This window comes from Chitinophaga alhagiae (genome assembly GCF_003568665.1).
Lineage (GTDB): Bacteria > Bacteroidota > Bacteroidia > Chitinophagales > Chitinophagaceae > Chitinophaga > Chitinophaga alhagiae.
Window position 1 is genome coordinate 1,153,430 of record NZ_QXMH01000002.1, and the last position, 57,671, is coordinate 1,211,100.

Annotated in this window: 47 protein-coding genes (1 of these 47 cut by a window edge); 32 read left to right on the forward strand and 15 right to left on the reverse strand. The window is 55.6% G+C overall.

Annotation, left to right across the window (positions count from 1 at the left end):
* From D3A97_RS15580 to D3A97_RS15595, 4 genes are all read right to left on the reverse strand, one after another.
* On the reverse strand, nt 1-235 hold the 5' end (the start) of the coding sequence (locus D3A97_RS15580) for a helix-turn-helix domain-containing protein (RefSeq protein WP_119079594.1). Its footprint begins 608 nt before the window's first position; the window shows 235 of its 843 coding nt (coding positions 1-235); the start codon lies at nt 233-235; its stop codon lies beyond the left edge, outside the window.
* Between the two features lie 72 nt (nt 236-307).
* Nucleotides 308-457 (reverse strand): HepT-like ribonuclease domain-containing protein, encoded by a 150-nt coding sequence (locus D3A97_RS25360; protein ID WP_119079595.1) that lies wholly within the window; start codon nt 455-457, stop codon nt 308-310.
* Nucleotides 454-765, reverse strand: coding sequence for a nucleotidyltransferase family protein (locus D3A97_RS15590; protein ID WP_119079390.1), 312 nt, complete (start codon nt 763-765; stop codon nt 454-456). The genes D3A97_RS25360 and D3A97_RS15590 overlap by 4 nt, the downstream gene beginning before the upstream one ends.
* 50 nt (nt 766-815) lie before the next feature.
* Entirely contained in the window at nt 816-1,271 is a 456-nt protein-coding gene (locus D3A97_RS15595) for an SRPBCC family protein (protein WP_232825979.1), read from the reverse strand.
* Nucleotides 1,272-1,416: 145 nt separating this feature from the next.
* On the opposite strand from D3A97_RS15595, the gene D3A97_RS15600 reads away from it, so the two are divergent.
* Nucleotides 1,417-2,238, forward strand: a complete 822-nt coding sequence (locus D3A97_RS15600; protein ID WP_157986576.1) for a hypothetical protein — start codon at nt 1,417-1,419, stop codon at nt 2,236-2,238.
* A 351-nt stretch (nt 2,239-2,589) separates the two neighbouring features.
* On the opposite strand, the gene D3A97_RS15605 is transcribed toward D3A97_RS15600, so the two are convergent.
* The 4 genes from D3A97_RS15605 to D3A97_RS15620 form a co-directional block, all read right to left on the reverse strand.
* On the reverse strand, nt 2,590-3,108 hold the full coding sequence (locus D3A97_RS15605) for an SRPBCC family protein (RefSeq protein WP_119079393.1): 519 nt from the start codon (nt 3,106-3,108) through the stop codon (nt 2,590-2,592).
* Nucleotides 3,105-3,437 carry an ArsR/SmtB family transcription factor gene (locus D3A97_RS15610; RefSeq protein ID WP_119079394.1) on the reverse strand — a complete coding sequence of 111 codons (333 nt, stop codon included), beginning with the start codon at nt 3,435-3,437 and terminating at the stop codon, nt 3,105-3,107. Before D3A97_RS15610 ends, D3A97_RS15605 begins: the two co-directional genes overlap by 4 nt.
* Nucleotides 3,438-3,546: 109 nt before the next feature.
* The gene (locus tag D3A97_RS15615) at nt 3,547-4,557 is read right to left on the reverse strand and encodes a zinc-binding alcohol dehydrogenase family protein (protein ID WP_119079395.1); all 1,011 of its coding nucleotides are present in this window, start codon (nt 4,555-4,557) and stop codon (nt 3,547-3,549) included.
* Between the two features lie 235 nt (nt 4,558-4,792).
* On the reverse strand, nt 4,793-5,668 hold the full coding sequence (locus D3A97_RS15620; RefSeq protein ID WP_119079596.1) for a PIG-L deacetylase family protein: 876 nt from the start codon (nt 5,666-5,668) through the stop codon (nt 4,793-4,795).
* A 548-nt stretch (nt 5,669-6,216) separates the two neighbouring features.
* Between D3A97_RS15620 and D3A97_RS15625 the strand changes: the two genes are divergently transcribed.
* The 16 genes from D3A97_RS15625 (at nt 6,217) to D3A97_RS15700 (ending at nt 32,779) form a co-directional block, all read left to right on the forward strand.
* A complete protein-coding gene (locus D3A97_RS15625) occupies nt 6,217-9,261 on the forward strand; it encodes a SusC/RagA family TonB-linked outer membrane protein (RefSeq protein ID WP_232825980.1) in 3,045 nt (1,014 codons plus the stop codon).
* A gap of 20 nt (nt 9,262-9,281) precedes the next feature.
* Nucleotides 9,282-11,054, forward strand: coding sequence for a RagB/SusD family nutrient uptake outer membrane protein (locus tag D3A97_RS15630; RefSeq protein WP_119079397.1), 1,773 nt, complete (start codon nt 9,282-9,284; stop codon nt 11,052-11,054).
* Nucleotides 11,055-11,099: 45 nt separating this feature from the next.
* Nucleotides 11,100-13,907 carry a SusC/RagA family TonB-linked outer membrane protein gene (locus D3A97_RS15635; protein ID WP_119079398.1) on the forward strand — a complete coding sequence of 936 codons (2,808 nt, stop codon included), beginning with the start codon at nt 11,100-11,102 and terminating at the stop codon, nt 13,905-13,907.
* Between the two features lie 25 nt (nt 13,908-13,932).
* The gene (locus tag D3A97_RS15640) at nt 13,933-15,639 is read left to right on the forward strand and encodes a RagB/SusD family nutrient uptake outer membrane protein (RefSeq protein WP_119079399.1); all 1,707 of its coding nucleotides are present in this window, start codon (nt 13,933-13,935) and stop codon (nt 15,637-15,639) included.
* 36 nt (nt 15,640-15,675) lie between these two features.
* Nucleotides 15,676-17,265, forward strand: coding sequence for a hypothetical protein (locus tag D3A97_RS15645; RefSeq protein WP_119079400.1), 1,590 nt, complete (start codon nt 15,676-15,678; stop codon nt 17,263-17,265).
* A 71-nt stretch (nt 17,266-17,336) separates the two neighbouring features.
* On the forward strand, nt 17,337-20,111 hold the full coding sequence (locus tag D3A97_RS15650) for a DUF8487 domain-containing protein (RefSeq protein WP_232825981.1): 2,775 nt from the start codon (nt 17,337-17,339) through the stop codon (nt 20,109-20,111).
* 187 nt (nt 20,112-20,298) lie between these two features.
* Nucleotides 20,299-21,012 (forward strand): SGNH/GDSL hydrolase family protein, encoded by a 714-nt coding sequence (locus D3A97_RS15655; protein WP_232825982.1) that lies wholly within the window; start codon nt 20,299-20,301, stop codon nt 21,010-21,012.
* On the forward strand, nt 21,009-22,283 hold the full coding sequence (locus tag D3A97_RS15660) for a glycoside hydrolase family 88 protein (protein ID WP_198674011.1): 1,275 nt from the start codon (nt 21,009-21,011) through the stop codon (nt 22,281-22,283). The genes D3A97_RS15655 and D3A97_RS15660 overlap by 4 nt, the downstream gene beginning before the upstream one ends.
* Nucleotides 22,284-22,413: 130 nt before the next feature.
* Entirely contained in the window at nt 22,414-24,420 is a 2,007-nt protein-coding gene (locus D3A97_RS15665) for a polysaccharide lyase family 8 super-sandwich domain-containing protein (RefSeq protein ID WP_232825983.1), read from the forward strand.
* Nucleotides 24,417-27,308 carry a glycoside hydrolase family 2 protein gene (locus D3A97_RS15670; RefSeq protein WP_119079404.1) on the forward strand — a complete coding sequence of 964 codons (2,892 nt, stop codon included), beginning with the start codon at nt 24,417-24,419 and terminating at the stop codon, nt 27,306-27,308. The genes D3A97_RS15665 and D3A97_RS15670 overlap by 4 nt, the downstream gene beginning before the upstream one ends.
* 11 nt (nt 27,309-27,319) lie before the next feature.
* Complete coding sequence (locus tag D3A97_RS15675; protein WP_119079405.1) at nt 27,320-28,510, forward strand: YyaL domain-containing protein; 1,191 nt, start codon at nt 27,320-27,322, stop codon at nt 28,508-28,510.
* A 159-nt stretch (nt 28,511-28,669) separates the two neighbouring features.
* Nucleotides 28,670-29,686: a sensor histidine kinase gene (locus D3A97_RS15680; protein WP_157986577.1), complete on the forward strand. Its 1,017-nt coding sequence runs from the start codon at nt 28,670-28,672 to the stop codon at nt 29,684-29,686.
* Entirely contained in the window at nt 29,667-30,716 is a 1,050-nt protein-coding gene (locus D3A97_RS15685; protein ID WP_119079407.1) for a sensor histidine kinase, read from the forward strand. Before D3A97_RS15680 ends, D3A97_RS15685 begins: the two co-directional genes overlap by 20 nt.
* Nucleotides 30,713-31,435, forward strand: a complete 723-nt coding sequence (locus D3A97_RS15690) for a LytR/AlgR family response regulator transcription factor (protein ID WP_119079408.1) — start codon at nt 30,713-30,715, stop codon at nt 31,433-31,435. Before D3A97_RS15685 ends, D3A97_RS15690 begins: the two co-directional genes overlap by 4 nt.
* An 83-nt stretch (nt 31,436-31,518) precedes the next feature.
* Nucleotides 31,519-32,370 (forward strand): hypothetical protein, encoded by an 852-nt coding sequence (locus D3A97_RS15695; RefSeq protein ID WP_119079409.1) that lies wholly within the window; start codon nt 31,519-31,521, stop codon nt 32,368-32,370.
* 22 nt (nt 32,371-32,392) lie between these two features.
* The gene (locus D3A97_RS15700; protein ID WP_119079410.1) at nt 32,393-32,779 is read left to right on the forward strand and encodes a hypothetical protein; all 387 of its coding nucleotides are present in this window, start codon (nt 32,393-32,395) and stop codon (nt 32,777-32,779) included.
* Nucleotides 32,780-32,798: 19 nt separating this feature from the next.
* On the opposite strand, the gene D3A97_RS15705 is transcribed toward D3A97_RS15700, so the two are convergent.
* Genes D3A97_RS15705 through D3A97_RS15725 form a run of 5 tightly spaced genes read right to left on the reverse strand, consistent with a single transcriptional unit; the run spans nt 32,799 to nt 36,016 of the window.
* Nucleotides 32,799-33,209 (reverse strand): hypothetical protein, encoded by a 411-nt coding sequence (locus tag D3A97_RS15705; protein ID WP_119079411.1) that lies wholly within the window; start codon nt 33,207-33,209, stop codon nt 32,799-32,801.
* A 4-nt stretch (nt 33,210-33,213) separates the two neighbouring features.
* Nucleotides 33,214-34,359, reverse strand: coding sequence for a C1 family peptidase (locus D3A97_RS15710; RefSeq protein WP_119079412.1), 1,146 nt, complete (start codon nt 34,357-34,359; stop codon nt 33,214-33,216).
* A gap of 5 nt (nt 34,360-34,364) precedes the next feature.
* Nucleotides 34,365-34,799, reverse strand: coding sequence for a hypothetical protein (locus tag D3A97_RS15715; RefSeq protein WP_119079413.1), 435 nt, complete (start codon nt 34,797-34,799; stop codon nt 34,365-34,367).
* Nucleotides 34,800-34,829: 30 nt separating this feature from the next.
* On the reverse strand, nt 34,830-35,450 hold the full coding sequence (locus D3A97_RS15720) for an anti-sigma factor family protein (RefSeq protein WP_119079414.1): 621 nt from the start codon (nt 35,448-35,450) through the stop codon (nt 34,830-34,832).
* The gene (locus D3A97_RS15725) at nt 35,447-36,016 is read right to left on the reverse strand and encodes an RNA polymerase sigma factor (protein WP_119079415.1); all 570 of its coding nucleotides are present in this window, start codon (nt 36,014-36,016) and stop codon (nt 35,447-35,449) included. The genes D3A97_RS15720 and D3A97_RS15725 overlap by 4 nt, the downstream gene beginning before the upstream one ends.
* 173 nt (nt 36,017-36,189) lie before the next feature.
* Between D3A97_RS15725 and D3A97_RS15730 the strand changes: the two genes are divergently transcribed.
* The 3 genes from D3A97_RS15730 to D3A97_RS15740 all read left to right on the forward strand — a co-directional run bounded on the left by D3A97_RS15730 (nt 36,190) and on the right by D3A97_RS15740 (nt 40,389).
* Entirely contained in the window at nt 36,190-38,676 is a 2,487-nt protein-coding gene (locus D3A97_RS15730) for a phosphocholine-specific phospholipase C (protein WP_119079416.1), read from the forward strand.
* Between the two features lie 130 nt (nt 38,677-38,806).
* Nucleotides 38,807-39,106, forward strand: coding sequence for a helix-turn-helix transcriptional regulator (locus D3A97_RS15735; RefSeq protein WP_119079417.1), 300 nt, complete (start codon nt 38,807-38,809; stop codon nt 39,104-39,106).
* Between the two features lie 2 nt (nt 39,107-39,108).
* Entirely contained in the window at nt 39,109-40,389 is a 1,281-nt protein-coding gene (locus D3A97_RS15740; RefSeq protein ID WP_119079598.1) for a type II toxin-antitoxin system HipA family toxin, read from the forward strand.
* 16 nt (nt 40,390-40,405) lie between these two features.
* Here D3A97_RS15740 and D3A97_RS15745 read toward each other — a convergent pair whose 3' ends face one another.
* Entirely contained in the window at nt 40,406-41,002 is a 597-nt protein-coding gene (locus D3A97_RS15745) for a YdeI/OmpD-associated family protein (RefSeq protein ID WP_119079418.1), read from the reverse strand.
* Between the two features lie 167 nt (nt 41,003-41,169).
* On the opposite strand from D3A97_RS15745, the gene D3A97_RS15750 reads away from it, so the two are divergent.
* From D3A97_RS15750 to D3A97_RS15765, 4 genes are read left to right on the forward strand one after another with little or no spacing between them, the layout of a single operon-like run.
* Nucleotides 41,170-41,697 carry a hypothetical protein gene (locus D3A97_RS15750; RefSeq protein WP_119079419.1) on the forward strand — a complete coding sequence of 176 codons (528 nt, stop codon included), beginning with the start codon at nt 41,170-41,172 and terminating at the stop codon, nt 41,695-41,697.
* 25 nt (nt 41,698-41,722) lie between these two features.
* The gene (locus D3A97_RS15755; protein WP_119079420.1) at nt 41,723-42,388 is read left to right on the forward strand and encodes a hypothetical protein; all 666 of its coding nucleotides are present in this window, start codon (nt 41,723-41,725) and stop codon (nt 42,386-42,388) included.
* A 6-nt stretch (nt 42,389-42,394) separates the two neighbouring features.
* A complete protein-coding gene (locus D3A97_RS15760; RefSeq protein WP_119079421.1) occupies nt 42,395-43,135 on the forward strand; it encodes a sensor histidine kinase in 741 nt (246 codons plus the stop codon).
* A gap of 40 nt (nt 43,136-43,175) precedes the next feature.
* Nucleotides 43,176-43,844 carry a response regulator transcription factor gene (locus D3A97_RS15765; protein WP_119079422.1) on the forward strand — a complete coding sequence of 223 codons (669 nt, stop codon included), beginning with the start codon at nt 43,176-43,178 and terminating at the stop codon, nt 43,842-43,844.
* Nucleotides 43,845-43,895: 51 nt separating this feature from the next.
* On the opposite strand, the gene D3A97_RS25255 is transcribed toward D3A97_RS15765, so the two are convergent.
* A complete protein-coding gene (locus D3A97_RS25255) occupies nt 43,896-47,972 on the reverse strand; it encodes a choice-of-anchor Z repeating domain-containing protein (protein WP_119079423.1) in 4,077 nt (1,358 codons plus the stop codon).
* Between the two features lie 182 nt (nt 47,973-48,154).
* On the opposite strand from D3A97_RS25255, the gene D3A97_RS15775 reads away from it, so the two are divergent.
* From D3A97_RS15775 to D3A97_RS15810, 8 genes are all read left to right on the forward strand, one after another.
* Nucleotides 48,155-50,560, forward strand: a complete 2,406-nt coding sequence (locus D3A97_RS15775; protein ID WP_119079424.1) for a S9 family peptidase — start codon at nt 48,155-48,157, stop codon at nt 50,558-50,560.
* Between the two features lie 282 nt (nt 50,561-50,842).
* Nucleotides 50,843-53,749 carry an outer membrane beta-barrel protein gene (locus D3A97_RS15780; protein ID WP_119079425.1) on the forward strand — a complete coding sequence of 969 codons (2,907 nt, stop codon included), beginning with the start codon at nt 50,843-50,845 and terminating at the stop codon, nt 53,747-53,749.
* A gap of 21 nt (nt 53,750-53,770) precedes the next feature.
* Entirely contained in the window at nt 53,771-54,337 is a 567-nt protein-coding gene (locus D3A97_RS15785; protein ID WP_119079426.1) for an RNA polymerase sigma factor, read from the forward strand.
* A gap of 46 nt (nt 54,338-54,383) precedes the next feature.
* Entirely contained in the window at nt 54,384-54,728 is a 345-nt protein-coding gene (locus D3A97_RS15790) for a hypothetical protein (protein WP_119079427.1), read from the forward strand.
* A complete protein-coding gene (locus D3A97_RS15795) occupies nt 54,728-55,252 on the forward strand; it encodes a Spy/CpxP family protein refolding chaperone (RefSeq protein ID WP_119079428.1) in 525 nt (174 codons plus the stop codon). Before D3A97_RS15790 ends, D3A97_RS15795 begins: the two co-directional genes overlap by 1 nt.
* A 50-nt stretch (nt 55,253-55,302) precedes the next feature.
* Nucleotides 55,303-55,689: a DUF4890 domain-containing protein gene (locus D3A97_RS15800; RefSeq protein WP_119079429.1), complete on the forward strand. Its 387-nt coding sequence runs from the start codon at nt 55,303-55,305 to the stop codon at nt 55,687-55,689.
* A 115-nt stretch (nt 55,690-55,804) separates the two neighbouring features.
* Entirely contained in the window at nt 55,805-57,277 is a 1,473-nt protein-coding gene (gene cls, locus D3A97_RS15805; RefSeq protein ID WP_119079599.1) for a cardiolipin synthase, read from the forward strand.
* Nucleotides 57,278-57,358: 81 nt separating this feature from the next.
* On the forward strand, nt 57,359-57,628 hold the full coding sequence (locus D3A97_RS15810) for an ArsR/SmtB family transcription factor (protein ID WP_119079430.1): 270 nt from the start codon (nt 57,359-57,361) through the stop codon (nt 57,626-57,628).
* Nucleotides 57,629-57,671 lie beyond the last annotated feature (43 nt).

Genomic DNA, 57,671 nt, shown 5'->3' on the forward strand with positions numbered 1-57,671 from the left:
GGTGGGTGTGCGTTACGGTATGTTCATATCCCGGTTTGGTGATGAGCACGCGGCCCGTGTGCGCATCAAAGGAGTTCCTGAAAACATTGAACAGAAAATTGCCTTTCCTCACAAAGCTGATGCAGAAAGCGTCCGCATACTCGGGCTTTGATGTGGCGCATTGGGTGCAGCGGCATTTGAAGTCCAGCACACGGTAAAAACCGGAGGTATACAATGTGGCAATATCTGCTTCCATGGCCATCTTTTTTGTAAAGGAACGTCAGGGGAGTGACAGCGTATTGTCAGGAGGGGAATTAAAAAGACAGTTTTAGCCGGGCAAGGTAGGCAGTACTTCACTGAACTGCTGTTTCAGTACCGGCAGGTCGTTTTTCGCTATTTCCCATACCAGGTGAAAGTTAACGGAAAAGTACTCATGAATTGAAATATTCCTGAAACCCCTGATAGGCTTCCAGGCTATTTCCGGATGTAATCAGTCCTTTCATATATTAGTACCTTATCCTTGTCAATGAAAGGTTTTACGTGTGGAGAAAGACCTTCAGTGGTAACAAGGTCCACTTTTTTATGCAGCAAGTCATCCAGATCGGATTGATACAAGAAAAACTTCATGCCTATGGGACGGGAATGGTCCAGTTCCACCAGAATATCAATATCGCTTTGCGAACCTGCATCACCACGGGCCATAGAGCCAAACAGGTAAGCCTTCTTCACAGGTATCCCCGCAAAGTACTGTTGAAGTCGCAACCTATCAGCTATTGACAGTTTCATGCCATAAAATTAATCAATTTCGGTCTATAAAACGGATCGGGTGCTAAATATTATATAGATTTTGTATTTGTGGCTGCCCCCTCCACAAAACGCCGCAATATTTCCAGCGTGCCTCTCCAGTAAAAGTCCACATGCCGGAATATGGCCTCTGTGGGAAAATTGCTGAGTGTCAGCGTCAGTAGCGTGTGTTCATGCTGTGGCGTTAGTGCAAATGCAAGAATGGTGCGGCTTTCAGGTACGTCCGGCAGGCGGGAGAGGGAACTGAGGTAATCATACTTCAACAGGCTTTCCGGTTCAAATTGAAGCACTGTGCCTTTGTTCTCGAAGGCGAGGTGGTGGAAGCCGCTGATGGTGACAGGCTGCCCCACCTGCCAGTTTGTTGCCACGGTGATGTTCATCTCCGGTCCGCCCATCCATTGCCGCACCAGCGCGGGATCTGTCAATGCGTTCCATACCTGGCGCGGGGCGGCGTTGATGATAACTGCCTTTTCGATCTGTTGTACCATTTTCATCTCTTTTCCTGCGGTGTAGCCCGCAACAAGTTACATCATTTTGGGTGCCATTTTGTCCCGCCAGGAACGAAAACTTAACATTTGTTAAAATCGCGGAGCACATGTCGTGATTGGCCTGCTTTTAGTGGCACAGGCCATTATGGCAAAGCAAACCGGGCTCATCAAATTCACCAAGCGGGTAGGAGACCTGATTGGTTACCGCGTAGGCAAGGAGTATTACCTCCGCTCCATGCCAGCTGAGGTGCGGCAAAGCCCCCGCACAAAGATCAGCGCGCGTTATTTTGGCAAGGCCAGCATGCTGGGCGCCGCCATGCGGCATGCCGCGTACCGCCTGCTGGACATGCCGGGAGAAATGGGGCTGGGCAACCGCCTGAACAGGGCGCTCCTGGGCGTACTGTGGCAAGACGACCTGCACCATTCCAAAACGTTCATTCCGCAAAACTTCCGCGGCCTGAAGGGATTCAGCTTCAACCAGCATACTACGCTGGACCAGGTGCTGACGGTCATCCCTGCGGTAACCCCGGATTTTTACGGCAATCTGCACGTTACTATCCCGGCGATGTCTGTCTACACCGGTAACCCTGTGGCCACGCACCTGCGCATCAGAGCGGTGGGCGTGTTCCTGCAGCCGGGTTTTACGGAAGCTGCGGCAACAGCGTCTGAACCGGTACTGGTAGACGTTAGCCGGCCGTCATCCGCGTTCACGCTGGTGGTGCCTGCACAAAAAGGCGCCTTATGTACCGTCATCCTTGAAGTAATGTGCTGCAAGCGGGAAAATGGCCGGATGGTCATGCTGATGAACAGGAAGTATTCCGCGGCGGAGGTGATTGCGGTGCTGACCGGGAAGAAGGAACCGAAGGAGCACAGTCACGCAGCGCAGCCTGAGCAGGAAGCATGGGCCGGGCGCGGGGCGCTTCCGCTGGTTCCTGGACTGGTCATCAATTTCCCGCAACGGGAATAGCGCCTGCCACTTTCAGCCGTTTCCGTTTATTTTACCGTTAGTTTTCCCACTTCTGCCCACGCAGAGCGCCTCCCCATGCTCTTTCCCCTCATTTTTTCGCTATTTTACGCCTTTGCACGGTACATTTTCTGCTACATGCAATGGAAATGTCCCATTTTCCATAATGAGAGGCCGCATTTTTGCCTCATGTACCCGCAACACGGCATCTTCACACCCCTTCCACACCATTTCCGCATCAAGTCCACCTACCGTTCGCTTTTCCTTCGCTTTCCCCGGCCTGTTCCTTCCTGTTTCATCCCATGATGGCATGATGAAGGTTTCATGAAGGCCAGGCCAATCAAGGGTGAAACGCTATGAACGGCCGCCGGTTTTCTGGAGGTACCCGGCCAACTGGTCAAACTGTGAACTGAACCCGCGCTGCATGTCTTCGCGGATGGAGTGGAAACCGTCTACTTCCTCAGCCGTGCCGTTCACCGGTTTGCCGGTGATGAGGATACGGGTTTTCCCGTTCTCTTCGCTGAACACAAGCCGGTAAGCGATCTCCTGCGGCAGCGGAACATCGAACGGGGCCTTTACCACATTGGCCTGCTCATCCGCAAACGCGTTGGTAAATTCAAGCAGGTCATACGGTTCTATTTTCTCAAACTTCAGCCTGCCGTAGGCTACCTGTGACCCGAAATCCATCTTGAAGTGGAATATGCCGCCGGGCCTGAAATCCAGCGTGATGGTGCTGTTGCGGCTTTCTGCCGGGCCCCACCATTCATTCATGGCTTCCGCGGTGGCAAAGGCGTTAAACACCATTTCCTTCGGGGCGTTGAACTCATACGTCAGCATGAAGTCCGCCCGGGCGCTTGTTTGTGCGTGTTTCATTTTTTGGGTTTTTGTGATCGTACTTTGGCCAGATATTTATCCAGTGATTTGAACTGTTGTGTCCAGAACTGCCGGCAGTGGTCCACCCAGTCTGCCACTTCATTCAATTTCTCCAGCTGCGCTTCGCAAAACCTTTCCCGGCCTTGCCTTTTGATAACGATCAGCCCGCATTCGGCCAGGATCTTCACATGCAGTGAAACCGCCTGCCGGCTTACGTCGAATTGCTCCGATATGGTATTCACGTTAAGAGGCTGCCGGGAGAGCATGGCGATGATCTGCCGCCGCGTAGGGTCGGCAATGGCCTGAAAAACATCTCGTCTGGATTCCATTTATGCAAGTATTTACTTGCAAATATATGAGCAAGCATTTACTTGCGCAAATTTTTTTTGTGATGTACCGGGGCGGTGCTGCAACTGCTACGCCGTTACAAAAAGCCGCTTAATACAAGATCACCGTTTTACCGATGGCCTTGCCGCTTTCCTGCAGCCGGTGGGCTTCTTTCAGGGTATTGGCCGTGAGGCCGTGGAGGGTGGTGCTGAGGGTGGTGACCAGCGTGCCGTTATCCAGCAGGTTGGCCACCTGGTTGAGAATCTTGTGCTGCTCCTGCATGTCTTCCGTCTGGAAGCTGCTGCGGGTGTACATCAGCTCCCAGCTGAAGGTAACGCTCTTGCTTTTCAGCTTGTTCAGCGCAACGGGGGTGGAGGAGCCGGTGATGGACACAATGTGCCCTTGCGGTTTGATGAGGTCTGCCATGGCGTCCCAATAGGCGTTGGTATCTACAAAGTCGAGAATAAAGTCTGTGTACGGGAAACCCGCATTGCGCACTGCTTCCACCAGGTGGCGGTGGTCCACCACCACATCCGCGCCCATTTTTTTGCACCAGGCCACGGTTTCGGGCCGGGAGGCGGTGGCTATTACGGTGAGGCCCGCTATCTTTTTAGCGATCTGTATGGCAATGGAGCCTACGCCGCCCGCGCCGCCGAGAATGAGCACGCTTTTTCCCCTGTCTTTTTCATGGAGGCGGATGCGGTCAAAGAGGGCTTCCCAGGCGGTGAGCGCCGTAAGGGGCATGGCAGCCGCTTCCGCGTCGGAGAGGCGGCGGGGCCTGCGGCCAACAATGCGTTCATCTACCAGCTGGTATTCTGCGTTGCTGCCGCTGCGGGTAATGTCTCCGGCGTAAAATACTTCGTCCCCTTTTTTGAACAGGGATGCTTCACTGCCGGTGGCTTCTACTATGCCCACCGCGTCCCAGCCAATGATCTTGGGCGTTTCCAGCACTGTATCTTTGGCGCTGTTCTGCCGTATCTTGAAATCAACGGGGTTTACGCTGATGGCCTTTATTTTCACCAGCAGGTCCCTGCCCGCGGGAGCGGGTATATCTGTCTCAAATTCAATAAAGCTGTCTTTTTCCGTAATGGGCAGCGATGTCCTAAAACCTATGGCTTTCATTGTCGGGTGTCTTTTGCGTAAGATACTGTTTTTACATGACGATGCGGCGCGCTCGCTCGGAGCGCTGCATCGCCGCGGCTCCCGGAGTGGTAAGGCTGGCGGTGTTTTCCGTGTATGCCTGTACGTAGTGCCTATTGTTTCTCCAGCATGGGGAACAGCCGCCTGATATCTTCTTCCGTAGACCACGCGGCGCGCTCGGCTGGCGGTGTTTTCCGTGTATGCCTGTACGTAGTGCCTACTCCTTCTTCAGCATGGGGAACAGCCGCCTGATCTCTTCTTCCGTGGGCCGCGCGCCATATTCGCATAACTCAAACGCTTCCGCATATTTTGCGGCGCCTGCCTGCGCGGGGCCGTACCACTTTTCCAGCCCGCTCCTGATGGCGGGAGGAATGGACGGCCACCGTGTGTTCCTGATCCATGCTTTCCGTTCCTCTTTACCGGCGGGGATGGCGCCTTTGTAGCCGGATACCCAGGGCAGCCATTCATAGAACTGTGATGCGTGCGCGTCCAGCGCGTCCACTTTTTTATCTATCACCGCGGTAATATCTATGCATACATCCGGCTGAAAGATGGAGGGTTTGGTGAAATGGTCCTGGAAATACAGGAACACGGGGTTTTTGGTGAGGGGAGGGGTATCCGGCGCAATGTTGGGCACCATGACCATAAAGGCGGCGTCCTGCACCAGTATGCCGGTATAGCGGTGGTCAGGGTGGTAATCTACCGGCCGGTGGGAGATCACCACGTCCGCGTTCCAGGCGCGTATCTGCCGGATAAGGGCCAGGCGGATGTTGAGCGTGGGCTCCAGTTCCCCGTCGTGATTGTCCATCACTTCATACGTAATGCCCAGGCGTTTGGCGGCTTCCGCGGCTTCCGCCCTGCGGCGTTTGGCCAATGCGCCGCCGCCCTGTTCCATATGCCCCGCATCGCCGTTGGTCACTGAAATGAATTTTACGGCATGGCCCATTTGGGCAAACAGCGCCGCCGTGCCGCCGCTTTTGATGTCGCAATCATCCGGGTGCGCGCCGATCATGACAATACGCAGCGGCGCCTGTTGCGCGGCGGCGGCATACAGGCACCAGCTTAAAAGGATAGTACAGAACAGGTGTTTCATCTTTCTTTTTTTTATGATACACCGCCGGTGTGGAGCATTGCACAGGGTCATTCCGCGCGGGGCGGTATATGGTAAAATAAGAAATATGGGTGGAAAAAAATAACCGGGCGCCAGTGGTGCGGATAGTTTCCGTAATATGGCGGATGATGCTAAAGACTCATTAAAAATTAGCTAAATGCTTCATGAAAACGTAAAATAATCCATCTTTTTCATGGAATCCGCTATTTAATATTTTGCCGTATGAAAGTAGGTTTGAACTGCTGATTTAGCCAGGTATCGGAACATGAGAAGATCATCGTTTTTCCACGGCAAAAGTAGAACTTAAACAAATCTCCTATCACCTGTAGAACGTGCCGGAGCTTTCACGAACATAATTATTCAGATCTTAAAATCTCGTTATGAAATGATCAATTCCTCTTTTGCTTTTAAGCACATGGATGCTGCCAGCTTGATTCAACCAAATAAACCAAAACGTTAAACTAGTTATGATGAAAAACGCTATACTCATTTTTACATGGGTATTTTCCCTTTTGTTTTTCGAAAATGCAATGTCCCAGACCAAGGTAGTCAAAGGCAGGGTAACTGATGGAAAGGAACCTTTGCCCGGCGTAAGCGTAAAGATCAAGAATACGAATACGGGTACCATTACCAATGTGAACGGGGAATTTTCGATCAATGCATCAGGGAACGATATCCTGGTATTGTCTTTCATAGGGTATACCTCCAAAGAAGTGCCGGTAGGCGGAAAATCCTTTATCAGCGAAACGCTGGCGGAGGGAGACAGCCAGCTGGGCGAAGTGGTGGTAGTGGGCTACGGCGTGCAGAAAAAGGCCACGGTAACGGGCGCTATTTCCACGGTAAAGGGTGAAGACCTCGTGAAAGCCCCGGTGGCGGGCATCAGTAACGCCCTCATCGGCATGGCGCCTGGCCTGCAGGCCGTGCAGAACTCCGGTGAGTTCGGGAACGACAAGGCCACCATTTACATCCGCGGCATGGCCACGCTCAACGGCAGCGGCAGAAACCCCCTCATTATGGTAGACGGGGTGGTACGTGAAACGTACAACAACCTCGACCCCAACGAAATTGAATCTATCAACATCCTGAAAGACGCTTCCGCCACTGCGGTTTTCGGGGTACGCGGCGCTAACGGCGCTATTATCATTACTACCAAACAAGGTAAAATAGGCAAGCCGCAGGTTAGCGTAAGCAGCAACCTGGCGGCCATTCAGCCTACCATTCTGCCGGAGCTGCTGGGCTCTTATGACTATGCCATGCTGCACAACGAGGCCGCCCGCAATTCAGGGGTGGCGCCCCGGTTCACGGAAGAAGACATCCGCCTCTACCAAACGGGTGAAGATCCCATCTTCCACCCCAGCAAGAACTGGATAGACGAGATGATCAAACCCTTTTCTTTCCAGCAGAACTACAATGCAAACGTTTCCGGCGGTACGGAAAAGCTGCGGTACTTCACCTCTCTCGGCTATTTCAGCCAGAGCGGGGGTTATCACCAGCCGGAGCAAGGCTTCGGTTTCCCGTACAAGCATAAATACGACAAGTATAACATCCGGATGAACTTCGATTTCAACCCGGTAAAAGACCTCACCATTTCCGTGCGGCTGGGCAACCAGATCACCAACAACCACATCCCCAACGGCGGCGCCTGGGGCGCGTTTGACAAGGCGGCCAACCTGCCGCCCATGACCAGCCCGGGTTTTGTGGAAGGGAAATACATCGAGAAAATACTGGGCCTGCCCTCCGGCGTGCCCAACTACAACCCCTGGGGACAAGCCGGCCCCACCAGCACCGGCGGCGCGTTCGTTACGGAAGATTATTCCAGCACGCTCAATACCAATCTGGTGATCAACTATGACCTGGGGCGTTTTGTAAAAGGCCTGTCTGTACGGGCTACCGGCGCGTATGACAGTTATTACATGAAAAGCGCCACCCGCCGGAAATACTTCCCGGCGTACACCATCATGAAAGACCCGGACAACCCGGCCGGGTACATCATGTACCAAAGTTCCGACACCGGCCCGTTCTACGGGTTGAGCGAAAGCATTTCAGACGGCAACAAATGGCGCAAGATGTATACCGAAGCGGCTATTGACTACAAGCGCTCTTTCGGCAAACACAACGTAACGGCGCTTGCGCTGGGCAACTTCGAATATGCTTATTACCCCAACATGCAATTCAAGCTGCCTACCGGCTACCTGGGTGCGGTGGGGCGCGTAACATATGACTATGCCAACCGTTACATGGCCGAGATCAACGGCGGCTACAACGGTTCCGAGAACTTCATGGAAGGCAAGCGTTTCGGTTTCTTCCCCGCGTTCTCCCTGGGCTGGACGGTTACGGAAGAGCCCTGGATGCCGAAGAACAAGGTGCTCACCTTCCTGAAATTCAGAGGTTCTTATGGTGAAGTGGGGAACGACAAGATTGGCGGCAAACGCTACCTCTACCTGGACGGCCCCTATTACCTCACCAACGGAGATTTTCAGGCCGTGGTATTCGGAGAAGCGGGCAGCAACATGGCCCGCTACAACATGTACCGCGAGGGTGACCTGGGCAACCCGGATGTGACCTGGGAAAGGGCCCGTAAAATGGACGTGGGCGCTGAAATGCGCTTCTTCTCGGACCGCCTCACTTTCATTGGTGACTACTTTACTGAAAAACGCGATAACATCTTGTGGACGCTCAACACCGTTCCTGAACTGGTGTCTGCCGTACTGCCCGCCGCCAACATCGGCAAGGTGGAAAACAAAGGCTATGAGCTGGAACTGGGCTGGAAAGACCGTGTGGGCAAACTGGACTATTGGGTGAAAGGCGCTTACTCCGTTGCCCAGAACAAGATCATTTACCAGGATGAGCCTACCAACCTGCCGCATGAATACCTGCGGCGTACCGGCCGCCCCCTGAGCCAGTACTTCGGCCTCATCTTCGAAGGTTTCTACAATACACAGGAAGAAATAGACGACCCCAGGCGCCCCAAATCAGATTGGGAAGGCGCGGGCCTCAAGCCGGGAGATATGAAATACAAAGACCTGAACGGGGATGGCCGCATCACCGTGAACGACATGGGCCCCGTAGGCTACTCCAACTGGCCGGAGGTAACGTACAGCGTATCTGCCGGGGCCGCCTGGAAAGGGTTTGACATTTCCATGCTGTTCCAGGGAACAGACAGGGTATCTGTGAGCTTCTCCTCCGCCGCTGCCTATCCGTTCACGTCAGAGTGGGGCTCCGCCCAAAAATGGCACCTGGAGCGGTGGACGCCCGAACGCTACGCCGCCGGTGAAAAGATCAGCTTCCCCCGCGTAGAGCTGTCTCCAGACAAACAGCACAACTACCAGCCCTCCAGCTTCTGGATACAGGACGCTTCTTACGTGCGCCTCAAGAACCTGGAACTGGGTTACCGCTTCAGCTCAAAGGCGCTGCAACGCATCGGTTTAAAGTCCATGCGCGTGTACATGAGCGGCAACAACCTCATTACCTGGAGCAATATGAAATACGCCAAGGATCCTGATGCGCGCGAGCTGTGGGGGAGGGTATATCCTTCCATGCGGGTGTATAACGGCGGCGTAAACTTTCAATTTTAACGAACCTGAACTTACTTGATATGCGAAGGAATGTATTTTTAAAAGGCAGCCTGGTAGCGGTACTGGCCCTGGTGTTCACGGCCTGCAAAAAACTGGAGAAACCGGTGAGCAGCGAGGTCACCATCAAAGAGGTGTTTGGCGCCAAAGACAAAACGGAGCAGTTCCTCTGGAACGTGTACAGTACCTGTTCCATTTTCGAGTTCCCGTATTACTGGGCGTCTAACAGCAACGGGTATTACCACTACGGCGCTACCTACACCATACTGGCCGCCGCCTGCGATGAGGCGGACGCCTACGCCAACTACACCGGCGCGGAAGCCTTCAACAAAGGCAACTGGGGCCCGTCAGATATTTACTGGTACGAGTTCCGCAGCGAATATTGCTACAAAGGCATCCGCAATGCCAACATCTTCATAGAGAACGTAGACCAGTCTCCTTTCTCGGACCAGGAAAAGGCCGCCATGAAAGCGGAGGCCATCTTCCTGCGCGCGCTCATGCACTTTGACCTGATGCAGCGCCTGGGCGGCATTGCCATTGTGGATAAAGTGCTGAAAGTAACGTCTGCGGAAGATGTACCTGAAGTGACCATCCCCCGCAGCACCTTTGCGGAAACGGTAGACTTCATTGTAAAAAGCTGTGATGACGCGGCCAAGGCGCTGCCCAACGGGTATGACAGCCGGTTCCGCGGCCGCATCGTAAAAGGCGCCGCGCTGGCCCTCAAGGCCAGAACGCTGCTGTACGCCGCCAGCCCGCTCTACAACTCCGCTGAAACGTACGTGCCGGTATCAGACCCCGCGCTGCGCGCCATGGTAGGTTATACTGACGGGTACAAGGAAGACCGCTGGCGCCTGGCCGCTGAGGCCAGCAAGGCGGTGCTTGACTGGGCCAGCGCTGAAAGCGGCTGGTGCGGCCTGTACCGCGGGAAAGACAATGCCGTGGACCGTTACGAAGAGATCTTCATCAATCCCAACAATAACGAGATCATCCTGGACGCCGGTTTGATGGGCAACAACACCAACAACTACTTTGTGCGTTTCCTGACGCCGGGCATGGTGGTATATACCGGCACGGACCCCGTGAACGTGGGCATCACCTTCAACTTCACCAAATTCTACCAGAAGGCGGACGGTACGGAACAGACCTGGGACGAAACGCCCGGCGTGGCCTACCCCTACGCGCAGTACCAGCAGAAGCTGGGCGAGCTGGAGCCGCGTTTCCAGGCCTCCGTGTTCCAGTCGGGCACCGAATGGTCTCGCGGTACGGGTACCCGCTATCATTTCTTTGAACATGCCGCCCGCCAGCTGGACCGCTACAACGGCGTAGGTTTCCTGCGCAAGTTCGTAAAAGGGGTGTACAACGCTTCCAGCCCCGCCCCGCGCTGGATCACCTTCCGCCTGGCGGAGTTCTACCTCAATTATGCCGAAGCGCTGAACGAAAGCAATGGTTCCGCCTCTGAAATTACCTGGGCGCTCAACGAAGTGCGCGGCCGGGTAGACATGCCGGGCATTGCCTATACCAACCAGGCAGACATGCGTACAAAAATACGCCGGGAAAGGGGGGTAGAGCTGGCCTTTGAACAGCACCGCTACTTTGACGTACGCCGCTGGAAAATAGCAGGGGAGGAAGGCGTGATGAAAGGCGGCATGTGGGGCCTCAAGCTGGCCGGCGGCGCCAACCCTACCTATACGCTGCAGAAGTTTGAAGACAGGGCCTGGGAAGATAAAATGTATCTGTACCCCTTCCGCGTAAGCGAGACCAACCTGGGGTACATTGTGCAGAACCCCGGATGGTAAGGCCTTTGCAAAAACATCAATTGTTTTTATTCAACAACCACGATCATGAAAGTTCAACCGCATAAACATATACTTCCAGCCGCCGCGCTGCTGCTTTCCCTGGCCGCATGGCCGGGTACGGCCGCCGCACAGTCCGCCCCCCCGGTGCAGGACTCGCTGCAACGGCTGGCATACGGCTCCCAGCCTAAAGACCAGGTGACCGTTTCCGCCGCTTCCGTTAGCGGCGCGGAACTGCGCAAAACGCATACCGCCAGCCTTTCCAACGCCCTCATTGGCCGCCTGCCCGGCCTGGCCATTATGAACAACGGCGGGGAACCGGGCTTTGACGACCCGGATGTGTTCATCCGCGGCCGCCACACCACCGGCAACAACGGGCAGCTGGTACTGGTAGACGGCATCCAGATCAACAGCCTCAGCTACCTTTCCGTAGATGAAATTGAAAGCGTTACCGTGCTGAAAGACGCGGCCGCCCTGGCCCTCTACGGCGCCAGGGGCGCCAACGGCGTTTTGCTGGTCACCACGCGCAGGGGTCGCGCCAGTGACAAGGTGAACATCACCTTCAACGCCCGCTACGGCTTCCAGACACCTACCATGATACCGAAGCTGGCCGGCTCTTATGACTATGCCAGGCTGCACAACGAAGCCCGCCAGAACGACGGGCTGGCGCCGCTCTACACCCAGCAAGACCTGGACGGCTACCGTGCCGGTACAGACCCTTACCTCTACCCGGATGTAAGCTGGTACGATGAGATATTGGGCAAAAGCTCCCCCCTGCATGATTACAGCCTCACCTTTGACGGCGGCGGAGAATCGGCCAAATATTTTGTGATGCTGGGGTATATGAACAACCAGGGCCTTTACAAGGGTACAGACGGGAAGAACAACGCCAACATCCAGTTCCAGCGTGTCAACTTCAGGGCCAACGTAGACCTGAACATCACCAAAAGCCTCACCGTACAGGTAGGCCTCGGCGGTAACCTGCAAGACAGGAAGTTCCCGCCCATCAGCACGGCCAATGCATGGAACAATATGGTGACCTATGCGCCCAACCTGTACCCGGTGAGAACGCCTGACGGCAAGATCACGGGCACCGCCAACTACCCCAACAACCCGGTAGGCTACCTGCTGGAGAAAGGGTACCAGAGCCGCCACGACCGTAACATACAGTCTACCGCGCGCATCACCCAGCGGCTGGACGTGATCACCAAAGGCCTCGAAATTTTCGGCGCCATGATGTTTGATAACGAGTTCAATGGCCGGTACGACAAGCTGCGCAACTACGCCTATTACGAGCCCATCCGCACCACCGGCCCGGACGGGCTGCCGCAGGTGAACTTTGTGGAACGCGGGCTGAATACGGACCTGACCGTTACCACCGGCAACGATTACGAGAACAACCGCATCATCTTCAACGGCGGCCTCAACTACAACCGCCGCTTTAACCAGCACGGGCTGGGCGCCATGGTGATGTTCCAGCGGGATAAATACACCGTGCTCAACAACCAGAGCCCCTTTACCATGGAGAACCTGGCCGGCAGAATATCTTATGACTACGCGCAGAAGTACCTGGCGGAACTGTCTTTCTCCTACAGCGGCCTGGAAGCCTTTCCTCCCGGCCACCGCTTCGGGTTTTTCCCGGCGCTGTCTGCGGGCTGGCTGCTGCATAAGGAAGATTTCCTGCGGAACAGCCGCGTGATCAACTACCTTAAGCTGCGCGCTTCCGCCGGGCTGGTGGGCAATGACAAGGGCGCTACCCGCTTTGCCTACAACCAGTACTGGGGAGAACAGTCCAGCCAGGGTTATTACTTCGGCACCGGCACGTCTTTCTCTCCCGCATTTGTGCAGCTGGCCCTGGCCAACCCCAACATTACCTGGGAAAAAAGCATGATCTACAACGTAGGCGCGGATGCGGCCTTTGTGAACAATAAACTCAGCCTCTCGGTAGACGTGTTCCGCGAGAACCGGTACGACATACTGGTGAACATGGGCAACGTAATGCCCGGCCTGTCTGGCATAGCCTCCATGGCCGTGGAAAACAGGGGCAAGGTGCTCAACTACGGCACGGAAGTGTCTGCCACCTACAAAGACAAGGCGGGCAGCGTGAACTACTTTGCCGGCGGCCAGTTCTCCTTTGCCCGCAACAAGGTAACGGCGGCGTACGACGTGCCCCGCAAGGAAGCCTACGCCTCCCGGCAGGACCAGCCCGTAGGCCAGTACTTCGGCCTGGAAGCCCTCGGTTTCTTCAAGAACGAGAGCGACATTGCTTCCAGTCCCACGCAAACTTTCTCTAACGTACGCCCCGGCGATATCAAGTATAAAGACCAGAATAACGACGGCATTATTGACATCAACGACGAAGTGCCCCTGGGCCGCCACAGCTACCCGGAGATCAACTTCTCGCTGAATGCCGGCGTGGAGTACAAAGGCTTCAGCCTGGAGCTGTTCTTCCAGGGCATGGCCAACAGGACCGTTTATCTGGACGGCTACCTGTTCCAGCCATTCGCCAACGGCGCCAACATTACGGACTGGTACATGGACAACCGCTGGACGCCCGAGCGGCACGCCGTGGCCACCGCGCCGCGCCTCACTACGGAGCCTAACCTCAACAACTACCGTGCGTCAGACTTCTGGTTCCGCTCCGGCTCTTTCCTGCGCCTGCGCAACGTAGAGCTGGGCTATACCTTCCCCAAGCAGGTGCTCCGCAGGCTGCACATGCAGCACCTGCGCATATTTGTGAGCGGCCTCAACCTGCTGAGCTGGGATAACCTGGACGTGAAGATAGACCCGGAAACCCTCAGCGTAGGTTACCCGGTACTCAAAACATACACAACAGGTTTAAGCGTCAATTTCTAGAACCGTGGACTTTAAAAGATATAACATGAAACTTTCACAACTTATATCAGGGCTCGTTTTGCTGGCAGCGCTCACGGGGTGCAGCAAAAACTACCTGGAGAGGGAAATCCCCGTCAACTACGGGGAAGACGAGATATTTGTGAGTTACGAGCGTATGAGCAAAGTAGGCTACGGTGTGTACACCTTCCTGTTCAACCGCTTCGGCTTTCACCGGATAGACAACGCCATGCTGGCCTCCGCCAGCGATGAGGCAGACCACGCGGACGTGAACTCCTCCATTCAGCGGTACAACATGGGCATCTGGAACGCCGCTTCCAACCCGGAAGACTGCTGGGCGTATTTCTACCAGGGCATCCGCAGGGCCAACCTGTTCCTGGAGAACTCCACGGACTACAAGAACATCATTTACCGCGATACCATAGACGCCGCCAACAAGGCCAAGTACGAGTACAACGTACGGGATATTGAATGGCTGCGCGCGGAAGTGCGCTTTCTCCGCGCCTTTTATCACTTTGAGCTGATCAAGCGCTACGGCGGTGTGCCCATTATGGAAAAGGCCACCGGCAATGTGGAAGAGCTGCAGGCCATGACGCGCAAGAGCTTTGACGAATGCGTGGAATACATTGTGAGCGAGTGCGATGCCGTGTTGCCCCAGCTGAAAGAGACCTGGGTAGGCTTTGACTCCGAAAGGTGGCGCGGCCGCGTTACCAGGGGCGCGGCGCTGGCCCTCAAGGCCCGCCTGCTGCTCTACGCCGCCAGCCCGCTCCACAATCCCGCTAACGATGTGGCCAAATGGAGAAGGGCGGCAGAGGCCGCCCACGCCGTAATAGCCCTCAACCGCTACTCCCTGCACACCAACTACAAAGACCTGTTCAGGCTCGGTAATGGTGCGGACGGCAACCCCGAGGTGATCTTTGCGCAGCACGGCTGGTCAAGGAACGACTTCGAGATGTATAACTATCCCATCGGGTACGACCAGGGCGGCCGCGGCAGCACATCGCCCAGCCAGAACCTGGTAGACGCCTACGATATGAAAGCCACCGGCCAGCCCATTGGCGAGCCCGGTTCCGGCTACGACCCTGCCAATCCCTATACCGGCCGGGACCCGCGCCTGGCCCTGTCTATCCTGACCAACAACACCACCTTCAAGAACAGGCCGGTGGAGTGCTGGGTAGGCGGGCTGGACGGTCTCGGTAAAACCAGGGCCACCACCACCGGTTATTACCTCCGCAAGTTTGTGGACGAAGGCCTCAACCTGGCGCAGAACCAGTCCAGCATGCATACCTGGATACTGTTCCGCTACGCCGAAGTGCTGCTGAACTATGCAGAGGCCATGAACGAAGCGTACGGCCCCGAAACCACCGGCGGCATGACGCTCACGGCCAAAAAAGCGGTAGACATGGTGCGCGCCCGTAACGGCATCCAGATGCCGCCGCTGCCGCCCGGCCTTTCTCAGGCTGAAATGCGCGAGCGCATCCGCAACGAGCGCAGGGTAGAGCTGGCCTTTGAAGAGCACCGCTTCTTTGACGTGCGCCGCTGGAAAATAGCCATGCAAACGGAGAACAAGCCCATCATGGCCATGAGCATTACCCGCAACGATAACAATACGTTCAGCTACCAGGTAGTAAAAGCGGAAGACAGGCAGTTTACCGAACGCATGTATCTGTATCCCATCCCGGAAGTAGAGGTGCTGAAAAGCAACGGCAACCTCACGCAAAACACCGGCTGGTAAAAATATTTCAGTATTGATGCTTTCAAATTAGTACGAATGAAACACACAATCCTAAAATTTTCGGCAGTGGCGGCAGTAGTATTACTGGCCGCTTGCGCCAAGGTACGCCTGTTCCCCGATACCGTTTCAGATGAAGTGCCCCAGCTGAAAGAAGCGGCCGCCCAGTTCCTGTGGATAGGCCCGGAATATAAGCTGGCACTGCAGGCCAAACTGGAAGACGGTGAAGGCATCAGCAAAGTAAGGATCAAGAACGGCGAGTGGGAAATTGATTCCGTGCTCACCGTGAACAACCAGCAGTCTTTCGCCATCAACGATACCTTTCTGGTAGTGAAAGATGTGAACGCCACCAAACACGCCGTGGAGCTGACCATCACCAACAGCAAAGGCGGCGTGGTGAAAACAACGGTAGCGGTAGAAGACCTGTCCGCGGAGAACCAGATACCGGGTTACAGCCCTGACCTGGTGCCGCCCGCCATTACGGTCACCAAACCCACGGTGACCAAATACCTGGGCTTCACCAACGATGCTATTGACCTGGAGCTGGAAGCGGATATCAAAGACACCAAGATCACTTCCGTGGAAGTAAGGGTGTGGGGCGAAACGGCCGCCGGTGAACCGCTGCTGGTGGAAGATGTGAAAACGCCTGCCAATGCGGATGAAGAAAAAGATTTCAAATATGCCAGAACGTTCTCCCTGCCCGCCGGTAAAGTAGGCGAGTACCAGTACGTGGTAAGGTCTACCGATGCCGCCGGCAACAAATCGGTAAAAGGCGGTACCATTACCGTAGGGTACATTGACAGGTTGTACCTTTCGGACGCCGAAACCGAGGCCGAGGTGCTGAACCAGGGCTTTGACCATTATGGCAACGCCCGCGGCATCGGTACCCTTCTTTCCATGAAGAAACAGGGCGCCAATACATTTGAGGCAGATTTCTATTACCGCAACGAGGCCGCGGACAACATCCGTTTTGTGGCCTTCCTCGGTACGGACATGCCTTTCATCAACAGCCAGAAACAGGTGAACTACACCCTGTCCGGTCCCAATGTAGCCGCCATGAGCGCCACGGAATCAGGCAAGATCACCACCAGCCTGGCCAGTGCAGGTTTCAAGCTGCCGGTTAGCCAGAAAGGATATTATAAAGTAACGGTAGACATGACGGCACGTACCGTGAAAGTAACGTCTTTCACACCGCCCGCGCCCGCGGATGCCACCAAGTATCCGGGGTGGACGGCCGCCAGCCCCTGGCCGTACATGGCCGTAACCGGCGCCTCTGTAGTAGGCACCAACGGCTGGACGGAAGTAGCCACCTCGCCCAAGCTGGCCAAGGAGGCAGACCATCCTTACCTCTACACCGGCACGTTCAAAACACAGGGCAACTCCGAGAACATCAGCTTCAACGCGCCAACGGCCGCCAACGCTGACGTTTGGGGCAAAGGCTGGTTCCGGATGACGGCGGCGCGCGCCAATATGAAAGACGATTACGGCAGCCTGGTTACCACCGTAGGGCCGGTAGGGCCCAGCGGCGGCGGCGCCAACTGGGGTTTCTCCCTCTCGCAGGCAGGCACCTTCAAAGTAACGTACGATATAGTTTTGCAAAGAATGAGAGCAGTCAGGACCGGCAATTAGGCCATTAACTTTTTAAAACGATCATGTTAAAATCCTTTTTTTTCTTTTTATCGGGAATCATCTGTTTTAATATGCAGCTTTTTGCGCAGGGCCGGCCAGGGCAGCACCAATACGAGGTGCTGCCTATGGCCGGCATCTGGGCCTTTAAACCAGATCCTTTTGAAACCGGCGTGAATGCCAACGGCGTACAACTGCAGCCGCAGCTGGCGGAGACCATTACACTGCCCGGCTCTACGGACGTGGGCGGCAAAGGCATCAAAACGCAGGGCATGACCTCCCTGCGCCTTACCCGCGCTTTTGAGTACAAAGGCATTGCCTGGTACGAAAAGGAAATATTTGTACCGGCGGAATGGAAGGGCAGGGAAGTAGAACTGTTCCTGGAACGCGCCCACTGGGAAACCACCGTATGGGTGAACGGCAAACCTGCCGGCCGCCGGGAAAGCCTTTCCGTGCCGCATGTATACACCGTGTCTTCCCTTATAGAACCGGGTAAAAGGAACAAGGTCAGGATCAGGGTGAACAATGACAAGATCTACGATATTGAGTACGCGCATGCCATCAGCGCGGAAACACAAACCAACTGGAACGGCATTGTAGGTAAAATAGAGCTGCGCGCTTTTGACAAGGTGCATGTGGCCGGCGTGCAGGTATACCCCGATGCCGCCGCCAAAACCGCGCGCGTGAAAGTAACGCTGCGCAACCCCGGCAAGCTGGCCGTGAACGGGCAGTTGCAGTTTGCCGTAATACCGCCGCAAAGCGGCGGGGAGGTACCTGCCGGGGGAGCGCCGGTTTCCGGGGCGGATGCTGCGGGCAAACCCGCGTTGCCGGCCCACACGGTAGCGGTAACAGGCCAGGACTCCGTGATGGTGCTCACCGCCAACGTGCCGCTGGGCAATAACATACAGTGGTGGGATGAGTTTACGCCCAACGTGTACCGCATGCAGGTGCAGCTCACCGCAATAGGCGGGGGCACGCCTTACCAAAGCGCCGCCACCGTGCCGTTCGGCGTAAGAACGCTGGCCACAAAAGGCACGCAGTTCATCTTCAATGGCCGTCCGGCTTTCATACGCGGTACGGTGAACTCTTCAGAATTTCCGCTCACCGGCTATCCGCCGGCAGACGTGGAAGAATGGATGCGCATCTTTAAAGTGTGCAAAGACTATGGCCTCAACGCCATGCGCTTTCACAGCTGGTGCCCGCCGGAAGCCGCTTTTATTGCGGCAGACAGCCTGGGCTTTTACCTGCAGGCGGAAAACCCTGACTGGCGCTTCACCGTGGGTAAAGACTCCGCCACCAACCGCTTTCTGAAAGAAGAAGGAGAGCGCATACTGGATGCCTATGGCAACCATCCCTCTTTCATCATGTTCTGCGAAGGCAACGAAATGGTAGGCCCCAAGGTGAAAGAGTTTCTCAGCGAACAGGTAACGCACTGGAAAGAATACGATCCCCGTCACCTGTACACCGGCAGCGCCGCCTACCCCATAGTGCCGGAAAGCCAGTACAACGTGTTGTACGGCGCCCGCCCGCACCGCTGGAAAGAAGGGCTGAAAAGCCGCTTCAACGTACGCCCGCTGGATACCCGGTACGATTATTCGGACTACGTGTCCAAACACCCCGTGCCCATGATCACGCACGAAATAGGGCAGTGGTGCGTATATCCCAACTTTGACGAAATACCCGCCTACACCGGCGTGTTAAAACCATACAACTACGAGCTGTTCCGCGAAATGCTGCGCGAAAGCGGCATGCTGGCACAGGCTAAAGACTTCACCATGGCTTCGGGCAAGTTCCATGTGATCATGAAAAAGGAAGAAGTGGAATCTTACCTGCGCACGCCCGGCTTTGGCGGCTACCACATGCTGCAGCTGAATGACTTCCCCGGCCAGGGCACCGCGCCGGTGGGCGTGGTAGACATTTTCTGGCGCCCCAAGCCTTACGTGACCGGCGCGGAGTTCAGCAAATTCCAGGCGGCCAGAACGCCCCTGCTCAGAACAAATACCTTCACCTACACCAGCAACCAGGCCTTTGAGGCCACTGCGCAGTTTGCCAACTTTGGCGCCGCGCCCATGGAGAACGCCGTGGTACATTGGGCACTGCAATACCCGGACGGGAAGGTGTACGCCGAAGGAGACCTGCCCGCGGCCACCATTCCCGTAGGCTCGCCGTTTACGCTCGGGGAGCTGTCCGTTCCGCTGAACAAAGTGCAGGAGGCCGTACAGCTCCAGCTGGCCATGCACGTAAAAGGAACGGCATACAGCAACCAGTGGAGCATCTGGGTGTACCCGCAGCAACTGCCCGCGCTGCCCGGCAAAGCCGTAATGGTAGCGTATAACTGGGATAACAAAGTAAAACAGTATCTTGAAAAAGGAGGGAAGGTGCTGCTGCTGGCAGATACGGCCAAAGTGCGGTCAGACGCGGACCCGGTGTTTTCCGGCATTTCCTGGAACACCGTATGGTCAGGCATGCCGCCCAACCTGCTGGGCATTCTCTGCGATCCCGCACACCCGGCGCTGAAACACTTCCCCACAGCATCCCACTCCAACTGGCAGTGGTGGGACGTGGTGCGCAATTCCAAACCCATGGTGCTGGACAGCCTGCCGTACAGCTTTACGCCGCTGGTGCAAATGGTGCCCGACTGGAACCGCCCCCGCAAGATAGGCCTGGTGTTTGAGGCCCGTGTAGGCAAAGGCAGCCTGCTGGTCACTTCTTCAGACCTGCGCAACGATATGGACAAACGCCCGGTAGCCCGGCAACTGCTGTACAGCCTGAAGGCGTACGCGCAGAGCATTGAGTTTGCGCCCACCCTGCAGGTGGATGCCGCGGTGATAGACCGGCTTTTTAAATAAGCGCAGTAGGCAACCGGATAAAAATAAAGTCGGCTACACTCGCTGGCAACAGCCTGTAGCCGCTGCACCCGCCGGTATGGTGGGTGCAACGGTCTTTTGACAAAACAAGATGAAGATGAACAGACCGTTGGACGCGCTGTGTAACGCGCCGTACAACGGTCTTTTGATAAACCCGTTACATATGAGGATGAAGAAACTATTACTGGCAGCATGGTTATGCGCAGGCACACTGTCTACCGTGTACGCGCAGGTGGGGGATACCGCCGCCTACCTGGCCGGCGTAAAGGCAGAACTGGTAAAACAATGGCCAAAGAACCGTACCATCAACCTGGTATTCCACGGCCACTCCGTACCCAGCGGTTATTTCAGAACGCCAGACGTGAGAACGATGGATGCCTACCCCATACAGGTACTGGCCGCCGTGAAAGAGCGCTTCCCCAACGCGGTGGTGAACGCCATTACCACCTCCATTGGCGGAGAAAACTCCGAACAGGGAGAGAAACGCTTCAAAAAAGATGTGCTGGTACACAGGCCTGACGTGCTGTTCATAGACTATGCGCTGAATGACAGGGGCATTGGCCTGGAAAGATCACGCAAGGCCATGGAAAAGATGATCAGGCTGGCGCTGAAGAAACACATCCCCGTCATACTGCTCACCCCCTCGCCAGACCTGCAGGTAGATCTCCTGAAAGACGGCAATATACTGGAGCAGCATGCCAGCCAGCTGAAAGCCCTGGCGGCGCAGTACAAGATAGGGCTGGCAGACAGCTATGCCGCCTTCAAGGCCGTAGCCGCGCAGGGGCAGCCCTTAAAAGAGCTGATGGCCCAAAGCAACCATCCTAACAGGCAGGGCCACACGCTGATAGCACAACAGGTTTTAACTTACTTCGGACAGTTATGATAAGCAGATCGAAAATGATGGCGGTGCTGCTGCTTTGTATAGCAGGCGCCGCCGGGCAGGGTATTGCACAAAAGAAAGTGACGCGCCGGCCCGATGCGGCCGTGCTGCAGGTGGCGGACCAGGCGCTGCGGGAGTCTGTACAGCAGTACAAATTGCTGATGCGGCAGTTGCCGCCTGAAAAATTGCCGCGTACATATGAAAAGGGCCAGTTGCTTACCGTAACGCCCTACGCGTGGATCAGCGGGTTTTACCCCGGCTCCGTGCTCTACCTGTACGAGTACGCGCAAGATACGGCGCTGCTGCGGGAAGGGGTGGAAAGGCTCCGGCAGCAGGAAAAGCTGCAGACCGTTACCGCCAACCACGACCTCGGTTTTATGATGTATTGCAGCGTGGGCAACGGCTACCGCCTGTTCGGCAAACCGCATGACAAAGACGTGCTGGTACAGTCCGCCAGATCACTGGCCAGCCGCTTCTACCCGAAAGTAGGCTGCATCAAAAGCTGGGACAGCGTAAGATCGCTGGACGGCAAGCGCATGCTGCAGTTCCCCGTGATCATAGACAATATGATGAACCTGGAGCTGCTGTTCTTTGCCTCCCGCGTAACGGGAGACCCCGTTTACCGCAACATTGCCGTAACGCATACGGAAACCACTTTAAAGCACCATTTCCGGCCTGACTACAGCAGCTACCACGTAGTGAACTACGATGGTGAAACAGGGGCCGTAAAAAGCCAGGAAACGCAGCAGGGTTTTTCTGACAACTCCACCTGGTCACGCGGGCAGGCATGGGCCATCTACGGCTTTACCATGGTGTACCGCGAAACCGGCAATAAAAAATACCTGAAAGCCGCGCGCAGGATGGCAGACTTTTTCCTGCACCATCCCAACCTGCCGGCAGATAAAGTGCCCTACTGGGACTTTAACGTAGGCCAGCCGGGTTATGATCCTGACTGGAACTTTGACCCGCAGCGCTACCCCGAAGTGCCGCGAGACGCTTCGGCGGCGGCCGTGGTATCTTCCGCGCTGATAGAGCTGTCTGGCTACGTAAAAGGAAAAGCCGGCAGCGAATACCTGCACGCGGCGGAAGCCATGCTGCGCTCCTTAAGCTCCCCGCAATACCGCGCGGCGGCGGGGGAGAACGGCGGCTTCATCCTGAAACATGCTTCCGGCGGCGTGCCGGGCAATGTGGAAGTAGACGTGCCGCTGTCTTACGCGGACTATTATTACCTGGAAGCGCTGATGCGGTACAGGGCGTTGGGGAAATTGCAGTGAATGTGATGTTTCCCGGAACAAGGCATTGTGCAAATTGAAGTAAACGTGCCACTGTCAGATACAGCAGTGCCTCCGCTATTACAGGACTTTATTCACCTTCACAGGCATACGTGGAGAACAAAGGAAGATCATGAACAGGAAGATGATAAAAAGACTATTCGCACTCACAGCTTTGTTATGCATATTGTCCGCTGCCGCCCATGCGCAGCTGGATACGATAGTAAACCGCTATAAAACTTACCTGCTGCGTACCGGCGAGCCGCAGCCCGCCATAGCGCAGAACTGGGCCGCTACGCTGAACGCAAACGGCCAATGGCCGGACGTGCCGTATAACGATAAGGAGCTGTCCGGCTGGAAGGTGACCCTCCACCTGGCGCGCGTGCGGGACATGGCGTTGGCCTGGGCGCACCCGGCCTCCGCCGCTTACCATCAGCCGCAATTGCTGGAAAAAGCCGGCCAGGCGCTTGACCATTGGCTGGCCCGCCGTTACCAGAGCGCCAACTGGTGGCATAACGAAATAGGCGTGCCCCGTTACATGCGGGACATTATTGTACTGCTCCGCGGCCAGATGGACACGGCGCGGCTGCGGCAATCCCTGGAAGTGATGGCGCAGTTGCGCGTGCATGAAAACTACGTGGGCAGCAACCTCATCTGGTGCGCAGACCTGGGCCTGAACTACGCCGCCCTTACCGGCAACGAAAAAATGGTGCAGCACTGCCTCCGCCTCATCCTGAAAGAAATACAGATCAGTACCGGGGAAGGCGTGAAGCCGGATCAGAGTTTTTACCAGCATGGCGCGCGCCTGCAAATGTACCAGTACGGCGAGGCCTTTCTGACGGAAAGCGTGCGCGTAGCCTGGCAGCTGCGTGGCACGCCGCAGGCCTTCCCGCAGGAGAAAATAGACATCCTCAGCAACTTTGCGCTGAAAGGCTGGCAATGGATGGGCAGGGGCATTCATACCGTGCCCGGTACCATGGACCGTTCTTCTTCCCGCGTGGGAGAAATGCATGGCGCGGAGCTGCGCCCCACTATTCCCTTCCTGGCGGAGCTGCAGCCGCATGAAGCCGCCGCATTGGCCCGCATGGCGGCCATACAGAACGGTAAAGGCGCGCTGAACGGTCATCGCCATTACCCTTATGCAGATTTTACGGCGTACCACCGCCCCGGCTTCAGCATGTTCCTGAAAACCATTTCTACGCGCACGCTGGCCACGGAATCTATCAACAACGAAAACCTCAAGGGCCGCCTGCTCAACAGCGGAGACGCGTACCTGGTACGCAACGGCCTGGAATATTATAACATGATGCCCGTGTGGGACTATACCGCCCTGCCCGGCATCACCGCGTTCAAAGGAGCGGACCACATAGCGCGGCGCCCCTTTACCGGCGGCGTGAGTGACAGCACCAGCGGCCTTACCGCCATGGATTATGACCTGCAGAACAAAACAGGCAACCAGCGCCTGACCGCGCGCAAATACTGGGCCTTTCACGGCAACATGGCGGTATGCCTCATGGCAGGGCTGCAGGCGCAGGGGATTACGGGCGATGTATACACCGCCCTGGACCAGTGCCGCGTACAAGGCCCCGTTACCATCAACAAGGCGGGGCGGGTATTGCAGCCGGGTGTACACCCGGTAGAGCAGCTCAAATGGGTACACCATGCCGGGTTTGCCTATATACCGCTGCAACCGGCCGCTTTCAACATACGGCTGGAAGAAGTGACCGGCGCATGGTCTGCCGTTAACGCGTCTGAACCTGCTACCCCGGTCACGGAAAAAGTGTTCAGCCCCGTCATGCTGCACCGCGGGCGGCCCAACACCGGTTATGCCCTTGCTTTCTGCGAAAAGCCCGCGCAGGCCGCCAAACTGGCCAAACGCCCGCAGTGGAAAGTATTGCGGAACGATACCACCTGCCAGGCCGTACTGTTTAAAGACGGCACCCTGATGGCCGCGTTCTACGCGCCGGGAGAAGCGGGCGGCATTGCCGTAGACCAGCCCTGCCTGGTGATGCGGAAAAAGAACAACATCCACCTCAGCGACCCCGCGCAGAAAGGTATAACGGTCAATGTGACCGTGCGTCATACAACCAAGGCAGTTACCCTTCCGAAAGACGGGTTTGCCGTAAAACTGGCGGAATGAGGAGCAACCGGATATGGATATGGACATTGCTCTGCTGCCTGCCCGCCCTGCAAACGCGGGCGCAGGAACGGGAGCAGATAGCGCTGAAAGGCGCCTGGCAGTTCAGGATAGACAGTGCCGGCAAGGGCCTGCGGGAAAACTGGCAGCGCACGGCGTTTGCGGAAACGGTACAGTTGCCCGGTACCATGGAAGAGAACAAAAAAGGGCGGCCGGTGCAAAAGGCATCGCCCCAATACCTGAACCAGACGTGGCAATACGCCGGGGCCGCCTGGTACCGGAAAGAAATAGACATCCCCGCATCGTGGAGCGGCCGGCAAACACAGCTGTTCCTGGAACGTACCAAGGCCACACAGGTGTGGGTAGATGGCCAACCGGCAGGGGAGAGCACCCTGCTTTCCGCCCCGCAGGTATACCGCCTTGGCCACCTGCTGACGCCCGGCCGGCACACCCTCACCATTATGGTGAACAACGACCCGAAGCTGCTGCCCGTAGGCGGCTCCCACATCCTCAGCGAGCATACGCAAACCAACTGGAACGGCATCATCGGCAACATGTACGTGGAAGCGCTGCCCGCCGTTGAAATAACGCAGGTGCGCATTACGCCGGATGTAAAGGGCCGCCGCGCATTGGTACGGCTGCTGGTACGCAACCATCTTTCCGCTGCCCGAACGGCTACGCTGGAGTTGCAGGCCGCTTTGTGGAACAGCGCCCGCAAACACAATGTCCCGCCGCTGCGGCAGGCCGTGCAGCTGCAAGGCAGGGATACGGTGCTGGAGTTTTCTTACCCCCTCGGCCCGCGGGCCGCCCTGTGGAGCGAATATACCCCTGCGCTGTACCGGCTGAACATCACCCTGCGGAATGGGGATAAAATACTGGACCGCTCTGTTGCGGACTTTGGCCTGCGGGCGTTCAAAACCGCCGGTACGCACTTTACCATCAACGGCGTGATCACTTTTCTGCGCGGCAAGAACGACGGCTGCATTTTTCCCCTCACCGGCTACCCGCCAACAGATACGGCGGCCTGGCGCCGGTTGTACCGCATTGCCAAAAGCTATGGCATCAACCACTACCGTTTTCATTCCTACACCCCGCCGCAGGCCGCTTTTACCGCGGCAGACGTGGAGGGTATTTACATACAGGCGGAACTGCCCAACTGGTCTGACTTCAAGGTGGCAGACACCTTCCGGGCCGGTTTCCAGTTGCGGGAAGGCCTGGCCATACTGGACGCCTGCGGCAACCATCCGTCTTTTGTGATGTGTACCCTGGGCAATGAGCTGAGCGGGGATGAGGCGGTACACAACCGCCTGGCGGCCGCGCTCAGGGCGCATGATACGCGCCGCCTTTACGCCCGCGGCACCAACGCGTTCTATGCAGACCCCAAACCCGGCCCTGCAGATGATTTCTGGGTAACCATGCGCACGGGCAAAGAATCCCCGCAGCGGGAAACGGACGTACGCGGCTCTTTTGCTACTACGGAAGATGTGGAGAACGGCCTGCTCAATGCCTGCCCGCCATCCACCCGCCGCAACTTTGCCGCCGCGCTGCAAGGCTTCGGCCTGCCCATTGTAGGCCATGAGACCGGGCAATACCAGGTATACCCGGACTATCAGGAAATACCCCGCTACACCGGCGTGCTGAAAGCCGCCAACCTGGGCATATTCAGGGAAAGGCTGCAAAAAGCCGGCATGGGCGGCCAGGCGGAAGATTTCTTCAAAGCCTCCGGGAAACTGACGGCCCTGCTGTACCGCGAAGAAATAGAGATGGTGTTCAGAACGCCCGGCATGGCCGGTTTTCAGCTGCTTGACCTGCAGGATTTTCCCGGCCAGGGCACGGCGCTGGTAGGGTTGCTAAACGCTTTTATGGAAAGCAAAGGGCTGATAGATACCGCAGCGTTCCGCAGCTTCAACAGTGATGTGGTGCTGCAATTGCTCATGGACAAATACACCTGGAGCAACCAGGAAACCTATACCGCAGACGTGCAGCTGGTGAATTACAGCGGCGCCGCCCTGCGCAACAAGACCATCCGCTGGCAGGCCCTTGACGGCGGCCGGGTAGTGGGGCAGGGCAGCCTGTCCGTACCATTGGCCCGCAACGGCGGCATTCAGCCCGCGGGCCGCATCCGCCTGCCCCTGCAGCGGGTTACGGCCGCCGCCAAACTGACCGTTCGCCTGACGGCTGCCGGGGTGCGCGCGGTGGAATACCCGGTGTGGGTGTACCCGCCGCAGGCGGAGGTGTTTCCCGGCAAAAGCGCAGCGCTGGCCGCCCCCGGTGCGGAGCAAATTGCCGACGGTATAACCGGCGCGGCGGGCAACCAGCCCCAGGCAACCGCAGGCATCACCATTGCCACCGCCCTCACGCCGCAGGTAACAGCGGTCTTGAACAACGGCGGAAAAGTGCTGCTCTTCCCAGACCATGATGCCGTGAAAAGCAAGTCCGTAGGCCCGCAGTTCATTGCCGAGTTCTGGAACTGGCTGGTGTTCAAAGGCGGGGCGGAACGTATGAAAAGGCCGGTATCTGCCGGTACGCTGGGCATTCTCACAGACCCGGCGCATCCGCTGTTCCGGCATTTCCCAACAGAGTTCCATACCAACTGGCAATGGTGGCATATTCTCAAGAATGCCCGCCCGCTGGTGCTGGACAAAACAGATACCGCTTACCGGCCCATTGTGCAGGTGATAGACAATATTGACCGCAACCACAAGCTGGGCCTCATCTTTGAATGCCGCGTAGGCAAAGGCAGCCTGCTGGTGTGCATGGCCAACCTGCCCGCTATCCGGCAACAGCCCGAAGCCCGGCAGTTGTATCACAGCATCCTGGAGTACATGCGCAGCGCGCGCTTCCAGCCGCGGGCCGGCTTCAGCATGGCGCAATTAGAGGAGATCTTATAAAACGAAAACAGATGTTACACATTCGCCGCATACTCATTTTTTTATTTTGCCTGGCCGCCATCCCTTCAACGGCGCAGCGGCTTAAAACCAACAAAAAGCTATTGAGAACGGTAGCGCAAAGCCAGCGTACCGCCGCGGCGCAATACAAGTTGCTTATGCGGCAGCTGCCGCTTGACCGCTTTCCGGTAACGTACTACGAAAAAACGGACAAGCTGGTGACCAGCGGCTCCGAGCCATGGGTAGGCGGCTTTTACCCCGGCGCGCTCTTCTACCTCTACGAGGGCACCAAAGACACGGCGCTCTTTAATGAGGCCCTGCGCAAACTGGGGCCCATGGAGAAAGAACAGTTCAACAAAACCACGCACGACCTGGGTTTTATGATGTACTGCTCCTTTGGCAACGCCAAACGCATTGCGCCCCGCCCGGAGTATGACCAGGTGTTGATCAACAGCGCCAAATCCCTCTGCACGCGCTTCTCCGAAAAGGTAGGCTGCATCCGCTCCTGGGATTCCGATGCCGCGCGTTTTATGGTGATCATAGACAATATGGTGAACCTGGAGCTGTTATTTGCCGCTACCCGCCTCACCGGGGACTCCACGTATTACAAGGTGGCCGTAACCCATGCCAATACCACCATGCAGCACCACTTCCGGCCGGATTACAGCGCTCACCACCTGGTGATCTACAACCCCGCCACCGGCGCCGTGTCTAAAAAACAGACCGTGCAGGGCGCGTCAGACAGCTCCGCCTGGTCTCGCGGGCAGGCCTGGGGCCTGTACGGCTATACCGTCATGTACCGGGAAACAAAAGATAAAAAATACCTCGATCAGGCCAACCATATTGCGCAATTCATACTGCAGCACCCTAACCTGCCGGCAGACAAGATCCCGTACTGGGACTTCAACGCCCCCGGCATCCCCAACGTGCCGAGAGACGTTTCCGCCGGCGCGGTGATCTGCTCCGCCCTGTTTGAACTGGCCAGGTACGCAGACCGCCCAACGGCCAAAACATATTTCAAGGCGGCGGAAAGCATGCTGAAAGCCATGTGCTCGCCCGCTTACCTGGCGGCCGCCGGCACCAACGGCGGTTTGCTGCTGCTGCATGGCGTGGGCAACCACCCCCGTAACGCAGACATTGACGTGCCGCTGATTTACGCCGATTATTATTTCACGGAGGCCATGCGCCGTTACCAGCAGTGGTAAGCAACATAGAATTGTTATATTTACAACAAAGGCATTATGACGAGATCGTTCCCCAGCCCCAACCGTTCATTGAAGGAATATGGCATTTCGATGAAAATCTGACAACAATGTAGCCGGTTTTTCATACCTGTGTGGTCTTAATTGCAAATTGATACCCGCGTGACAGCCCAGATCAAAAAAAGAAGCTACTGGCTGAAAGTTTTCCTGGCATATGCTGCAGTAGAAGCCTGTATTCAGCTGCTGCTCTGGTTGGTGCTGAACCACTTTGGCGGTAGCCCGATAAGCATCCTGGAGTTCCATGTTGTGATGTGGGTTTTTCAATGCCTGCTGGCCTGGCCCATATGGTTAGTGGCCTGGAAAGCGACCCGCTACCCCGTGCTGGCCCAGGTCATTATCAACCTGGCCTTTTACGTGGTGTACAGCTTTGCCTGGTTCGGGCCGGTGCAGGATGGCATTGCGTTCTGCTTTGACCAGCTGCAGCAGCTCACAAGAGCCCCCGGCAACAGGATCACCCCTTATGTTGACAGGGCCGATCAGTACTGGATACTAAATTACCAGTTGCTGAAGCATGGTTTCAGACTGGGCTGGTTTTTCCTTGCATTATATTTTTATCATTACCTGCTGGCGGAAAAAAAGCGGATGCAGCTGGCGCTTGCCAACAAAGAACTGCAGCTGGACGCATTTAAATGGCGGCTGAACCCCGGTTTTTACCTCAACACGATCAGCTACCTGCAACGTATTGCCAGGCAGAAGCCCAGGCTGGCCTCACAGCCCATTCTGAAGCTGGCGGATGTAATGGAGTATGTGATTTACGAAGCAAAAGAGAAAGAAGTATGGCTGCTGCGGGAAGTCCATTTTTTGCAACAATACCTGCAGCTGCTGAACGGCCAGCACGGCAGTACCATATTTACCCTGGAAGTGCAGGGGAAGCCGGGAGAGCAAAAGATGCAGCCGCTATTGCTGACCGGGCTGGTAGATAAAGTATGCCTGGTGAATGATCAAAACAGTGAATGGCGGATCAGTTTGTCATTTTCCGCTGAAGAACTGACGGCGGAATTTACCGGGCAGTTCAACAACATGCCCGATCTGGGATTTGAACAGGCTTTTTCCACGCCGGAAAGAACGCCAACCGGCATTGCAGTAAAGATAAAACTACATGCGCCTCAAAGATCATGATACGGTAAAGTTCTGGGCCCGGTGCTTTCTGCTGTACGCCATGGCTGAAGCGGCATACGGCATGATAGAGTATGCCACTACGTATTATTTTTGTGAGCATTGCGTATTGCCGTTCCCTTTTTACCTGCTTAACTGGTTGGCAGGGCTGGCCTTTGTGCTGGTTGTATGGTATTGCCTGAACAAGATCTATTACTATGCCCTGTGGAAAGCAGTGGCCCTGAACGTGCTTATTTTTGCAGGGTACATGCTGGTATGGGTATGCTGGGAATATGCTGTTTTTCATGCCGGCCCGCAGTGGCTGACAGGCCCGGCAAGGTACAATTCAAATTCTTTCCCGGAACTTATATATGCTTCCTGGAGCGACATCGGTAAATATACGTTCCGCCTGGCCATCTTTTATGCGCTCCGGTTTTATTATGAGTACAGGAAAACAGAGCGGCAGCATCTCCAGCTGGCGCTGATCAATAAAGACATGCAGCTGCATGCCATCAGGCAGCAGCTGAATCCCCATTTTTATTTCAATACGCTGAATAATTTATACGGCCTGGCCAGGGAAGATGATAAGAGGCTGCCCCCGGCGCTGGACCAATTGGCCAACATCATGCGTTATGTTATAACGGATAGCAGCCATAAAGCCGTACCGCTTGCCCGGGAGCTGACCTTTCTGCAAAGTTATATAGCGCTGGAAAGACTGCGGTACGAAGATGATATACTGATCGAAATGGATATTGCCGGCCGGCCCAACGGGCAAATGATCTCCCCGCTGCTGCTGGTGCAGTTTGTGGAGAATGCCTTTAAGCATGGCATGAAAGATAAATCCGGCAATAGCTGGATCAGGATCAAACTGAACATTGAAAAAGACGGGATCATGTTCACCATACAAAACAGCAGCATGGAAAAGGCGTTTACGGACGGGGTTGGCGTTACCGCCGTAAAGCAGCTCCTGCACCTGGAGTATGGCAGCAAACATGAACTGACCATACAATCCCGGGACAATATTTTTGCAGTGATGTTAAAAATAAACCGATGAAAAAGATCGCCTGTATTATTATTGATGATGAGCCTATTGCCCGCCGCATACTGGAAGATTATATCAGTGCGGACGGCAGGCTGTGGTTGCAGGGCAGTTATAAAAAGGCCGCTGACGCAGTGGCGGCTATAGCGGAACATAACATAGAACTGATATTTCTGGACATTAACATGCCCGGCCTCAACGGCTTCCAGTTTTTGAAAACCATGTCCCGTCCGCCCGCAGTAGTGTTCACTACCGCCTACCGGGAGTTTGCCTTGCAGGGCTTTGATGCCGATGCTGTTGATTATTTGCTAAAGCCCATTACGCAGGAACGTTTTTTCCTGGCCATAGATAAAGCGTTCCGTCTGTTGAGGGCCGCTGTTCCAGATGCTTCTGCCAATGATTGCTGCTTTGTAAGGTCTGACGGGATGCTGTTGAAGGTCTTGTACCGGGATATTTTGTTTATTGAAGCGCTGAAAGAATACGTAAAAATAGTAACCCGTGAAAAGCCCGTTATTACCTATCACACACTTTCCGGCCTGGAAGAAAAAATGCCGCCCGGGATGTTTTACAGGATACACCGTTCCTATCTGGTCAATATCCATGCGGTAGACGGAATTGACGGCGCTCTTGTCAGAATAGGGAAGCATGAGCTGCCGCTCAGCCGCGAAGAGCGGGATACGTTCACCCAATTTATTACGCAGGGAAAGATCATCTCGAAGAACAAGCCCGGCTGAATAATAGCCGTTAATTGAAATTATCTGCCCTTTCGTTGAAAACCCTTGCCGTGTATAGACATTGGGCTGTAGCTTAGCTCCATATGAAACTCCAAAGGCATATTTCGGTATGGCTGCTTGGCATGCTCTCCCTTGGCTGCCAGAAAAAAGATGGCCCCAATATTAAAAGCAACGAAGAAGACGTTGTGAAAATGATAGGAATACTGCTGCCTGCCGTACAGAAGGCAAGCGAGCGCGCCACATGGGAACCCGCGGGTAGCGGGCTGCATCGGTCAAAAATCACACTAACGGAAGAAGAGCGTACCCGGATGCATAGAACGGTTGGCGCGCCAGACATCAGGATCTTCATAGAAGGAGATACGGCAAAGAACGGGCGCAGCCTGCCTTATACAAAATTGCTGGAGGAAAAGTCGAGGATCGTGTACTACTATGAGTGGGACGGCCAAAATATCATCCTCTACCGCCAGTTCTCCGGCAGCCCGGAAAGAAAGGGCGAAATAGAGATAATATCCACCAGCTGGGGCTGGTCTTCCATCTACCCGGATTTTCCACTGGATATGAAAGCCGCCGAACAGCAACGGTTAATGGCGCTCTTGCTCCCCGCCGTGCAGAAAGTAAGGGATGTTGGGCACCTCAAGCTGGTAAAAGATGGTGTGCTTGCCACGGAAACCACCTTCACGGACGAAGAATCCCGGAACATGGACCAGGCCATCGGCAAGCCCGATGTCAGGATATTTCTTGCGGGAGACACTGCAAAAGACGGCAGAAGCATGCCTTATACCACGCTGTTGCCCGGCAGCGCTACCCGGGTGGTTTATTACTATGAACGGGTGGGGCAGCAGCTGATCATCCGTTATCAGTCCACCGGCTCACCAACGGCCGGCGCGGCCGCCGTTGAAAGTATCAGCATGAACTATGTGAAAATCAAATTCTAACATCACTTTAAATCCTACAGCTATGAAAATGATATGGGCCCTGGCGGCCGTAATATTTTTCTTCCCCGGCTGCAAAAAAGGGGAGAAACCTTCAGAGCCGCAGGCAGCCCTGGTGGGCTATTGGAAGGGCGTCTTTGCAAGAGACAGCGGCAGTAAAATAGATGGCCTCTATATTTTGTTCCGGACAGGCGGAACGGTGAGGATATATGACATGAATTTGGAAACAGACACCGCTGCAACAAGTGGAGTAAGCCGATGGGAATCGACTTACTCCACCAGCGGTAAAACTGTTGTGATAAAGGGCGTTGTTTACACGTTTACAGGACAAATAAATGACGGGTTTTATAAGATAGAAGGGACTTTTGAGGACAAGTTCCTTAATACCGGTACTTTCAGCGTAACCAGGTAATTGTGTTTGGCGCGGCCTTTCACCGGCCGCTCATGACAGGCCTTAACTCCCGGCCCATCTGGCTGAAGCGTTCATAAGTGGCCTGGCTGTTCTCTTTTTTATTAAGCCTGATGCGCAGCCTGCCCGGTTTCAGCAGGATGTAAAAAATGGCGCCGTTTTCCAGGGTGGTGGTGGCATCCAGTTCAACATCCCGGAAGGAGAGGTGGGTGTACCGGCCCAATTGTTCCTGCAGGTAGGCGCGTACCTTGTCAGTTTGCCCCCTGTTGTACTGTGCTTTTATTTCATACGTATTGTCTGAGTCTATTACGTGGTAAGAGAAATTACCATCGTTAAAAAGATGGCCTCCCCAGCCGGTTTGCCTGCCGTAGATGTAAAGGGCGCCAAGAATGCAGAGCGTGCCGAAAATGAATAATAGCAAATTCCTGTTCATACCGTTATAAATTTAGCCGTGCGCGGGTGGAGTCTGCCAGCCCGTTCTTATGCAGCATTACAGAGATGGATTTCAGCCTGATGTAAGGGATGCTCATGTAATAGTACCCTTCTTTCCCGCTGCGGGCGCCCCATGAGTTCTTGACCTTGTAGTATATTTTTCCCGTCTGGTCTTGCACCTTGCCGGTGATGTGCATGTTATGGTCATCCGTGGTGTTGAAGTTCTCGAACTCCTGCTGCCGATATGCCTGCGTCACTTTTTTTTCCGGGGCCGGTTCCGTGAGTATCTTTTCTTCATCTTCTTCCCGGTCTGCTATCACTGCCAGGCCGTCCGCAAAGCCATTTTCGGTGGCGTCTGTGTCAAGCGCCAGGCTGTAGCCATTGGCCAGGGCATGGTCTATATTGGCAATATATTCATCCAGCGGGAGGTTGTAGAAACTTTCGTTGAGGTGGTTGGCGGGGATGTTCAAGATGAAGCGTTTGTAGAAAGGTGCATGCGTGAAGGAGGTGATGGTCACATAGTCTGATAACCGGAGACCGGTGGCGGCCATAAAACTTTGCGGGGTGTAGGCGTTGCCTTTCCAGGTGAACGTTTTTACGTTGGGGCCCAGGTATTTGTCAAGAATGCCGGGCACTTCTTCCTTCCAGGCGGTAGCGGGGTGTATTTTTTTCTGCGCATAGCTGTCTACCCGCTCTTTTAGCTCCTTAAAGAGGTGGTAATGGTTATGCACGGAATCTTTGCCCGGCAGCCCGGTGTATACGTTTTGCGGCACCATGCCAAATTCTGCCGCGCTGATCACGGGGTCATGATTGAGGCCGCCCTCCGAGAACCGGGCCGCGCCCTGGCGCATGATGTAGTTGCGGGCTTTGTAAATGTATGCGCAGCGTACAAAGTACATTTCGGAGAGGTCTGTTTCCTGGCCGGTGATGCGCAATATCTCTGTTTCGAGAAAGGAAGTGGTAGAAAAGCACCAGCAGGTACCGGAGCTTTGCTGATCTGCCACTGGGGTAGTAGGGATGTCTGCTACCGGCTGGAACCGGTATTGGCTGGGCTTGCGCTCCTTTGCCTTTACGGGCTGGTGATGGCAGGCGGTAAAGGTATGCAGGCATAGCAGGGCGGTGGCCAGGAAGGGGAGGAAAGCGGTATTCATGGCGTTTAAGTATCTGATCGTTTAATGAATTGAGCATACAGCAGAAAGGCGGCCGCTACGCTGAAAGTCATGATCACCAGGGAATGCATGCCCAGGGGCTGGAAGAAAGTAACGAGCATTAGCCCGAAACCCACTCCTGACAGCACGGCAAACCACTTCAGCGCGGTATTGCGGGCAACGGTATTACCGGCACGGAAGAAGCTGGACATCTCGCTGCCGGAAAATCCCCTGTCTACCATCCTGCTTTTCAACTGATGGTCCAGCACCAGCTTTACGATGGTGATAATGAACGTGCCCACCAGGTACATACACAGCACAATGGCAAAAATGCGGAACGAAAGCTCCAGCACACTGCCCATGGGGATAGGCTGGGTGAGGTCTTGCGCCTGCGCTGCTGTGGCAGCCATAAGGGTGGCCGTTGTAATGGTTATCTTTTTCATGATGTTATGGATTAGACAGTAGCAGGTCGGTTAATGTTGCAGTATCTTATGTGTTTTTTTCCGGTGGGACCGTAGCATGTCCACCCCCTGCAATACCAGTATGGTCAGTATGGTAGTGGCCGCCAGTCCCGTCAATATGGAAACGGCGCCGGAAAACAGCCGTACCACCTCATGCCGGAAGAGGTAAAGAACGCCTCCTGCGGGCAGCAGCAATGCTATGAGCGCCGCGTACAGCACCAGCCTGGCTATGCGCCGCGCCGGGCGCAGGGGAGCGGGTTGCAGGCGCGCCATTACCAGGGCGCCGGTGTTGAAACTGAAGGCGGGCGCCGGCAACTCCCGGAAGGCGGCCGCCATGTTGCGGTACATTTCCATTTTAGCACGGCAGGCGGGGCACTGTTGCAGATGGCCGTCTGTTTCCGCGCCGCTGTGGGGGGACTGTTGCTGGTGGCCGTCTGTTCCCGGCTCGCCGTGGGGGGACTGTTGCAAATGATCGTCTGTTCCCGGCTCGCTGTGGGGGTACTGTTGCAGATGGCCGTCTGTTTCCGGCTCGCCGTGGGGGTACTGTTGCAAATGGTCGTCTGTTTCCGGCCCGCTGCCGGCTTCCAGCGCGTATTGCTGAATAACATCGTCTGAAAGGTGTTTCAATGTCATAGCTCTTCCTTTTTATACTGAAGCAATAAATTGTCACGCAGGGCCCTTCTGGCCCTGAATAAATAACTTTTTACCGTGCCGGCGGGGAGGCCGGTGATCTGGGTAATTTCATCGTAGCTGCATTCCTGTTGGTGATAGAGGGAAATAATGGTTTGCTGAATAGGTGGAAGCCTTTCAATGGCGGCCTGCAATATACCCGCCAGCTCTTTGCGTGACAGGAAAGCGGCAGGCGGCTCCGCGCCAGGCAGCGCCGTTTCTTCCGGCTCCCCCGGCAGCAGCAGCTTCTTTTTTTCCAAATAGTTGATGCAGGTATGATATGCGATCTGTCCCACCCAGGTAGATAACTTTGACCGGAAGCGGAAGCCGGGCAGGTGCTGGTAGGCCTTCAGGTAAATTTCCTGCACCAGGTCTTTCCGGTCTTCCACATGCTTCACCATTCTGCAAACGATCTGCGCCACCAGAGCTTCGGTGTTCCTGACAATGGCGCTAAAAGCCTGCACATCACCACGCAGCACCTGGTCTACAAGGTGGTGGTCTGTTGGCGTATTTCCTGTTAAAGCATGCACTGGGTAGATTAGACAGGTGAGGGGCAAGAATGTTGCACTAAATCTAAGGGATTTTCATTCTTCCAGCTCACTTTATTAATTTTCCGGCATATTTTCGGGAAAGGCTTTTTCATTATATCCCTATTCGTCATTTATCACTATTTTGACGCACGGAAAAAACATCAAAGCAGCTTATGGACACGAGAAGAGAATTTTTACGGAAGGCGGCCCTGCTCACCGGCGCGGGCGGCCTTGCCAACATGCTCCCTGAAACCATTCAACGGGCGCTGGCCATTAACCCCGCCCCGGGCAGCACCTTCCTGGACGCGGAGCACGTAGTGTTCCTGATGCAGGAGAACCGGTCTTTCGACCATTGCTTCGGCCGCCTCAAAGGTGTACGCGGGTTTAACGACCCCCGCGCGCTGAAGCTGGAAGACGGCCGCCCCGTGTTCCTGCAAAAAAACACGGCAGGTGAGACCTATGCGCCCTTCCGCCTCAACATCAAAGACACCAAAGCCACCTGGATGAGCGCCCTGCCGCATTCCTGGGCAGACCAGGTAGACGCGCGCAATAACGGGCAGTACGACCGCTGGCTGGACGTGAAGAAGTCAGGCAACCGGGAGTACAGCCGCATGCCGCTCACCATGGGGTATTATGACCGGGAAGACATTCCTTTCTACTACGCCCTGGCAGACGCCTTTACCGTGTGTGACCAGCATTTCTGCTCCTCCCTGACCGGCACCACGCCCAACCGCCTCTATTTCTGGACGGGCACCATCCGCCAGGAGCAACGCAGCGGGGTAAAGGCCAATGTGTATAACTCGGATGTGGACTATGGCAAACCGGCTTCCTGGCCCACCTTCCCCGAAATACTGGAAGCCGGCAACGTATCATGGAAAATTTACCAGAACGAGATCAGTGCGGACGTAGGATTTGAAGGAGAAGAAGATTCCTGGCTGGCCAACTTTACAGATAATCCTATTGAATGGTTCTCTCAATACCATGTACAATATTCAGATGCGCACCTGGCCTACCTCCGCAAGGTGAAGCAGGAGGCGCCGCAGCAATTGTCCGCCATGGAAAAGAAACTGGCCGGCCTGCCCGCGGGCAGCAAGGAACAGAAAGACCTGCAACGCAACATACAACGCGGGAAAGACATGCTCGCGTATGCGGAAAAAACGCTGGCCATGGTGGCCCAAACCCCCTTCAGCGCCCTGCCGCAGCGGGAGCAGCAGCTGCATAAAAAAGCGTTCACCACCAATGTGAATGACCCTGACTATCATTCCCTCACCCGCCTGCAGTATAAAGACGGGGATACGGAGCGGGAAGTGCAGTTGCCGAAAGGAGACGTGCTGCACCAGTTCCGGCAGGATGTGCAAAGTGGCCAGCTGCCCGCCGTATCGTGGATCGTAGCGCCGGAGAATTTTTCAGACCACCCCGGCGCGCCCTGGTATGGCGCCTGGTATTTATCCGAAGTGATGGACATACTCACGCAAAACCCGGAAGTATGGAAGAAAACCATTTTTATATTGACGTACGACGAGAACGACGGTTACTTTGACCACGTGCCGCCCTTTGTGCCGCCCGCGCCCGGCAGCCTGGAAGGCGGCAAGGTATCCAAAGGGATCAACACCGCGGTGGAATATGTAACGGCCACGGAGCAGGCCCCCGGCCGCGGGGCGCGGGAAAGCGCCATTGGCCTGGGGTACCGGGTGCCGCTGGTAGTGGCCTCTCCCTGGAGCCGCGGCGGCTTTGTGAACTCGCAGGTGTTTGACCATACGTCAGACCTGCAGTTCCTGGAAAAATGGCTGTCTCACAAACAGAAAAAAAACATCGCCTCCACCAATATCTCCGCATGGCGGCGTACTATCTGCGGGGATTTTTCCTCCATTTTCAGGCCCTATAACGGGGAGAAGATCGATACGCCCGCTTCAGTAGAAAAAGAGGCTTTCATTGAAACGGTACACAAGGCCCGCTTCAAGGCGCCGCCGGCCAATTTTAAGAACATTACCGGCCAAACCGCGCTTTCTGTAAGGGAAGGGCAGGAGAAGGGCCTGCTGCCGGAACAGGAGCCGGGCATACGCCCCGCATGCGCTATCCCGTACGAGCTGTACGCCGATGCCGCCCTTGCCGCCAACGGTAAACAGGTAGTGCTGCAACTGGAAGCGGGGAATACGCTCTTCGGCAAACAGGCCGCGGGCGCACCTTTTCATGTGTATACCGGCAACAACCGGAAAAGCAGGGCTTATGCGGTAGCGGCGGGAGACCGGCTAACGGATGAATGGAACACCGCCGATGGCTACTCCCTTGAAGTATACGGCCCCAACGGCTTTTACCGGGATTTGAAAGGCGACGCGGAAGACCCCGGCCTCACCGTAAAAATGGAATACACCCGCAACGGTAAAAAGCCGGATGGCAACATCGCCTTTTTGCTGCATAATACATCCTCCCGGTCACTGGAAATTGCAGTGGCAGACGTTGCTTACGGCGGCAAAAGCCAGCAGCTGACATTGGCCGCGGGCGCCCGCAAAAAAGTGGCCGTGGCATTGGGCGGCAGCTATGGCTGGTATGACCAGATGATCTCCGTAAGAGGGAAGAACAATTTTCTGCGGCGGTATGCAGGGCATGTGGAAACGGGAGCGGTCAGTATGAGTGACCCGTTGATGGGGAAGATGGTGTAAAGGAACGGGCGCTGATGGTCAGCGCCCGTTTTTTTATGCTATGGTGAAGGGGTGTCAATACATATAGGTATTTTATAAATTGACCGATATTTCGGTATTTTTACTTATTTTTGACTGAAATAACGGTCAAATGAAACCCAAAAAAACCATATTACTTCCCTCCGCGGAAAATATGCTCAAAGAACTTGGGGTCAATATGAAGCTCGCCCGTAAGCGTCGGAGGCTGTCTGCGGACCAGGTGGCGGAAAGGGCCGGGATTGCCCGGTCTACGTTGCAATTGATCGAAAAGGGAGACCCTGGCGTAGCCATGTCTTCATATGTACAGGTGCTCTTTGTACTGGGGTTGGACAGGGATATTATGAAAATAGCAGCGGATGATCCGCTGGGCAGGAAACTGCAGGACGCCCGGCTATTGAAAAAAGGAGAATGAACATGGCAAAAGCAGTATTACAGCATAAGGAGATCTTTGTTTATGCGGATTGGTCTGAGCTGAAAGGCCCTCAATTAATGGGCGTGCTAACGGTAGAATCCGGGCGCGGAAGGGAAACTTTTTCATTCTCTTATGATCCTGCCTGGCTGGCAGGAGCGCCGGCGCTCCTGCTGGACCCTGATTTGCTGCTATTCACCGGCCCACAGTACGTCCGCGATGAAAAACCAAATTTCGGGCTCTTTACAGATTCGTCACCTGACCGCTGGGGGCGTGTGCTGATGGAACGGCGTGAGGCCTATAACGCCCGGCAGGAAGGGCGCAGGGCAAGGGCGTTAATGGAAAGTGACTACCTGCTGGGGGTACATGACCTTTACCGGATGGGAGCGTTACGTTTCAAGCTAGATCCTGATGGCCCGTTCCTGAGTGATCATACGGCCATGGCAGCGCCGCCCATGACATCGCTGCGTACGTTGGAAGAAGCCAGCCTGGCATTGGAAAGAGACGATGCCGCGGAAGATCCCGCATTTTCTCAATGGCTGAACATGCTGATGTCGCCGGGTTCATCATTGGGCGGAGCCAGGCCAAAAGCGAGTATTGTTGCTCCTGACGGGCATTTATGGATAGCAAAATTCCCCAGCCGGCGGGATGGCTGGGATATTGGCGGCTGGGAGCAGGTGGTCAATACGCTTGCCATACGGTCAGGATTGACCGTAGCGGAAAGTAAGGCGAAGCGGTACTCCCAGGATCATCATACCTTCCTGTCAAAGCGCTTTGACCGCACGGCCGCAGGCCGTATTCATTTCGCATCTGCAATGACCCTGCTGGGAATGACCGATGGTGCGGGTGCGGCAGCACAGGTGTCTTACCTGCAGCTTGCCGAGTTTATTGTAAGGCATGGGGCTGCTCCGGATGAAGACCTGGAAGAGCTTTGGCGGCGGATCGTCTTCTACATCGGTGTAAGTAACAGTGATGACCATTTGCGTAATCACGGGTTTTTGCTCACACCGCGCGGCTGGCGGCTGTCACCGGCGTATGATATCAATCCCGTGCCCAATGCTTCAGGGCTGAGCCTGAATATTTCCGAGTATAGTAACGACCTGCATCTGGACCTTGCAAGAGAAGTGGCGGAACGGTTTCGCATTCATGAAAAAAGAAGGGAAGAGATCATCCGGCATGTTACCGGAGCTATCAGCCACTGGCGCCGGGTGGCAACGGGTATTGGCATTCCACGCGCGGATATGGAGAGAATGCAGCATTGTTTTTACGACGCTTCCCAAGCGTAAAAGCTGCTGAACAGCCTCACCGCTGATACTTCCAGTTCCTATGCTTCCCCTCCGCAATCCACTCCACCGCCGTTTCCAGCCGTTTGTTGAGCGTAGCTTCCGTTTTCGCGTCTTCTATCCATTCTATATATTCCTTACGCGCAGAGTAACTGAATGCCTCAAAGTTTTTGGCGGCGGTTTTGTTTTTCTTTAACGCAGCCGCCAGCGCCGGGGGTGTGCTGATCTCTTTTTTCTCCGTTCTGGCTGATTTGGGTTTGATGCCTTTTTTATTCAGCTGGTCTGCTTCTTTGAGGTAGGCGGCCAGTATTTTGTCTGAAGGCAGATCTTCCAGGCTGGTAATTCTGCCCAGCTGGCCCATGGCGGTTTCTCCTACCTGGGTGAAGAGGCCCTGGCTGTCTTTCATCAGGGAAGCCTTCCAGAAGTTCACGATGCAATGTTTTTTGAAGGCGGCAATGCTGCAAAGGTTATCCCCGTAAGTTTCAAAAAAAGGCACGCCCCACTTGATGGTTTCCGTAGCATGTGGGCAGGTCTTCAGCACCAGGTTGCGAACGTGCTCCAGGATGGGCTGCGCAAACGGGGCGGCTTTTGAGATATAAAGGGTGGTGGCGTCCATAATTGAAATTAAAGAAAATTCCTATCTTGTATGCATCGCGCGGCAGCGGCTACACTCCCCAATTGAAATGCAACAGGTATTTATACGTTTTTTTTCGGGCAATTGTACCTGCCCCTGCTTCCGCTCTTCGTTTTACCTTGCAATTACTCACATAAAATACAATTGTTATGAAAAGATCCCAAACAGTGCTTTATTTCATCATCCTCATCCTGCTCATATTACTGATCTACCGGGAATTTGGACGGGATGGCGGCATTCCTGTAGATAAAGAAAGGGCCAAGGAACATGTGATCGCCATGGAAGAAGCGGCCACCTATACCAGGGCTTTTGCCGGCGCCAGGATGGAGCTGGAGAAGCAGCTGCAGGATACGGCGTACCTCACCCGCAACTTCAACCTCCCCGTGGCGGAGTCTTTTAACCGCCATGCCATTGCCGCCCTGCTGAACAAAAAAGGCGCGGACGGTATCAGGATATATCTGGGCCTGAACCCCAAAAGGGAAGTGGTATTTGTACTGGTGCCGGTAGACGGCCAGGGGAAAGACATCGCGGAAAAACTGGTGGCTTATGAAACGCCCTGGGTGCCTGGTGTGAGCAGGGCCATGGCGCTGCCCCCCGCGGAAGATGCAGAGGCCATGGAGCGCGGCCACCGCTGCCCCCATACCTGCGATCTTGAAAGCCCGGTGACTGCGCCCTGATGAGAATTTCCATAACCTGCTTCCCATGTCCAATACCGCAACACAGCTACTGAGCTTTACCGTTCTTATACCGCTGATAATGGGGCTGGCACGGATGAACCGTGTCCGTGCCAGCTTCCATCCTTTTTTACTTTTCCTGCTGCTGGCCTTCACCGCTGAAGTGGTGAGCGAGATCAGCATCCACCTCACCAAAGACAACCGCATTCCCAGCAACATCTACATACTGCTCGAAGCAGGCATCATCCTCTACCTTTTTTATACCTGGGGTTTCCTCAAAAAAAGAAAGTGGCTGTTTGCGGCGCTGGCCGCTACCTACCTGGTTACATGGGTAGTGGAGAACATCTGCATGGGGGTGCTGGCCAACGGTTTCTCTTCTTACTTCGTGATCCTTTATTCCCTTACTACCGTATTTCTTTCCATCAGCGAGATCAACGCGCTGGTAACGTCTTACAGCGACAACCTTTTCCGCAATTCCAAGTTCCTCATCTGTACCGGGTTTATTGTAATTGGCGTGTACAGCCTCATTACGGAAGGGTTCATGCTGATAGACCCTGACAATTCAAAGATAGGCCGGCAGATATTCGAGATTTTTGCGTTTATCAATGCATTCGTTAATATTGTTTACGCTGTGGCCGTTTATTTTATGCCCGTCAGGGACGACTATTACTTTTCCAAGCGGTTTAAAGCGTAAGGCCCCATGGAAGAAAGGATCGTTTATACCACCGTATTTCTGTGCTCGCTGCTGGCGGTGATCATTACCTTTTTTATTGTGTCCATCATCCGTTACCACCGCCGTTACATCCGCCTGCAGCGGGAGCGTATCACGGCGGAGATACGCCTGCTGGAGAACGAGCGCAAGCGTATTGCCACAGACCTGCATGACAGCCTGGGCCCGCTGCTCTCCACCGTAAAGCTCAACATCAGCAGCGTGGAAGTGCCGGACGTGCGGGATAAGGCGGTGATCGCCAAATCAGGCAGGTACATAGATGAAATTGTGACCTCCATGCGGCAGATCTCCCACAACCTGCTGCCCAACACGCTGGAAAGAAAAGGCCTGCAGGATGCCATCCGTGAATTTTACAAGTTGCTGGGGCAGCAGGAACGTATGGAACTGCGGGTGTATGCCGTGAACGATATTACGCCCAACCCGGAAAGGGACATCCATATTTTCCGCATTACGCAAGAGATCATTCACAATACCCTCAAACACGCCGGCGCCTCCGTGCTGGAAATCGGTTTCAGCGAAGACGACAAAGAGCTGCTGGTGCTGGCGCAAGACAACGGTAAAGGTTTTGACGTGGAAAAGAGCCGCCGCAACTCCCGCGGGCTGGGGCTGAAAAGCCTGGAAATACGTACAGACATCCTGCACGGCCATCTCTCCATCCATTCCGCTCCCGGCCGGGGCACCCGCTATTATATCAGGATACCTCTGGGATAATTCGTATATTTGTCAGCACCTCAAATCCTACATTAGCGGCATGAACTATGATATCCGCCTCGCAGTTGCAGACGATCACGAAATCTTCCTGGACGGGCTGGCGCTGATGCTTTCCCGGCAGGAGAACATCATACTCGCGGGCCAGGCCGCAGACGGCCGGGAGCTGCTGGAACTGGTGGAAAAGGAGAATCCCGATGTGATCATGACAGACATCAAGATGCCCCGGATGGACGGTATTGCCGCCACCCGAGAGCTGATACGCCGCAACCCCGACGCGCGCATTATTGCCCTTTCCATGTTTGATGAAGAAGACCAGATCGTTGAAATGCTGGAAGCCGGCGCCAAAGGCTACCTGCTGAAGAACGCGGACAAACAGGAGATACTGGAGGCCATTGCGCATGTGTATGAAGACAAGGTGTACTATTGCAAAAGCACTTCCGCCAAGCTGGCCGGCATGATAGCCCGCAGCAGGTTCAACCCCCACAAACCCCGCGAAGTGGTCACTTTTACAGACCGCGAGCAGGAGATCATCCGCCTCATTTGCCAGCAAATGACCGCCCGCCAGATAGGTGACCGCATCTTTCTCAGCAAACGCACCGTAGAGGGCTACCGCACCCGCATCCTCGAAAAAATGAACGTGCGCAATACCGCGGGCGTGGTCATGTACGCGCTCAAAAACAACCTGATCCGCGAAGAGGAGCTGCTCTAAAAAAGAGGGCGCCCACGCGGGGCGCCCATGGCAGATCGGTGCTCGGTTGTACTAAAACCCTAATGTTTCTGCCTGAAGATTTACCGTATTCCAGTCGCTCACAGATACCACCAGGTCATGGTTGCCCGGCAGTTGCAGCGCTACTTTTTTGTTGACCGGCGTATTGGCCGTTTTATTCACGGAAAAGGCTTTCACTTCCACATTTTTCAGGGAGCTGCGGTTACCCAGCCTGAACAGGCTGAGGTCTGGCGCCACGGTAATGTCCGCCTCCGTGGCGGGGCCGCCGCCTACACCGCTGATGGCCAGTGAGCGCACCTGGTTGCCTACCAGTTTGGAGAAGGTAACGGTGAACTCTTTTTCCGCATGCGGCGCAAAACGTACCTGGGAAGCGTCTGCGTTCATCATCAGCGTATCCCGGTGGCCGGGCTGGGTGGGCACGTTTTCCAGCTTAACAGTAGTGCCGTCTGGCATGATGCTGTTGAAGGTGTACGTGCCGCTGCCATTGCCTACAATGTGCCGCGTGTAGCTCCGGTCTACCGGCAGCAGGTAGGCGCCGGGCACCAGGTAGCAGGGGTGGGAGTCCGGCACTTCGCTGTAGATGCTGTTGTTGAAGCGGCCTACGCGCAGGCCGTTCTCATCCAGTATTTCCAGGTCTGCCGGGCTCAGCAGGAAGTCGATAATGAAGCTGGTGAGGCCGAAGGGGCCGGAGAAAGGCAGGTCATGGTCTGCCAGCAGGTAATCTCCGTTGCTCATCTGGCCCAGCGTAATGTTATCGCTGCTGGAGAACTGTATGCTTGTACCGCCGTCAAAATAATCGTAGTGCAGCATGCCGCCGTCCATACGGAACTTGAGGCGGCAGTTGGGATCGTTCTGGTGGTTGCAGTCCCAGCAATAGAGTTCCACCCCGTCAAGGCTGGCCGTAGTGGTAGAGCCGTCTGCGCTCAGTTTGGGGCCGGGGTGGCCTTCCGGGTATACAAAGCGGTAGGGCATGAGGCAGTGGCTGGAGCTGAGGCCGTCCATATAGCCCGCGTCCCATATAGCGCCGGAGGGTATGAAGAACAGGAGGGGCGCCACGTTGCGGTCGCAACCGGTGAGGAACACCTTTTCAATTTCACGGGCCGTTTTTTCCACGCGGGCAATTTCCTGCCGGCTCTGGTCATGGAAGTGGATGAGGCTTTCGCGGCTGAGCAGCTTGCCGTGTATGGCGGTGAGCTGTTTATGAATGCTGGCCTTGGTCACAGAGAACGCATCGTTTTCCCCTTTCCATAATTTGTCTGCCACAAAGCTGGCCATAGACGTGCAGAAGCCGGTGGCCAGGCCGCCGTTGCCGGTGCCTTTGAGGAAGTGCTCGTAGAAGATGTAATAGGCGCCGGTGAGAATGGGGTGCCCGAAGATGGGGTCCAGCAGCTCGTGCCATACCTCGGCGGTGCCGAAGGTGTCTTCAAACGTACCCCAGTCCGGCACGCCGTCTGTAGGGTTCTTGAAAGGCAGGTTGTTAGCGCCGTAGGTGAACGGGATTTCCAGTATACGCGGTTTGGCGGCGGTGCGCGTGTTGCTCACCAGCCCGTCAGGGTTCCTGACGGCCACGGTGACCGTACCGCCGCTGCTGCCGGTACCGCCGGTGCCGGGCATGCGGAACACCACCTGCGTGGCGGTAACGCTGCTGGCGGGTATGGCGGCGCCGTTGATGAGCACGGAAGCGCCGGTGAGGAAGGCCTTGCCGGTGATGGTCACGTCCGCATTAGGCGGCAGGCTGGCGGGCAGTGTGTCCAGCTGCGGTTTTACGCGGATGGGCACGCGGTTGCTCTCCGTACCGTCAGACGCGCGCCTGACGTACACAGACTTCTGGCCGCCCGCAATGTTGAGCGGCACGGTCACGGAAATGCTTTCGTCTGCGTTGATGGTGGGCACCAGGGTGGCCACGCCTTCTATCACCACGCGGTCGTTATTGGCGAACTGCGAGCCGCGCAGGGTTATTTTGTTGCCGGGGAATACCTCGGAGGGGTTGATCTCTGTTACAAAAGGCCGGGTGAGCAGTTCTTCCCAGGCGTCTTCACTGAACTGGAAGAAGCGGTTTTCCGCGTCGCGGCCGGCGAGGGAAGCGTCTGGCCCGGTGCCGCCGGGCTGGCCTTTGGAGCCGTTGTGGCCGTTGCGGCCGTCTTTACAGGTTTCCCCGTTGCCGCTGCGGCCGCCAATGCCGCCGTTGCCGCCTTCTCCGCCGCTGCCTCCGCGGCCGCGCTGGCCGCCTTGGTTCTTGAGGCGGAAGGCGTTGTTGGTAACGGTGGAGGCCAGGGTACCGTCCAGCACGCCAATGGTGATATTGCCACCGGCGCCGCCGTTGCCGCCGCGCCCGCCGTCTCCGCCACGGCCGCCGTTGCCGCCGTCTCCACCGTCTCCCGGGTCGCTAACACAGTGCCAGCCAAATACCCATATCCTTTTACCGCCGGCGCCGTCCGCGCCGTCTCCTCCGCGCCCGCCGCGCTGGCCGGCGCCGCCTTTAATGCCGTCTTCCCCGTTGAGGTCAAGATTGGGAATGTTGGTGAGGTCTTTCACCCACATTTCCAGCGCGGGAGCGTTGCGCCCGCCGGCGCCGGCAATGCCTTCGGAGCCGGGTTGGCCGTTGGCCCCGTCCAGCCCGTCGCGCGAGTCATGTTTGGTATGGATGCCGTTCCAGCCCTGGCCGTTGAGGCCGTCGTCATTCAACCGCGGCGGGGTGGAGCCGCCGGGCCGCCGCCAGGTAATGGTGGCGTTGGCGCCGCAGATCACTTTTTCTGCTATGATGTAGAGCTTTTCCACGTCTGGCTCAATGATCAGCTGCGTGTTGGTGAGGTCCAGCACGCCGGCAATGATCACGGAAGAGCCTACCGGCAGCGTCACCATTTTAATGGGCTTGGGCGGCTGCGTGAGCATGGGCCAGGCTTCCGGTTTGCGGGCGGCTATCTGCTGCAGGAAGGTTTCCTTGTTATTGAGCCGCAGGCCGGTGCCGCTGAGCTGCACTACCTCGCTGAGGCTCACGCCGGGGCGGAAAGCGGCCAGCGTGGGACTGTTGCGGATCACGTCTTTAGGCAGGCGTACGCCCGTGCGGTTCAGGATGGTGAGGTTGTCTAACCGGCCGGAGAGGCCTGTGGCGCCAATGGTATTAACAGGCGTGATGCGCCCCGGCGCAGGCTGTGCCGCTTCGGTGGCGGCTTTGAGCACGGCGCTGCTGTTGCGGTTGGGCAGGTAGCGGGCCAGTTGCTCTTTTTTCTGCGCGGCCGTCAGTTTTTTGAAGCTGCCGGCAATGTTGCCCCAGTTCACGTCTATGATCCTGGTTTTGCGCGGGGCTACCAGCAGCTTGCCCTTGGGAATGGCAGTGGGCACTTTGACCTGCAGGGTAGACAGGTCGCTGATCTTTTCCACGCCGGCCGCGTTCATGATCTCCTTGATGGGCTGCAGGCGGGCGCGGCTTTCGTCAAGACTGGCAATCACGGATACCAGCGCACCCGCCCCGATCTTGTTTTTGATGCTGGTCTCCAGGATCTTGGCATCCCTTACCCGCTTGTTCCAGGCGGTGGCGGTGAAGGCGCCTTCGCGGATGGTGATGTTGCCGATCTTGCCCTTGAACTGGTAGCTTTTGCCGTCCATGCCCGCGCCGGCCCTGAAGCCGAGCTGGCCCACCGGTTCCAGGGCGCCGGTGGTTTTGGAAGTGGCCACTGATTTGTCGTTCACCTCCAGCGTCATTTTGCCCGCCGCATCGCGGGAGAAACGCACGCGGTAAACCTTGCCGGGCGCCAGCGGGGTTTTGGCCGCCAGGCTTTGCCAGCCGGAACCTTTAATGTTCACGCTGCCGGTGAGCAACCCTTTATTGTCAATGAAAAGAGCGGCGGGAGGGGACTGTGACTCCATGATGTTCTGCCGCCCGCCGGTAACGGCTTCGGGAGTGATCACAGCTTCCAGGGTAAAAGCGCCGCTGGTTTCCAGCCCCGGAATACGGCCCATGTTGATGAAGCCTTTCTTGATCAAAAATTCGTCTTCTTTGGTGGAATGGGAGATGCTGCCATTCATGGTGATGGGCGTGCCGAGGGAGGAGCCGTCAAATGCTCCGTTGTTTTCCGCACGCACAAACAGCAGCGTTTTAAGCTGTTCCATAATGTGTGCTTTTTTGGGGTTATGAAATGAGGTATGCGGGATATGGTCGAACATAAAGGTAGGCGTTTTTCAGATACGCGGGGTGCGTACTACTACGCAAGTTTTGCCGCTTTTTTACGGCTGTTTGTTTTATTTTAGCCGGATATTGCTGATTTTAGCTGAAATCTAAATCTGTTTCTGCCATGAGAAAATATGTACTATCCCTTTGCCTGCTGGCAGGGCTTGCCGCCCATGCCCAGGACAATGTAACCTATCAAAGACCGCCCGCCGTACTGGAAGAGCTACTGCTGGCCAAACCCACGCCCTCCGTCAGCGTAGGCAGGGGCGGGGAGTGGATGATACTCACCGAGCGCAATTCTTATGAACCGGTGGAAGAGCTGGCACAGCCGGAGCTGCGCATAGCCGGCCTGCGGCTCAACCCGCGCAACTTCGGGCCCAGCAGGGAGGCCTACGGCGTGGGGCTGCAACTGAAAAACATCCGCACCAAAGAAGTGTTCACCATCAGCGGCCTGCCCGCGGAGCCGCGTATTTCCCGCCTGGGCTGGAGCGGGGATGGTAAACGCGCCGCTTTCCTCCACAGTGAAAATGATCGTATAGACATTTACGTTATAGACATTGCGGCCCACGCCGCGCGCAAGATCAACACCGCGCCGGTAAACGCCTCCATGGGCGCAGCGTATGTCTGGGCAGGCAACGATGCGCTGGTATACAAGACCGTGCCTGCCGGTACCGGCGCATTGCCGGTGCGGCCCGCCGCCCCCAAAGGCCCGGTGGTACAGGAAAGCAAAGGCAGGGCCGCCGCTTCCCGCACGTACCAGGACCTTATCAAAAGCCCGTACGATGAAACGCTCTTCGCCTATATCACCACCTCACAGCTGGTGCTGAACAACCTGCAATCGGAAAAGGCAATCGGCGCCCCGGCCATTTATGCCAGCATGTCCGTTTCGCCAGATAAACAATACCTGCTGCTGCGCCGTATAGAAAAACCGTTCTCTTACCTGGTGCCCGCTTACGGCTTCCCTTCCACCACGCTGGTAACAGACCTGGAAGGCGCGGAAAAGAAAGTGCTGGCCAAAACGCCCTCTTCCGAAGGCGCCCCCATCGGGTTTGACGACGTGATGGACGTGCCCCGCGGTTTTAACTGGAAAGATGATGAAGCCCATACCATTACCTATATCAAGGCGCTGGACGGCGGCCTGGGCCGCAAAAAAGCCCCCTTCCGGGATGGATTGTACGCCGTAGATGCCGCCGCCGGCGGGGAGCCGAAAGAGCTGTTCCGTACACAGCGCCGTTTCAGGCGCGTAATATGGGGCAGCACCCCGGAATTGGCGCTGGTATATGAATCCATGTTCGCGGACCGGCGGGAACGTATCAGCACCTTCAACGGGGTAACCGGCCGGCTGGATTCCCTTTTTGAAAAAAGCAGCAACGACGCCTACAGCGATATCGGCACGCCCTTCACCACCTACAACCAGTATGACGAGCGCGTATTGTTCGTGCAGAAGAACGGGGAACTGCTGCTCAATGCGGACGGCGCGTCCCCGGAGGGAGACATGCCCCTGGTGCAAAGCTATAACCTGAAAACCCGCAAGGCTACCGTACTCTGGCGTTGCCAGGCGCCTTATTACGAGCGGGTGATAGATGCGCCAGACCCTTCAAAGCTCATCATGCTCACCCTGCGGGAAAGCGCTACGGACGTGCCCAACTACTACATCCGCGACCTGCGCAAGCGCTCCGCCATCGGCACGCCCATTACGGACTTTACCAATCCCTACAAGGCCATGGAAGGCGTGAGCAAACAAAAGATATCCTACAAAAGGGCAGACGGCATAGCCCTCACCGGCAACCTCTACCTGCCCAAGGGCTACGATCCTGAAAAAGACGGCCCGCTGCCGGTGTTCATCTGGGCGTACCCGCGCGAGTACAAATCCGCCGCAGACGCCGCCCAGGTGCGTGGCTCCAGGTATACGTTCACCCGTGTTGGCTACGGCGGCCCGCTGTTCTGGGTCACCCAGGGCTACGCCATCCTTGACAATGCGGAAATGCCCATTGTAGGCGAAGGCAATAAAGAACCAAACGATAATTTCATTCCCCAGCTATATCTCAACGCGCATGCCGCCATACAGGCACTGGCAAAAATGGGCGTGGGAGACAGCACCCGCGTAGCCGTTGGCGGCCATAGTTACGGCGCGTTCATGACCGCTAACCTCCTCGCACATACGAAGTTGTTCAGGGCCGGCATTGCCCGGAGCGGTGCCTATAACCGCACGCTTACACCCTTCGGCTTCCAGGCGGAGGAGCGCACTTACTGGCAGGCGCCGGAAGTGTACTACAACATGAGCCCCTTCAGCTTCGCAGACAAGATCAAAACACCGCTGCTGCTGATTCACGGGGAAATGGACAACAATTCCGGTACCTTCCCCATCCAGAGCGAAAGGCTGTACAACGCCATCAAGGGCCACGGCGGTACCGTGCGTTTTGTGCAGCTGCCGTTTGAAAGCCATGGTTATACCGCCAGAGAAAACCTGCTGCACATGCTGTGGGAGCAAACGCAATGGCTGAATACCTATGTGAGAGACGCCAAGTAAGGCTTGCTGTACCGAAAATTATCAAGATAAAGGGCTGGCCGGTTTGAACGGCCGGCCCTTGTTATTGATGCCGGCGGCGGTTTATTTATTTGCACCGCTTGCCAATGCCTGCTCCCGGCAGTTCTTTCCGCCTTTCTCATGCGGATTCTTGTTTCTTTGCTCCGCTTATCACTGCCTTTGCCCGGTTAACACCTATCCTCCCGCTGTTAACAATTTTTCCTCCGGCGTGGCGAATGGTTCCTGTCAAAACATCGTCCAACCATTCAGAATAACCATCGTAATATGCGGCATGCACTGATTTTTACTTTTTTATTGCTGACCTGCGCACATGGGTTGTTTGCGCAGGAACTGGTACTGAAAGGTGTGTTGAGAGATAAAGGGGATAGTACCGTTCTGAGAAATGCAACCGTAAGGCTAAGCTCCCCGGAAGATGCCGCATTCAGGAAACAGGCTATCACCAATGCCTCCGGCGCTTTTGAACTCACAGGCCTTTCCCGGAAACCTTACATTCTCACCATCAGCTTTGTAGGCTACGGGGAACTGACCCGCGCCATTATGCTGCAGGCGGAAACGCAGGACCTGGGCACTATCTATATGCCCAAATCTTCCCGCGAGCTGAAGGAAGTAGTGATCAAAGGCCAGGTGCCGCCCTCCCAGCAAAAAGGAGATACCCTGCAGTACAATGCGGACGCCTATAAGGTAAACCCGGACGCCAGCGGGGAAGACCTGGTGAAAAAGATGCCCGGCATTACCGTAGAGAACGGTACCGTAAAGGCTGGCGGCGAAGATGTAAAGAAAATTACGGTAGACGGCAAAGAGTTTTTCGGGGACGATGCTACGCTGGCCCTGCGCAACCTGCCTGCCGAAGTGATCTCCAAAATAGAGGTGTTTGACAGGATGAGCGACCAGGCGCGGTTCACCGGCTTTGACGACGGGAACTCCGTAAAGGCCATTAACATTGTGACCCGCGCGGAGATGCGGCAGGGGCAGTTTGGCAGGGTATACGCCGGTTATGGTACAGACGGGCGTTATTCCGCCGGTGGTAACGTGAACCTTTTCAAAGACGATAAACGTATTTCCATTATAGGCCTGGCCAATAACGTGAACCAGCAGAACTTTTCCAGCCAGGACCTGCTGGGCGTGCAGAACGCAGGCGGCGGAGGCCGCGGCGGCGGGCGTGGGGGCAGAGGTGGCGGCCGTGGCGGCGGCGGTTTTGGAGGCGGTGGCAGCAACTTTATGGTGGGCCAGCAGAACGGCCTCAATACCACCAATTCCTTCGGTACCAACTTTAACGATAACTGGGGTAAAAAAGTGACCTTCAGCGGCAGTTATTTCTTCAATAACGCTACCCAGCGCAATTCAGAAATATCCCGTGTGCAAACCGCCATAGATTCCATTACCCAGCGGATAGAGAACGATACGGCCACCAGCGGCAGCACCAACTACAACCACCGCATCAATGCGCGCGTGGAGTATAACATTGATTCCAGCAATACCATCATATTTACGCCCAGCATCAGCTTCCAGAAGAACAGCGGGTTCTCCAACTCCTTTGGCAACACGCTCACCAACGAAGACCTGATGAGCACCAACGCGGCCAACAGCGACAGGGTCAATTCCGGCTACAACCTGAACGGCAACCTGCTGTACCGCCATGCTTTTGCCAAACGCGGGCGCACCATCAGCGTGGGCCTGGGCCTGAGCACTAATGACCGTACGGGAGAAACCTTTACCAACAGTGACCTCAACTACATTGTAGGGAAAGGCATAGATGACTCCCTGCGCCAGCGCGTAAGGCCCCTTTCCAACGGCCAGTCTTTCAACGTGAACGTGTCTTACACAGAGCCCGTAGGCAAGTCAGGCCAGCTACAGGTGAGCTACAACCCCTCCTGGTCAAAGAACAGCTCAGACCGCAAGGCGTATGAGTACGACTATGACGGGAAAGACTATACTGTACTTGACCCTTCACAGTCCAACCTCTTCAGCAACAAATACAACACGCAGGCTGCAGGGCTTACTTACCGCCTGGGCAACCGTGACAAGATGCTGTCTGTAGGCGTTAACTACCAGTACGCGGAAATGGAGACGAAGAGAGAGTACCCCACCGTGTTTGCCGGTAAGCAGAGCTTCCAGAACATATTGCCGAATGCCATGCTGATGTACAAGCTGTCTGACTACAGCCGTCTCCGCATCTTCTACCGGTCATCCACCAATCAGCCGTCTATAGACCAGCTGCAGGATGTATACATCTATTCCGGCCTTACCAACGTGCGGATCGGTAACCCCAACCTGCGGCAGCAGTTCGGGCATATGGTGGCCGGCCGGTACAACTACACCAATACGGCCAACGGGAATAATTTCTTTGCCAACCTGTTCGTACAGACCAACCAGGACTATATTGCCAACGGCATTTATACCAGCGCGCGAGACTCCCTGCTGACAGCTACGGACACGCTGAAGGCAGGCGGCCGCCTGACCAAGGCCATGAACATGGACGGGTATTTCAGCGCACGGTCTTTCTTCACTTACGGGGTGCCGCTGAAGTTCATCAAGTCCAATTTCAACATGAACGCGGGGCTGGGTTATGTGCGTACCCCCGGCGTGTCCAACTACGTAGAAGGGTTTTCCCACAACTACAATTACAGCCTGGGCGCGGTGGTCAGCAGCAACATCAGCGAATATGTTGACTTTACCGTGTCTTACAACGCCAACTTCAATGTACTCAAGAATACCATAGACCCCCGTAACAACGCCAATTACTCTACCCACAATGCGGCCGCCAGCGTAAACCTGCTGAGCAAGAACGGCTGGGTGGTGCAGAACGAGGTGAACCATACCTTTACCAAAGGCCTGGGTGATGGTTTTGACCAGCGCTTCTGGCTCTGGAATGCCGCCGTAGGCAAGAAGTTCCTCAAAAACCAGCGCGGAGAGCTGCGGCTGTCTGTATTTGACCTGCTGAAACAGAACCGTAGCGTAAGCCGTACCATGAACGGCCTGGAGATCATTGACGAGCAAAACCAGGTGCTCACCCAGTATTTTATGCTTACATTTACTTACCGGTTAAGGAACTTTGGCAAGCTCAAGATGCCGGAACGCGAGGAGCGGGGCAATTTCCGTGAGCGGTTTGACCGGGGCGGCAACCGTGGAGACGGCCCTCCCGGCTCGATGCAGCGCAACAGATCGTTTTAACATCCATTACACCGAGCGCAATTGACGGACATCATAGCACAATTAAAGCAGGGGAACGAGGCCGCCTTCAAGGATCTGGTGGCCCGTTGGCAGGGCATGGTCTATAACACTGCCCTCGGTATCCTGCAAAATGCCGCCGATGCCGAAGATGTAGCGCAGGAAGTGTTCATGCAGGTGTTTGAATCTGTGGCCAGCTTCAAGGGGGAATCACAGATCTCCACCTGGCTCTACCGCATTACGGTAACCAAGTGCCTGGACCATCTGCGGAAAAAAACGCGTAAAAAGCGCTGGGGCAAGGTGTACAGCCTGTTTGGCCAGCAAAACGAGCTGCTCATAGACCCGCCGGATTTTCACCATCCCGGCGTACAGCTGGCAGACAAGGAACGGGCCGCCCTGCTGTTCAAAGCCATCGGCCGCCTGCCCGAGAGCCAGAAAGTGGCCTTTGTGCTGCAAAAGCTGGAAGGCCTCAGCAGCCGGCAGATAGGGGAGGCCATGGATGCCAGCGTGTCTGCCGTGGAGGGGCTGCTGCACCGGGCCAAGCAGAACCTGCGGGAGCAACTGGAAGATTATTACAGAAATGAAGATTAAGTGCAAGTTTTCAGCATAATTATCGTCTAACTTAAATACAGCGAATATGAAGCAGAGACGAGACATACAACAGGAAACGGAACAGGCCATGCGCAGCCTTGACGGGGTGCAGCGTGCGGAACCGGCGCCTTATTTCTACACCCGGCTCATGGCGCGCATGCAGCGGGCCAGGCCCGCGGATGCCTGGGAACGTCTTATTGCGCTGATCACCAGGCCCTCCGTTGCCATTACGGCCGTGGTGCTGATACTGGCCGCCAACAGTTTCATGTTTGTATCACAAATGCGGCATTCTTCAGAACTGGTGGAGATCACCGCCCTGCAGCAGGCCTTTGCCGATGAGTACCAGCTCGGCATCACTACTTTTTACGAATATGATAAAACAGAACCATAATGAAGGAAGCGTTTGCCAGGAATAAGGTACTGAGTTTGCTGGTGCTGGTACTGTTACTCACCAATATTCTGCTGCTGGTATTTTTTGTATGGAAGAAGCCGGAGCCACCCCACCCCGGTGGCGGCACTGCCAGAAGCGGCAGGGGAGAAACAACGCAAATACTGGAAAAGGAAGTAGGCTTTGACGCGCAGCAGATGGAGCAGTACAGGAAACTGAAAGAGCAGCATTGGGATAGAATGAAGCCGTATTTCGGGGAGCTGCGCACTGCCCGGAACAATTTTTACAAGCTGCTGAACGAGGCCAGCGTGCCCGATTCAGTGATCAACAGCGCCGCGGACTCCATTGCCGCCAAACAGAAACAGATGGACCTGCAAACGTTCCGGCACTTTCAGCAGGTGAAAGCCATCGGTACGCCTGAGCAGCAGGCCAAATTTGACACGCTGGTGCAGCAGGTGATCAAACGCATGGGCGGAGGCCCGCGCAGAAGCCAGCCTAAAGAAGATAGTACCCGTCAGGGATCATGAGCATCTATTATATATAAATTTCCTTAACAGCACCCTCAAATAACGAAAACATGAAAAAGCTCCTATTATTGCTGGCTTTCGGGCTGGCCGTGACTTTCAGTGCCCAGGCCCAGCAGGGTGGCGGCCAGCGCCGCAGCGTGGAAGAACGCGTAAAAATGACGGTAGACCGCATGAAGGAAACCCTGCAGATCAATCAGGACCAGGCTACCAAGCTGGAAGCCGTGTTCACCAAGTCTTTCAAAGACATGGAGAAAGCCCGCGAAGATGCCAGAAGCTCCGGCAACCGCATGGACCGTGAGGCGTTCACGAAGTTTTCCAAGGAAAGAGATGAAAAGGTAAAATCCATTCTTACGGAAGAGCAGTACAAAAAGTACGAAGCCGCCGAAAAAGAAAGGCGCCAGCGCATGGGCAACCGTGGCGGCGGCGGGAACAACTAAGTCCCGCAAGGAAAGTAATGGGCCGTATCATACCGCAAAATAACCCGGAAGAATGCACGCGGTATGGTGCGGCTTTTTTATGCCATGTAAAGAAATCCGTATTATTGTATACGGTATGCTGCAATTCCTCAAAGACCACTGGCAATCAATCGGCATTATTCTCCTCTACGGCCTTACGGCGCTGGTAGCCGTAAAAGCCCTTATGGAAACCCGCACCACCGGCAAAACCCTGGCCTACCTGCTGCTGCTTTTTTTCATTCCCGGCCTGGGCGTGGTGATCTACCTCCTGATTGGCGTGAACCGCCGCATCAACCGCATTTACAGCCGCAAATGGATGAGCAACGTACGCCTCAGCGAGCGGCTGAAAGATTACCTCCGCAAAGAGAACCGCGCCACCCTGCTGGAACATTCCGCGCTGGTAGACAATAAGGGCGGTATTGCCCGCCTGCTTTTCCGGGATACGCTGTCTCCCATCACGGCAGACAATGAAACAGCGCTGCTCATTAACGGCGAAGAAAAATTTCCCGCCCTGCTCGCCGCCCTGCGCGGCGCGCGGCATCACATCCACCTGGAATATTACATTTTTGAAGAAGACATTATTGGCCGCGAGGTGATGGACATCCTGATGCAAAAAGCCAGGGAAGGCGTGGAAGTGCGTTTTATTTATGACGATTTTGGCAGCAGTGACATTAACCGCCGCTTCCTCCGGGAAATGAGGGCCGCCGGCGTGGAAGTATACCCCTTCTACAAGATCAGGCTGCTGGCCAACCGCCTCAATTACCGCAACCACCGCAAAATAGTGGTGATAGACGGGCATACCGGCTTTATAGGCGGCATCAATATCGCGGACCGGTACATCAACGATCCCCAATACCGCCAGGCGCACCCGCACTGGCCTTTCTGGAGAGATACCCACCTCCGTATCAAAGGCCAGGGCGTGCATACGCTGCAGTTCCTGTTCATGGGAGACTGGAACTTTTGCGCGGAAGCGGACCTGCCCATTACGCAGGATTTTTTCCCGGACATAGAGACCAAAGGAGATGACCTGGTACAGATAGCCGCCAGCGGCCCTGATTCAGAGCGGTCTTCCATTATGCTTTCATTCCTGGCCGCCATCAACCAGGCGGAGCGTTCCGTATACATCACCACCCCGTATTTTATTCCCAACGATTCTATTTACAACGCCCTGCAGCAGGCCGCGCTTTCCGGCGTAGACGTACGCCTGCTGGTGCCGGGAGAAAGTGACAGCCGCCTGGTGAACAAGGCCGCGGAATCTTTTTATGAAGACCTGCTGGCCTGCGGTGTGCGCATTTTCCGGTACAACAAGGGTTTTGTACACGCCAAAACCATGGTGGTAGACGATAACCTGTCTGTAGTAGGCACCGCCAACATGGACATCCGCAGCTTTGACTTTAACTTTGAAGTAAATGCCTTTGTATACAGCCGGGAAATCAACTGGCAGCTCTCGGAAGCCTTTCTGCAAGACGCCCTTTACAGCAACGAGCTGATGCTGGACACCTGGCGGGCCCGCGGCCGCTTCTCCAGGCTGGGGGAGGCGGTGGTGCGGTTGATATCGCCGTTGTTGTAGTGGAAAAGCAAAAAATCTCTCCCGGAGAAAAAAATAAATCGATGGATTTCGATATTTCAAAAAACTCCCTATATTTGCATCATGGACGCAGCGATGATTGAGAAAGCGGCGAACGCACTGGCTGACAAAAACCGGATGGCTATACTCATGAAGATAGCACGGCAGGAGTGTATCTGCTGCGGCGAGATCAAGGACCTGACCTGTCTTTCGCAACCTACTGTGTCACATCACATCAAGATACTGGTAGACAGCGGGGTGCTCATCAGCACCAAGGAGGGCCGGAACGTAACATTGACCATCAACAAGGAAATGATGAAACACCTTTCCATGTTCTTTTTACAGCTCAGCTGATTTTTTTTGCACTAATACATTGAAGTTTTTAAATAAATCGATA

What these genes read in the sequence shown, in the direction of transcription:
- D3A97_RS15590 (WP_119079390.1), bottom strand. Translation starts at nt 765, where the DNA reads ATGAAACTGTCAATAGCTGATAGGTTGCGACTTCAACAGTACTTTGCG.
- D3A97_RS15595 (WP_232825979.1), bottom strand. Translation starts at nt 1,271, where the DNA reads ATGGTACAACAGATCGAAAAGGCAGTTATCATCAACGCCGCCCCGCGC.
- D3A97_RS15600 (WP_157986576.1), top strand. Translation starts at nt 1,417, where the DNA reads ATGGCAAAGCAAACCGGGCTCATCAAATTCACCAAGCGGGTAGGAGAC.
- D3A97_RS15605 (WP_119079393.1), bottom strand. Translation starts at nt 3,108, where the DNA reads ATGAAACACGCACAAACAAGCGCCCGGGCGGACTTCATGCTGACGTAT.
- D3A97_RS15610 (WP_119079394.1), bottom strand. Translation starts at nt 3,437, where the DNA reads ATGGAATCCAGACGAGATGTTTTTCAGGCCATTGCCGACCCTACGCGG.
- D3A97_RS15615 (WP_119079395.1), bottom strand. Translation starts at nt 4,557, where the DNA reads ATGAAAGCCATAGGTTTTAGGACATCGCTGCCCATTACGGAAAAAGAC.
- D3A97_RS15620 (WP_119079596.1), bottom strand. Translation starts at nt 5,668, where the DNA reads ATGAAACACCTGTTCTGTACTATCCTTTTAAGCTGGTGCCTGTATGCC.
- D3A97_RS15625 (WP_232825980.1), top strand. Translation starts at nt 6,217, where the DNA reads ATGTCCCAGACCAAGGTAGTCAAAGGCAGGGTAACTGATGGAAAGGAA.
- D3A97_RS15630 (WP_119079397.1), top strand. Translation starts at nt 9,282, where the DNA reads ATGCGAAGGAATGTATTTTTAAAAGGCAGCCTGGTAGCGGTACTGGCC.
- D3A97_RS15635 (WP_119079398.1), top strand. Translation starts at nt 11,100, where the DNA reads ATGAAAGTTCAACCGCATAAACATATACTTCCAGCCGCCGCGCTGCTG.
- D3A97_RS15640 (WP_119079399.1), top strand. Translation starts at nt 13,933, where the DNA reads ATGAAACTTTCACAACTTATATCAGGGCTCGTTTTGCTGGCAGCGCTC.
- D3A97_RS15645 (WP_119079400.1), top strand. Translation starts at nt 15,676, where the DNA reads ATGAAACACACAATCCTAAAATTTTCGGCAGTGGCGGCAGTAGTATTA.
- D3A97_RS15650 (WP_232825981.1), top strand. Translation starts at nt 17,337, where the DNA reads ATGCAGCTTTTTGCGCAGGGCCGGCCAGGGCAGCACCAATACGAGGTG.
- D3A97_RS15655 (WP_232825982.1), top strand. Translation starts at nt 20,299, where the DNA reads ATGAAGAAACTATTACTGGCAGCATGGTTATGCGCAGGCACACTGTCT.
- D3A97_RS15660 (WP_198674011.1), top strand. Translation starts at nt 21,009, where the DNA reads ATGATAAGCAGATCGAAAATGATGGCGGTGCTGCTGCTTTGTATAGCA.
- D3A97_RS15665 (WP_232825983.1), top strand. Translation starts at nt 22,414, where the DNA reads ATGAACAGGAAGATGATAAAAAGACTATTCGCACTCACAGCTTTGTTA.
- D3A97_RS15670 (WP_119079404.1), top strand. Translation starts at nt 24,417, where the DNA reads ATGAGGAGCAACCGGATATGGATATGGACATTGCTCTGCTGCCTGCCC.
- D3A97_RS15675 (WP_119079405.1), top strand. Translation starts at nt 27,320, where the DNA reads ATGTTACACATTCGCCGCATACTCATTTTTTTATTTTGCCTGGCCGCC.
- D3A97_RS15685 (WP_119079407.1), top strand. Translation starts at nt 29,667, where the DNA reads ATGCGCCTCAAAGATCATGATACGGTAAAGTTCTGGGCCCGGTGCTTT.
- D3A97_RS15690 (WP_119079408.1), top strand. Translation starts at nt 30,713, where the DNA reads ATGAAAAAGATCGCCTGTATTATTATTGATGATGAGCCTATTGCCCGC.
- D3A97_RS15695 (WP_119079409.1), top strand. Translation starts at nt 31,519, where the DNA reads ATGAAACTCCAAAGGCATATTTCGGTATGGCTGCTTGGCATGCTCTCC.
- D3A97_RS15700 (WP_119079410.1), top strand. Translation starts at nt 32,393, where the DNA reads ATGAAAATGATATGGGCCCTGGCGGCCGTAATATTTTTCTTCCCCGGC.
- D3A97_RS15705 (WP_119079411.1), bottom strand. Translation starts at nt 33,209, where the DNA reads ATGAACAGGAATTTGCTATTATTCATTTTCGGCACGCTCTGCATTCTT.
- D3A97_RS15710 (WP_119079412.1), bottom strand. Translation starts at nt 34,359, where the DNA reads ATGAATACCGCTTTCCTCCCCTTCCTGGCCACCGCCCTGCTATGCCTG.
- D3A97_RS15715 (WP_119079413.1), bottom strand. Translation starts at nt 34,799, where the DNA reads ATGAAAAAGATAACCATTACAACGGCCACCCTTATGGCTGCCACAGCA.
- D3A97_RS15720 (WP_119079414.1), bottom strand. Translation starts at nt 35,450, where the DNA reads ATGACATTGAAACACCTTTCAGACGATGTTATTCAGCAATACGCGCTG.
- D3A97_RS15730 (WP_119079416.1), top strand. Translation starts at nt 36,190, where the DNA reads ATGGACACGAGAAGAGAATTTTTACGGAAGGCGGCCCTGCTCACCGGC.
- D3A97_RS15735 (WP_119079417.1), top strand. Translation starts at nt 38,807, where the DNA reads ATGAAACCCAAAAAAACCATATTACTTCCCTCCGCGGAAAATATGCTC.
- D3A97_RS15740 (WP_119079598.1), top strand. Translation starts at nt 39,109, where the DNA reads ATGGCAAAAGCAGTATTACAGCATAAGGAGATCTTTGTTTATGCGGAT.
- D3A97_RS15745 (WP_119079418.1), bottom strand. Translation starts at nt 41,002, where the DNA reads ATGGACGCCACCACCCTTTATATCTCAAAAGCCGCCCCGTTTGCGCAG.
- D3A97_RS15750 (WP_119079419.1), top strand. Translation starts at nt 41,170, where the DNA reads ATGAAAAGATCCCAAACAGTGCTTTATTTCATCATCCTCATCCTGCTC.
- D3A97_RS15755 (WP_119079420.1), top strand. Translation starts at nt 41,723, where the DNA reads ATGTCCAATACCGCAACACAGCTACTGAGCTTTACCGTTCTTATACCG.
- D3A97_RS15760 (WP_119079421.1), top strand. Translation starts at nt 42,395, where the DNA reads ATGGAAGAAAGGATCGTTTATACCACCGTATTTCTGTGCTCGCTGCTG.
- D3A97_RS15765 (WP_119079422.1), top strand. Translation starts at nt 43,176, where the DNA reads ATGAACTATGATATCCGCCTCGCAGTTGCAGACGATCACGAAATCTTC.
- D3A97_RS25255 (WP_119079423.1), bottom strand. Translation starts at nt 47,972, where the DNA reads ATGGAACAGCTTAAAACGCTGCTGTTTGTGCGTGCGGAAAACAACGGA.
- D3A97_RS15775 (WP_119079424.1), top strand. Translation starts at nt 48,155, where the DNA reads ATGAGAAAATATGTACTATCCCTTTGCCTGCTGGCAGGGCTTGCCGCC.
- D3A97_RS15780 (WP_119079425.1), top strand. Translation starts at nt 50,843, where the DNA reads ATGCGGCATGCACTGATTTTTACTTTTTTATTGCTGACCTGCGCACAT.
- D3A97_RS15790 (WP_119079427.1), top strand. Translation starts at nt 54,384, where the DNA reads ATGAAGCAGAGACGAGACATACAACAGGAAACGGAACAGGCCATGCGC.
- D3A97_RS15795 (WP_119079428.1), top strand. Translation starts at nt 54,728, where the DNA reads ATGAAGGAAGCGTTTGCCAGGAATAAGGTACTGAGTTTGCTGGTGCTG.
- D3A97_RS15800 (WP_119079429.1), top strand. Translation starts at nt 55,303, where the DNA reads ATGAAAAAGCTCCTATTATTGCTGGCTTTCGGGCTGGCCGTGACTTTC.
- cls (WP_119079599.1), top strand. Translation starts at nt 55,805, where the DNA reads ATGCTGCAATTCCTCAAAGACCACTGGCAATCAATCGGCATTATTCTC.
- D3A97_RS15810 (WP_119079430.1), top strand. Translation starts at nt 57,359, where the DNA reads ATGGACGCAGCGATGATTGAGAAAGCGGCGAACGCACTGGCTGACAAA.